At 42.0% G+C, this 56,949-nt stretch carries 54 protein-coding genes, 17 tRNA genes, 3 rRNA genes, 1 pseudogene and 1 CRISPR repeat array (2 of these 76 only partly in view); of the genes and pseudogenes, 15 read left to right on the top strand and 60 right to left on the bottom strand.

The genetic code is table 11. The annotated features are described in order from the left end of the window. Together MHI33_RS05185 and MHI33_RS05180 are read right to left on the bottom strand one after the other, a co-directional pair. Window positions 1-271 carry the start of a hypothetical protein gene (locus tag MHI33_RS05185; RefSeq protein ID WP_044141640.1) on the bottom strand. The gene continues 605 nt to the left of window position 1, outside the view, so the window shows 271 of its 876 coding nt (coding positions 1-271); the start codon lies at window positions 269-271; its stop codon lies off the left edge, out of view. Window positions 272-427: 156 nt separating this feature from the next. After that, window positions 428-937: a YhcN/YlaJ family sporulation lipoprotein gene (locus MHI33_RS05180; RefSeq protein WP_003211812.1), complete on the bottom strand. Its 510-nt coding sequence runs from the start codon at window positions 935-937 to the stop codon at window positions 428-430. A gap of 151 nt (window positions 938-1,088) precedes the next feature. On the opposite strand from MHI33_RS05180, the gene MHI33_RS05175 reads away from it, so the two are divergent. Further along, window positions 1,089-1,487 (top strand): spore coat protein, encoded by a 399-nt coding sequence (locus MHI33_RS05175; RefSeq protein WP_065098962.1) that lies wholly within the window; start codon window positions 1,089-1,091, stop codon window positions 1,485-1,487. Window positions 1,488-1,749: 262 nt separating this feature from the next. Here the strand turns inward: MHI33_RS05175 and MHI33_RS05170 are convergent, their stop codons facing one another. After that, window positions 1,750-1,902, bottom strand: coding sequence for a hypothetical protein (locus MHI33_RS05170; protein WP_340909647.1), 153 nt, complete (start codon window positions 1,900-1,902; stop codon window positions 1,750-1,752). Window positions 1,903-2,000: 98 nt separating this feature from the next. On the opposite strand from MHI33_RS05170, the gene MHI33_RS05165 reads away from it, so the two are divergent. Both MHI33_RS05165 and cspB read left to right on the top strand, forming a co-directional pair. Beyond that, window positions 2,001-3,086, top strand: a complete 1,086-nt coding sequence (locus MHI33_RS05165; RefSeq protein WP_044141620.1) for a GGDEF domain-containing protein — start codon at window positions 2,001-2,003, stop codon at window positions 3,084-3,086. 217 nt (window positions 3,087-3,303) lie between these two features. Further along, window positions 3,304-3,504, top strand: a complete 201-nt coding sequence (gene cspB / locus MHI33_RS05160; RefSeq protein WP_003212277.1) for a cold shock-like protein CspB — start codon at window positions 3,304-3,306, stop codon at window positions 3,502-3,504. Between the two features lie 111 nt (window positions 3,505-3,615). Here cspB and MHI33_RS05155 read toward each other — a convergent pair whose 3' ends face one another. The 9 genes from MHI33_RS05155 to queG all read right to left on the bottom strand — a co-directional run bounded on the left by MHI33_RS05155 (window position 3,616) and on the right by queG (window position 13,530). Beyond that, the gene (locus MHI33_RS05155; RefSeq protein ID WP_065098963.1) at window positions 3,616-3,975 is read right to left on the bottom strand and encodes a hypothetical protein; all 360 of its coding nucleotides are present in this window, start codon (window positions 3,973-3,975) and stop codon (window positions 3,616-3,618) included. A gap of 13 nt (window positions 3,976-3,988) precedes the next feature. Further along, the gene (locus MHI33_RS05150) at window positions 3,989-4,513 is read right to left on the bottom strand and encodes a flavodoxin family protein (RefSeq protein ID WP_044141622.1); all 525 of its coding nucleotides are present in this window, start codon (window positions 4,511-4,513) and stop codon (window positions 3,989-3,991) included. A gap of 17 nt (window positions 4,514-4,530) precedes the next feature. After that, on the bottom strand, window positions 4,531-6,150 hold the full coding sequence (locus MHI33_RS05145) for a DHA2 family efflux MFS transporter permease subunit (RefSeq protein WP_065098964.1): 1,620 nt from the start codon (window positions 6,148-6,150) through the stop codon (window positions 4,531-4,533). Between the two features lie 39 nt (window positions 6,151-6,189). Beyond that, the gene (locus MHI33_RS05140; protein ID WP_340909639.1) at window positions 6,190-6,822 is read right to left on the bottom strand and encodes an HlyD family efflux transporter periplasmic adaptor subunit; all 633 of its coding nucleotides are present in this window, start codon (window positions 6,820-6,822) and stop codon (window positions 6,190-6,192) included. A 363-nt stretch (window positions 6,823-7,185) separates the two neighbouring features. Further along, window positions 7,186-8,349, bottom strand: a complete 1,164-nt coding sequence (gene yhbH, locus MHI33_RS05135; protein ID WP_044141624.1) for a sporulation protein YhbH — start codon at window positions 8,347-8,349, stop codon at window positions 7,186-7,188. A gap of 139 nt (window positions 8,350-8,488) precedes the next feature. Then, window positions 8,489-10,384 carry a PrkA family serine protein kinase gene (locus MHI33_RS05130; protein ID WP_003211752.1) on the bottom strand — a complete coding sequence of 632 codons (1,896 nt, stop codon included), beginning with the start codon at window positions 10,382-10,384 and terminating at the stop codon, window positions 8,489-8,491. Window positions 10,385-10,901: 517 nt separating this feature from the next. Next, window positions 10,902-11,375 (bottom strand): tRNA (uridine(34)/cytosine(34)/5-carboxymethylaminomethyluridine(34)-2'-O)-methyltransferase TrmL, encoded by a 474-nt coding sequence (gene trmL / locus MHI33_RS05125; RefSeq protein WP_003211950.1) that lies wholly within the window; start codon window positions 11,373-11,375, stop codon window positions 10,902-10,904. A gap of 43 nt (window positions 11,376-11,418) precedes the next feature. Next, the gene (locus MHI33_RS05120) at window positions 11,419-12,321 is read right to left on the bottom strand and encodes an amidase domain-containing protein (RefSeq protein WP_126741985.1); all 903 of its coding nucleotides are present in this window, start codon (window positions 12,319-12,321) and stop codon (window positions 11,419-11,421) included. Between the two features lie 60 nt (window positions 12,322-12,381). After that, window positions 12,382-13,530 carry a tRNA epoxyqueuosine(34) reductase QueG gene (queG, locus tag MHI33_RS05115; RefSeq protein WP_340913781.1) on the bottom strand — a complete coding sequence of 383 codons (1,149 nt, stop codon included), beginning with the start codon at window positions 13,528-13,530 and terminating at the stop codon, window positions 12,382-12,384. 83 nt (window positions 13,531-13,613) lie between these two features. Between queG and MHI33_RS05110 the strand changes: the two genes are divergently transcribed. Continuing rightward, window positions 13,614-14,210, top strand: coding sequence for a hypothetical protein (locus tag MHI33_RS05110; protein WP_340909629.1), 597 nt, complete (start codon window positions 13,614-13,616; stop codon window positions 14,208-14,210). 98 nt (window positions 14,211-14,308) lie between these two features. Here MHI33_RS05110 and MHI33_RS05105 read toward each other — a convergent pair. The 7 genes from MHI33_RS05105 to MHI33_RS05075 form a co-directional block, all read right to left on the bottom strand. Further along, window positions 14,309-14,382, bottom strand: a tRNA-Gly gene (locus tag MHI33_RS05105). A gap of 120 nt (window positions 14,383-14,502) precedes the next feature. Continuing rightward, window positions 14,503-15,159, bottom strand: a complete 657-nt coding sequence (locus MHI33_RS05100) for a hypothetical protein (protein WP_340909626.1) — start codon at window positions 15,157-15,159, stop codon at window positions 14,503-14,505. A gap of 80 nt (window positions 15,160-15,239) precedes the next feature. Then, window positions 15,240-15,521 carry a hypothetical protein gene (locus tag MHI33_RS05095; RefSeq protein WP_144525838.1) on the bottom strand — a complete coding sequence of 94 codons (282 nt, stop codon included), beginning with the start codon at window positions 15,519-15,521 and terminating at the stop codon, window positions 15,240-15,242. Further along, window positions 15,518-16,423: a PqqD family protein gene (locus MHI33_RS05090; RefSeq protein WP_044141629.1), complete on the bottom strand. Its 906-nt coding sequence runs from the start codon at window positions 16,421-16,423 to the stop codon at window positions 15,518-15,520. The genes MHI33_RS05095 and MHI33_RS05090 overlap by 4 nt, the downstream gene beginning before the upstream one ends. Continuing rightward, on the bottom strand, window positions 16,407-17,873 hold the full coding sequence (locus MHI33_RS05085) for a hypothetical protein (protein ID WP_340909621.1): 1,467 nt from the start codon (window positions 17,871-17,873) through the stop codon (window positions 16,407-16,409). Before MHI33_RS05085 ends, MHI33_RS05090 begins: the two co-directional genes overlap by 17 nt. Then, window positions 17,851-18,597, bottom strand: coding sequence for an ABC transporter ATP-binding protein (locus MHI33_RS05080; RefSeq protein ID WP_340909618.1), 747 nt, complete (start codon window positions 18,595-18,597; stop codon window positions 17,851-17,853). The genes MHI33_RS05085 and MHI33_RS05080 overlap by 23 nt, the downstream gene beginning before the upstream one ends. A gap of 115 nt (window positions 18,598-18,712) precedes the next feature. Then, window positions 18,713-18,925, bottom strand: a complete 213-nt coding sequence (locus MHI33_RS05075; RefSeq protein ID WP_003211695.1) for a hypothetical protein — start codon at window positions 18,923-18,925, stop codon at window positions 18,713-18,715. A 779-nt stretch (window positions 18,926-19,704) separates the two neighbouring features. Between MHI33_RS05075 and MHI33_RS05070 the strand changes: the two genes are divergently transcribed. Beyond that, a complete protein-coding gene (locus tag MHI33_RS05070) occupies window positions 19,705-21,000 on the top strand; it encodes a homocysteine synthase (protein ID WP_340909615.1) in 1,296 nt (431 codons plus the stop codon). 37 nt (window positions 21,001-21,037) lie between these two features. Here MHI33_RS05070 and lepB read toward each other — a convergent pair whose 3' ends face one another. Both lepB and MHI33_RS05060 read right to left on the bottom strand, forming a co-directional pair. Beyond that, window positions 21,038-21,607 carry a signal peptidase I gene (lepB, locus tag MHI33_RS05065; RefSeq protein WP_044141633.1) on the bottom strand — a complete coding sequence of 190 codons (570 nt, stop codon included), beginning with the start codon at window positions 21,605-21,607 and terminating at the stop codon, window positions 21,038-21,040. Window positions 21,608-21,762: 155 nt separating this feature from the next. Then, window positions 21,763-23,703 (bottom strand): LTA synthase family protein, encoded by a 1,941-nt coding sequence (locus tag MHI33_RS05060; RefSeq protein ID WP_106064876.1) that lies wholly within the window; start codon window positions 23,701-23,703, stop codon window positions 21,763-21,765. Between the two features lie 535 nt (window positions 23,704-24,238). Between MHI33_RS05060 and MHI33_RS05055 the strand changes: the two genes are divergently transcribed. The 5 genes from MHI33_RS05055 (at window position 24,239) to MHI33_RS05035 (ending at window position 27,006) form a co-directional block, all read left to right on the top strand. Next, window positions 24,239-25,042, top strand: coding sequence for a DUF2262 domain-containing protein (locus tag MHI33_RS05055; protein ID WP_340909607.1), 804 nt, complete (start codon window positions 24,239-24,241; stop codon window positions 25,040-25,042). Window positions 25,043-25,060: 18 nt separating this feature from the next. Further along, window positions 25,061-25,750, top strand: coding sequence for a DUF1963 domain-containing protein (locus MHI33_RS05050; protein ID WP_044141635.1), 690 nt, complete (start codon window positions 25,061-25,063; stop codon window positions 25,748-25,750). A 65-nt stretch (window positions 25,751-25,815) separates the two neighbouring features. Further along, a complete protein-coding gene (locus MHI33_RS05045) occupies window positions 25,816-26,085 on the top strand; it encodes a hypothetical protein (RefSeq protein WP_044141636.1) in 270 nt (89 codons plus the stop codon). Window positions 26,086-26,212: 127 nt separating this feature from the next. Further along, window positions 26,213-26,404: a hypothetical protein gene (locus MHI33_RS05040; RefSeq protein ID WP_065097748.1), complete on the top strand. Its 192-nt coding sequence runs from the start codon at window positions 26,213-26,215 to the stop codon at window positions 26,402-26,404. A 56-nt stretch (window positions 26,405-26,460) separates the two neighbouring features. Beyond that, window positions 26,461-27,006 (top strand): histidine phosphatase family protein, encoded by a 546-nt coding sequence (locus MHI33_RS05035; protein ID WP_340909601.1) that lies wholly within the window; start codon window positions 26,461-26,463, stop codon window positions 27,004-27,006. 30 nt (window positions 27,007-27,036) lie between these two features. On the opposite strand, the gene MHI33_RS05030 is transcribed toward MHI33_RS05035, so the two are convergent. From MHI33_RS05030 to MHI33_RS04925, 22 genes are all read right to left on the bottom strand, one after another. Beyond that, window positions 27,037-27,741, bottom strand: coding sequence for a hypothetical protein (locus MHI33_RS05030; RefSeq protein ID WP_044141639.1), 705 nt, complete (start codon window positions 27,739-27,741; stop codon window positions 27,037-27,039). Window positions 27,742-27,790: 49 nt separating this feature from the next. Next, window positions 27,791-28,585, bottom strand: coding sequence for a phosphotransferase (locus tag MHI33_RS05025; RefSeq protein ID WP_340909594.1), 795 nt, complete (start codon window positions 28,583-28,585; stop codon window positions 27,791-27,793). Window positions 28,586-28,912: 327 nt separating this feature from the next. Beyond that, window positions 28,913-28,994, bottom strand: a tRNA-Leu gene (locus tag MHI33_RS05020). Window positions 28,995-29,030: 36 nt separating this feature from the next. Then, a tRNA-Leu gene (locus MHI33_RS05015) sits at window positions 29,031-29,119 on the bottom strand. 13 nt (window positions 29,120-29,132) lie between these two features. After that, window positions 29,133-29,203: transfer RNA gene (locus MHI33_RS05010), tRNA-Cys, on the bottom strand. 5 nt (window positions 29,204-29,208) lie between these two features. After that, window positions 29,209-29,283: transfer RNA gene (locus MHI33_RS05005), tRNA-Gly, on the bottom strand. 7 nt (window positions 29,284-29,290) lie between these two features. Beyond that, a tRNA-Gln gene (locus MHI33_RS05000) sits at window positions 29,291-29,362 on the bottom strand. A gap of 9 nt (window positions 29,363-29,371) precedes the next feature. After that, window positions 29,372-29,447 (bottom strand) — tRNA-His (locus MHI33_RS04995). A 30-nt stretch (window positions 29,448-29,477) separates the two neighbouring features. Then, a tRNA-Trp gene (locus MHI33_RS04990) sits at window positions 29,478-29,551 on the bottom strand. 13 nt (window positions 29,552-29,564) lie between these two features. Continuing rightward, window positions 29,565-29,649, bottom strand: a tRNA-Tyr gene (locus tag MHI33_RS04985). Window positions 29,650-29,664: 15 nt separating this feature from the next. Continuing rightward, a tRNA-Thr gene (locus tag MHI33_RS04980) sits at window positions 29,665-29,737 on the bottom strand. 9 nt (window positions 29,738-29,746) lie between these two features. Then, a tRNA-Phe gene (locus tag MHI33_RS04975) sits at window positions 29,747-29,819 on the bottom strand. 18 nt (window positions 29,820-29,837) lie between these two features. Then, window positions 29,838-29,914, bottom strand: a tRNA-Asp gene (locus MHI33_RS04970). 48 nt (window positions 29,915-29,962) lie between these two features. Beyond that, window positions 29,963-30,039: transfer RNA gene (locus MHI33_RS04965), tRNA-Met, on the bottom strand. A gap of 15 nt (window positions 30,040-30,054) precedes the next feature. Next, a tRNA-Val gene (locus MHI33_RS04960) sits at window positions 30,055-30,130 on the bottom strand. 32 nt (window positions 30,131-30,162) lie between these two features. Continuing rightward, window positions 30,163-30,237 (bottom strand) — tRNA-Glu (locus tag MHI33_RS04955). A 17-nt stretch (window positions 30,238-30,254) separates the two neighbouring features. Continuing rightward, window positions 30,255-30,345: transfer RNA gene (locus MHI33_RS04950), tRNA-Ser, on the bottom strand. A 4-nt stretch (window positions 30,346-30,349) separates the two neighbouring features. Further along, window positions 30,350-30,424: transfer RNA gene (locus MHI33_RS04945), tRNA-Asn, on the bottom strand. 9 nt (window positions 30,425-30,433) lie between these two features. Further along, window positions 30,434-30,549: ribosomal RNA gene (gene rrf / locus MHI33_RS04940) — 5S ribosomal RNA — on the bottom strand. A 109-nt stretch (window positions 30,550-30,658) separates the two neighbouring features. Further along, window positions 30,659-33,589, bottom strand: a 23S ribosomal RNA gene (locus MHI33_RS04935). A 182-nt stretch (window positions 33,590-33,771) separates the two neighbouring features. Beyond that, window positions 33,772-35,320, bottom strand: a 16S ribosomal RNA gene (locus MHI33_RS04930). Together the 16S, 23S and 5S rRNA genes with 16 tRNA genes alongside form the textbook arrangement of a ribosomal RNA operon. 317 nt (window positions 35,321-35,637) lie before the next feature. Further along, window positions 35,638-36,516, bottom strand: coding sequence for a nucleotidyltransferase-like protein (locus MHI33_RS04925; RefSeq protein ID WP_065097424.1), 879 nt, complete (start codon window positions 36,514-36,516; stop codon window positions 35,638-35,640). A gap of 189 nt (window positions 36,517-36,705) precedes the next feature. Here MHI33_RS04925 and MHI33_RS04920 point away from each other — a divergent pair, with 189 nt between their 5' ends. Beyond that, window positions 36,706-37,053 (top strand): YgzB family protein, encoded by a 348-nt coding sequence (locus MHI33_RS04920; protein ID WP_003217804.1) that lies wholly within the window; start codon window positions 36,706-36,708, stop codon window positions 37,051-37,053. Window positions 37,054-37,087: 34 nt separating this feature from the next. Here the strand turns inward: MHI33_RS04920 and perR are convergent, their stop codons facing one another. Continuing rightward, the gene (gene perR / locus MHI33_RS04915; RefSeq protein WP_012009347.1) at window positions 37,088-37,525 is read right to left on the bottom strand and encodes a peroxide-responsive transcriptional repressor PerR; all 438 of its coding nucleotides are present in this window, start codon (window positions 37,523-37,525) and stop codon (window positions 37,088-37,090) included. 158 nt (window positions 37,526-37,683) lie between these two features. Continuing rightward, window positions 37,684-38,151 (bottom strand): thioredoxin-dependent thiol peroxidase, encoded by a 468-nt coding sequence (gene bcp / locus MHI33_RS04910; RefSeq protein ID WP_012009346.1) that lies wholly within the window; start codon window positions 38,149-38,151, stop codon window positions 37,684-37,686. A gap of 128 nt (window positions 38,152-38,279) precedes the next feature. Between bcp and MHI33_RS04905 the strand changes: the two genes are divergently transcribed. Continuing rightward, on the top strand, window positions 38,280-39,575 hold the full coding sequence (locus MHI33_RS04905) for a glutamate-1-semialdehyde 2,1-aminomutase (protein WP_340909588.1): 1,296 nt from the start codon (window positions 38,280-38,282) through the stop codon (window positions 39,573-39,575). A gap of 246 nt (window positions 39,576-39,821) precedes the next feature. After that, window positions 39,822-40,895, top strand: a complete 1,074-nt coding sequence (locus MHI33_RS04900) for an FUSC family protein (RefSeq protein WP_340909586.1) — start codon at window positions 39,822-39,824, stop codon at window positions 40,893-40,895. Between the two features lie 31 nt (window positions 40,896-40,926). Here MHI33_RS04900 and MHI33_RS04895 read toward each other — a convergent pair whose 3' ends face one another. The 10 genes and pseudogenes from MHI33_RS04895 to fabL all read right to left on the bottom strand — a co-directional run bounded on the left by MHI33_RS04895 (window position 40,927) and on the right by fabL (window position 50,686). Then, window positions 40,927-41,823, bottom strand: a complete 897-nt coding sequence (locus MHI33_RS04895) for an ABC transporter permease (protein WP_217012987.1) — start codon at window positions 41,821-41,823, stop codon at window positions 40,927-40,929. A 17-nt stretch (window positions 41,824-41,840) separates the two neighbouring features. Further along, the gene (locus tag MHI33_RS04890; RefSeq protein WP_340909581.1) at window positions 41,841-42,842 is read right to left on the bottom strand and encodes an ABC transporter permease; all 1,002 of its coding nucleotides are present in this window, start codon (window positions 42,840-42,842) and stop codon (window positions 41,841-41,843) included. Between the two features lie 60 nt (window positions 42,843-42,902). Next, window positions 42,903-44,489, bottom strand: coding sequence for an ABC transporter substrate-binding protein (locus MHI33_RS04885; protein ID WP_340909578.1), 1,587 nt, complete (start codon window positions 44,487-44,489; stop codon window positions 42,903-42,905). Further along, a complete protein-coding gene (locus MHI33_RS04880; RefSeq protein ID WP_106066790.1) occupies window positions 44,464-45,441 on the bottom strand; it encodes an ABC transporter ATP-binding protein in 978 nt (325 codons plus the stop codon). Before MHI33_RS04880 ends, MHI33_RS04885 begins: the two co-directional genes overlap by 26 nt. Then, window positions 45,410-46,432 carry an ABC transporter ATP-binding protein gene (locus tag MHI33_RS04875; protein WP_326480609.1) on the bottom strand — a complete coding sequence of 341 codons (1,023 nt, stop codon included), beginning with the start codon at window positions 46,430-46,432 and terminating at the stop codon, window positions 45,410-45,412. The genes MHI33_RS04880 and MHI33_RS04875 overlap by 32 nt, the downstream gene beginning before the upstream one ends. A gap of 112 nt (window positions 46,433-46,544) precedes the next feature. After that, window positions 46,545-48,287: an ABC transporter ATP-binding protein gene (locus MHI33_RS04870; RefSeq protein ID WP_326287162.1), complete on the bottom strand. Its 1,743-nt coding sequence runs from the start codon at window positions 48,285-48,287 to the stop codon at window positions 46,545-46,547. Between the two features lie 104 nt (window positions 48,288-48,391). Further along, on the bottom strand, window positions 48,392-48,922 hold the full coding sequence (gene ntdP / locus MHI33_RS04865) for a nucleoside tri-diphosphate phosphatase (protein ID WP_003217818.1): 531 nt from the start codon (window positions 48,920-48,922) through the stop codon (window positions 48,392-48,394). Between the two features lie 147 nt (window positions 48,923-49,069). Continuing rightward, a complete protein-coding gene (locus tag MHI33_RS04860) occupies window positions 49,070-49,330 on the bottom strand; it encodes a YgaB family protein (protein ID WP_003217867.1) in 261 nt (86 codons plus the stop codon). A 382-nt stretch (window positions 49,331-49,712) separates the two neighbouring features. Next, window positions 49,713-49,859, bottom strand: a pseudogene (locus MHI33_RS04855) (gamma-type small acid-soluble spore protein); the annotation flags it as partial. Between the two features lie 74 nt (window positions 49,860-49,933). Continuing rightward, the gene (gene fabL / locus MHI33_RS04850) at window positions 49,934-50,686 is read right to left on the bottom strand and encodes an enoyl-[acyl-carrier-protein] reductase FabL (protein ID WP_024425211.1); all 753 of its coding nucleotides are present in this window, start codon (window positions 50,684-50,686) and stop codon (window positions 49,934-49,936) included. 81 nt (window positions 50,687-50,767) lie between these two features. Between fabL and MHI33_RS04845 the strand changes: the two genes are divergently transcribed. Next, window positions 50,768-50,992, top strand: a complete 225-nt coding sequence (locus MHI33_RS04845; RefSeq protein WP_003217808.1) for a hypothetical protein — start codon at window positions 50,768-50,770, stop codon at window positions 50,990-50,992. Here MHI33_RS04845 and mutY read toward each other — a convergent pair. Further along, window positions 50,979-52,079 carry an A/G-specific adenine glycosylase gene (mutY, locus tag MHI33_RS04840; RefSeq protein ID WP_340909570.1) on the bottom strand — a complete coding sequence of 367 codons (1,101 nt, stop codon included), beginning with the start codon at window positions 52,077-52,079 and terminating at the stop codon, window positions 50,979-50,981. The two genes, MHI33_RS04845 and mutY, sit on opposite strands and share 14 nt — an antisense overlap. A gap of 191 nt (window positions 52,080-52,270) precedes the next feature. Between mutY and MHI33_RS04835 the strand changes: the two genes are divergently transcribed. Next, the gene (locus tag MHI33_RS04835; RefSeq protein WP_044139674.1) at window positions 52,271-53,251 is read left to right on the top strand and encodes a metal-dependent hydrolase; all 981 of its coding nucleotides are present in this window, start codon (window positions 52,271-52,273) and stop codon (window positions 53,249-53,251) included. A 180-nt stretch (window positions 53,252-53,431) separates the two neighbouring features. Next, a CRISPR array of direct repeats spans window positions 53,432-53,794; the repeat unit is 32 nt; unit sequence ATTTCAATCCACACACTCATGTAGAGTGCGAC. 763 nt (window positions 53,795-54,557) lie between these two features. On the opposite strand, the gene cmr6 is transcribed toward MHI33_RS04835, so the two are convergent. The 4 genes in view from cmr6 to cmr3 are tightly spaced (at most 13 nt apart) and all read right to left on the bottom strand, a layout consistent with a single transcriptional unit that may run on beyond the window. Beyond that, on the bottom strand, window positions 54,558-55,337 hold the full coding sequence (cmr6, locus tag MHI33_RS04830; RefSeq protein WP_231129496.1) for a type III-B CRISPR module RAMP protein Cmr6: 780 nt from the start codon (window positions 55,335-55,337) through the stop codon (window positions 54,558-54,560). Then, window positions 55,334-55,702 (bottom strand): type III-B CRISPR module-associated protein Cmr5, encoded by a 369-nt coding sequence (cmr5, locus tag MHI33_RS04825; RefSeq protein WP_041106375.1) that lies wholly within the window; start codon window positions 55,700-55,702, stop codon window positions 55,334-55,336. Before cmr5 ends, cmr6 begins: the two co-directional genes overlap by 4 nt. Next, window positions 55,699-56,568, bottom strand: a complete 870-nt coding sequence (gene cmr4 / locus MHI33_RS04820) for a type III-B CRISPR module RAMP protein Cmr4 (RefSeq protein ID WP_340909566.1) — start codon at window positions 56,566-56,568, stop codon at window positions 55,699-55,701. Before cmr4 ends, cmr5 begins: the two co-directional genes overlap by 4 nt. A 13-nt stretch (window positions 56,569-56,581) precedes the next feature. Beyond that, window positions 56,582-56,949: the 3' portion of a type III-B CRISPR module-associated protein Cmr3 gene (cmr3, locus tag MHI33_RS04815; RefSeq protein ID WP_340909563.1), read on the bottom strand. It continues 865 nt past the right edge of the window; the window shows 368 of its 1,233 coding nt (coding positions 866-1,233); the start codon falls outside the window, past its right edge; it ends in the stop codon at window positions 56,582-56,584.

Below are 56,949 nucleotides of genomic sequence, written 5' to 3'. Positions count from 1 at the left end.
CTGTCCTCTTCTTTGCCTGATCCATAGCCTCAATTGTCAAATCAACAAAAGCGTCCTCTTCCTCTGCATAGTATATTCTAATATGTTCATAGACTTGCTTATTGAGTCCCTCCGTTAAAATCGTTTTAGGAGAAGACTGCTGCTCTAAATATTGTCCTGTCAGCTGAAACGCAACATAAATCAAGTACGCGGTGAAAGCATAAAAAATGAGACCTGCTGCTATCATTCCGCCTACAAGCTTTTTATGAATCAATGACGGCTTGGCTTTCATTTGCTCCCCACCTGAATTCATCCTGCAGCCTCTTTCTCTTTCTATGAAGAAACAAAGATCAACAAGAGGTGATATATTTTTTACTTTATGCAGTCAGGTGCGCAAGGTGCGGTTCCAAACAAAAAAGCCGCATATGACATACGGCTTTTGTCGTAGCTATTTTGATTCAGGGAAGACACGTCTGACCGTTTCAGTAAATTCATCGAAAAATCCTGAGATGGGCTCTCCGCTTCTAATACGTTTTCCATACCCTTCCATACGATCGACAAAGTCTGGATTCGCAGATACATACACATTATCGATTTGTTGATCCGTTGATTTGACTTTATCAGAAATTTTCTTTTTCAAATCTTCTGTCACATTACCGCTTTTATCGCCTTCAAGCATAACAGCAACAAATGCATTCTTTCCTGTAACAAGTACGTTCGCTGTTTTTACTTCAGACATGTTGGCTACTAGCTCTGACGCTTTATCTGCCACTTTGACCTTCTGAGGTGTTTGAACATCTGGCTGATCCTGCCGCATGTTGTCATTCTTATATGTGACATTTTCATACTGTCGTTTCATTGTTCCTCTTCGCTCATCGCCCTGGTTGTTCATACCACATCCAGTGGTGATCAATGCTGGAACGAGTAGTAAAGATAGCATCCATTTCTTATTCATCATTTATTCCCTCCTTTTGCTCTTAGGTTTTTCATCCAGCCGGCTTTTTATGCATACATCCTCTCTTTCAGCGAAATGAATTCATAATTCAGCTTTGTTTGGTCATCCTAAACATGATGAAGAAGAATCATCACGATCAAATGGAGGGATTCGTTTGTTTAAAAAAAGAAAAGGCATGAGCACTGGCGCAATGATCGCAGCATCAACAGCCATCATTGCATTATTTTCCCCGGTTTTACGAAGAAGACTGAAAAGCATGACGCAAATGAATATGTCTTCAATGATGAAGGGAAAAGATCAACAGCACCATGAATCGTCTCGAAACGAGTCACACGCACAGAAAGAAGCAAAGGGAACTGCGGAAATCGGACAAATGATGAAGCAGGCATTTACTGCTGTACAGCCAAACCATACGAATCAGCACCAATCGACATCAAGAAACCATCAGCCAAGAGAGTCTTATGCACAGTCTCTCCATATTGATGAAAGTGTCATGAATGTGATGGATGATGAATCAATCCAACAAGTGATCAATGACATCGAGCACAAATAAGAAAACAGGAGCCTTTATGAATAGAGGCTCCTGTTTATTCTCCTGAAAAATGCTCTTTCACCATTACAGAGAAGAAAGGTAAAAAGGTAATTTCAACTGTTGTGATAAAATCGCCATAAGCTTCTACTATGAGTAAGAGCTCTTTTTCGTTTGGCCGGTCCTTTTTTATCTCTACATGCTGCACGGTTTTAAAATCATAGATGCCTAAAAACGATCCATCTTTTTTTCGAACAGCTTTTAACGTAAATTCTTGACTTCCAAGTTACATCGTGACAACGAAACGCTCGTCTTGATTCTCAAATCGAAATGTCAGGCTTTGATATTCAATAGGCATCCCTTTCTCGAACCTTTCATCAGGCTCCGTTTCAAAAAAAGAGAGCCAGTCCGTTTCATCTGGGAAGCGTTTTCCTCGCATGTTTTTCGCTCCCTTCATAAGTGAAATTTTTATTAATTATCCTTTTTCCCCTTTTCTTTTGCAACAAATTTTAGTAATTTTAAAAAGGTGATTTAATTTTGCTAAGAGACCTCTTTATTAATTTAACAATTCTTGTCACTTTTCATTATTTATTTCTGCTTGTGTTTAAAGAGAATTTTCTTAAGAAAGAAGATACCCTGCTCAGACAACTATGCAAAGGCATTCTTTCTGGGTTACTCGGTGTCCTCTTAATGTTCTTCTCTATCAAAGCAGGACCAGCTATCGTCGATTTAAGACATATCCCCCTTATTTTAACTGCCTTTTATGGAGGCATCGCCCAAACCATCATTGCAGCCTGTGTTGTAATCATTGGTCGATTATTAATCGAAGCCAACGTCGCTTCTTTCATCAACATTTTTTCCATGATGATCATCGCAACAGCTTCTTTTTTAATTGCTGAGCGCCATATGAATCAAGTTATGAAAATGCTTTTGTCCATTACGTTAGGTAATGTGATTGCCACAAGCCTGTTTATCATGATCGTGCATGAGACATCATTTGAACTACATTTTGCTTATTGGATGTTCTCATATATTGCTGGTTTGTTTAACTTTTACGTCATTGAGCATCAAACAAAAGCATATCAGCTATTGAATTTGTATAAATTCCAAGCTCATTATGACTTTTTAACAGGTGTTTTAAATAAACGGAAGTTCGATGAGGTCTTAAATGATGCTTTTTCGATGAAATTTAAGCAGCCTATCCAACAAATGTCCCTTATTTACTTAGACATCGATTACTTCAAATCCATTAATGACCAATATGGACATCATGAGGGAGATTTGGTTTTAAAAGAAATCGGAAAAAGGCTGATCAAAAACACAAGAAGCTCAGATTATATTGGCCGGATCGGCGGTGAGGAATTTGCCGTCCTTCTACCCAATTGTACAGTTGAAAAAACATGGCAGATTGCAGAACGCTTACGGAGAAAAATAGCAGATCAGCCGATTTATTTACAAAATGGCATGTCCATTCATATTACAGTATCACTTGGGTGTGCGTATTACTCCGCGAGAAGTCGAGACATCAAACAATTACCGATTATAGCTGATCAGGAGCTCTATAAAGCGAAGCAGTCTGGCCGAAATCAAGTGAGCTTCTCAGGAAGAAAAAGAGGCCAATGAATATAGGCTATTTCCTCAATTTGTTAGCGCTAATTATTTTTAAAAAAGTTTTTGGATAACAGTTGTTTTTTCCCGCAAACACTGGTAAAGTAAAGGTAATTATTTTTGTTCGTATCATCTTTAAGAAGAAAGTTTTGAAAGAGTTTTCGTCTTTGAAGTTTGTGTAAGAGCAAGAATAGTGAATTTAAGCGTTAAGATCGCTTTAGGAGGAAATTTCATGTTAGAAGGTAAAGTAAAATGGTTCAACTCTGAAAAAGGTTTCGGATTCATCGAAGTAGAAGGTCAAGACGATGTATTCGTTCACTTCTCTGCTATCCAAGGCGAAGGCTTCAAAACTTTAGAAGAAGGTCAAGCAGTTTCTTTCGAAATCGTTGAAGGTAACCGTGGACCACAAGCTGCTAACGTTAACAAAGCGTAATTTAAGAGCATCTGCTCTTTAGCACTTTATAGAGTGAAGGAAAACCGCTCGGCTTCTGCCGGCGGTTTTTTTGTGCCAAATAAAAAGAGAACCTGACAAGAGGTTCTCTTTTTATTTGTCCTTCTGCTTTAGCTTCTGTAAAGCAGAACGATACATATCATCATTCATTTTAGTTTCTGGCTCTTCTTCTTTGACAGGTGGTTCTGGCTGCTTAAACTTTTGAAGCGCCTGTCTATAGAAATCATCACCAGACACTCGTTCATCCGTTTGAGAAGGCGTTGACGCTTCTTCTTCTACTTCAGGCTCTACAGGGCTCGCCGCAACTTCTGACTCGCTGCGGGGCACGTCAGGCTGATTGGGCACATCTTCATTGATCGCTTTCTTCTCGATCGAAGCGTGTCTGACATTGAATGCTACTAATCCGATAATGACTAGAACAGCAGCTACTAACGCTACAATAATCGTCGCCAAAAGAACCCTCTCCTTATCGCTTAAATGACGCAGTGACTGATGCTACACGTCTTCCTAATGCTTTCCCAAGTTCAATGCCTTCTGTCGAAATCACTTCATCAGAATCAATCGGACATGTCACACCTGCTCCATAGTAAGAGCCGTATAAAGCATTTTCTGGCACATTTCCAGGAAGGCCAACAACAAGCATCCCTTGGTGGAACATTGGTGTAATTAAATTATGCATCGTCATTTCTAAACCGCCGTGCGTTGTAGCAGTTGTACAGAAAACGGCACCGACTTTATCGATCAGTTTTCCTTCTGCCCATAAGTAGCCAAGACGGTCAATCCATGTCTTTAACCCAGAACTAATGGTCCCAAAGTGACCAGGGCAGCCCCAAATGATCGCATCCATTTGATCCAGCTTGCGAATATCCGCATCTTTCACATGATCGACGAATACTTCAGCGTGCTCTGTTTCACCTGCACCCGCTGCAATTGCTTCTGCCAGTGCTTTTGTATGGTCACCTTCACTATCGTATACGACATAAATTTTCATGTACGGTCCCTCCACACTTATCTTGCATCTTGGTTTGCTTCCTTAGGTGCTGGAAGCAGTGTCATTTCTTGTTTTTTATGCTGCTGGTCTTTTCTCTTTTTATCCTTACGTACATCACGCAGGAACAAGCTGAGAATGACACCAGCGGCACAGAATAACGTTACCCACATGTAAGCATCATTGATACCCATTACGTTTGAATCAACCTGTGCTTTCGTAAAAAGCTGGGTGGATACATATTTTTGAGCAGCTTCAGCTGTCATGCCCATATGGTGCATCACATTCGACACAGCCGCCTGGAATGAATTCATAAAGAACGGGTCCGCTGTATTTGTTTGATCCGCCATATTGGAATAATGGAATGTTGTCCGATTCGTATAAATCGTTGTGATCAAACTCGTACCGATCGAACCGCTTATTTGTCTTAATGTATTAGACATCGCTGTACCATGGCTGTTTAAGTGCTGTGGTAATTGGTTCATCCCAGCTGTCATCACAGGCATCATAAGGAGTGACATACCGAATGCACGAACTGCATACATGAGCACAATGTGACTATATGATGTATCAATCGTCAGCCTTGTAAACTCGAATGTGGTGACAACGGTAATGAGCATCCCCACAATCGCAAGCGGACGAGGTCCAAATTTATCAAACAAAATCCCTGAAATCGGGGACATAATCAGCATCGCAAGTGCCCCTGGAAGCATTAATAGCCCGGATTGCAATGCCGTAAACCCAACGAGGTTCTGCAGATAAATCGGAAGTAAGAACATCCCAGTGTATAAGGCAACTGTAATAATAATATTAATGACACTTGATAATGAGAAAATGCTGTATTTAAACACTCGGAAATCAAGCATCGGATTATCAGCTTTCAGCTGTTGGAAAATAAAGAGAATGATCGCAATCGCACCAACAATAATCGTCGATAAGACGATCGGATCTGTCCAGCCATCACTTCCAGCTTCACTCACTCCGTATAGGAGCGAAGCAAAACCAACGATGGAAAGAACCGCACCAAGGCTGTCCAGCTTGATCTTTTTAGGCTCTACAATATTTCTAAACATAAAGAAAGCCGCGATAATGACAATTGCTCCGATTGGAACAAGTCCATAAAACATAATACGCCAAGAATAATGTTCAATAATGTAACCAGATAATGTTGGTCCTACCGCTGGAGCAAACATCATCGCAAGACCGAAAATCCCCATTCCTTTTCCTCTGTTTTCAGGAGGGAAAATAAAAAGGATTGTTGTCATCACGAGCGGCTGCAGGATACCGCCGCCGATTGCCTGAATCAAACGACCAATGAGCATGGTCGAAAAGTTCGGCGCAATCCCGCAAATAAAGGTCCCTAGTGTAAACGAGATCATGGCAACTAGGAATAAGCTGCGCTGTCCAAAGCGTGTGATTAAAAACGCAGATAACGGAATCAGCACACCGTTGACAAGCATATAACCTGTTGTAAGCCACTGAATCGTCGTTGCACTCACATTAAATTCAGTCATTAAATGGGGCATGGCTACGTTCAGAAGTGTTTGGTTCAAAATCGCAACGAACAAGCCGGCCATTAAAATGATCAGTAAAGACAAGGAGCCTGCTCCCTGTTTTGTTGCTGCAGGTTGATTTGCCATCTCAGACAACCTCCTTTCATTTTTTGATATCAATCATCATTAAGATGAAATTTTGACAGAAGCATTCATACCAGGAAGTACTTTGTCTGATGGATTTTTAATTGAAATTTTCACTGCTACTTTTTGTGTCACTTTTGTATAGTTACCACTTGAGTTTGTTGCTGGCAGCATGTTGAATGTTGAGTTTGTCGCATAACCAATTTGTTCAACTGTTCCTTCAAATGTTGTATCAGGATCACCATCTACCACGATGTCGACTTTGTCGCCTTTTTCAATGCTTTTAATATCTGTTTCTTTGATATTTGCTGTGATGTAAAGCTTGCTTAAATCAATCGTTTCACCAAGAACTGCACCAGGCTGCACTTGTTGATTGTTTTGTACTTCTTTTTTGACTAATGTGCCATCAGCCACTGATTTAATGTTTGTTTTCGTTTCTCCTTCAACTTTTGCGACTGTGCTGTCTTTTTGCACTTCGTCACCTTCATTGATATCCCAGCCTTTGATTTGTCCAGCTGCTGGTGCTGTGATTTGGTACATGTCACCTGTCACTTTCGCCTCGTCAGTTTTGACAAAATTTGTGCTTTCGTAGTAGTAATAAGCACCTCCGGCAATAATGGCAAGAATTACAATAAGGCCAATAATATTCGTTAGCAATAAACGCCCTCTGTTCATGTTTTGTTTCTCCTTTCATGTATAAAAATATAGTGTCATCTGCTTTAGCAAACTTAGAATGCCCATCATCTGACAGAATATGAAGCAAGCTCATAAAACTGTTATATCTCCTTCATCTTCCCCGCATGAATAATGGTGTGCAGCCCATTTATACTTATTGTTCACTCATGAGCAAAGAGAAGAAAAAGAAGAAAAGACGATCGGCATCTTTTTTGAAAAACTTATATTTAACAAGATTAAATATTAATAAATGAAAATTGAAATGTCAAAGAGAAAGTTTTACTTTTTTTCTGGTGATCCCTTCCTTCTCCATACAAAAAACCCTTCAGCCCTTATGCTGAAAGGTTTTTTCAAATGTGCTATTTACGAAAGAACTTCTTCCTGCTGAAAAAATTTTTTTAGGGCAAGAAAAACGTCTGATTTTTGCTTCAAAATATAATGCTTAAATTTCTCATCCTGTATATGCTTATATGCTGACATTAATGTAGAATGCCGGTTGTATTGATTCACTTCACCATAGCAGAATAAGTTGGCTTTTTTCATAATTTCAGAAACAAGCTTCACGCATCGTGCATTGTCTGAGGTCAAATTGTCTCCATCAGAAAAATGAAAAGGATAAATATTATATCGCGACGGCGGATAACGTTCGTCTATGAGCTCTAGCGCTTTTCGATAGACAGAGGAGCAAATGGTTCCTCCGCTCTCCCCCCGCGAAAAGAAATGCTCTTCATCGACAACCTTCGCCTCCGTATGATGAGCAATAAATTCAATTTCAACCGTTTCATACTTTGTCCGTAAGAAACGTGTCATCCAAAAGAAAAAACTTCTCGCCATATATTTTTCCCAAAGTCCCATACTTCCGCTCGTATCCATCATCGCCAAAACGACGGCTTTCGACTCTGGTTTGGTCACTTCATTCCACGTCTTATATTTGATATCCTCTGGGTAGATTGGATAAAAGGAAGGACTGCCTGTCATTGCATTTCGTTTAAATGCTGACAGCATCGTTCGTTTTTTATGAATATTCCCTGTTAACCCGGTTTTGCGAATATCGTTAAACTCAATTTGCTCGACAATGATGTCGTCAAGCTCCTTTTGTTTAAGGTTTGGCAGCTCTAATTCCCGAAACAGCGCTTCCTCAAGATCCATTAATGAGACCTCAGCTTCGTAATAATCCTCTCCAGCCTGATCTCCTGCGCTCTGTCCCTTTCCTTGCCCTTGCTTACTGTCTGATCCATCACGTGCGACAATATCGCCTACCTCGCTGTCTCCATCGCCTTGACCCACATGCTTATTTTTATCGTAGTTGTACCGAATTTTATATTCATCTAACGAACGAATCGGAATTTTGACAACATCTTTTCCGTTAGACATGATAATGCTTTCTTCTGTGACAAGATCCGGCAAATTGTTTTTAATCGCTTCTTTGACCTTTTTCTGATGACGCTGCTGGTCGTCATAGCCTTTTCGATGGAGGGACCAGTCTTCCTGTGATACAATAAACTGACTTTTTTCTTGCCGGGACATCCATCCCCCTCCTCACCTGTTTGCACAATTCTTCTAACCACCGATTCCTTTATCTTATGCTGCTCGTCACCCAAGTTGACGATCATTTCTAAAAAAGACATTACCGGTGCAGGTGCGCCAATAATGCCTCCTTCATTTATTAACGATTAAGAAGACTGCCTACATATTTTAAAAGTTCATTTGCACTTGTTGAATTATAGCCATGTTCATCAATTAATCTAGCCACTACTTCATTCACTTTCTTCAGCTGCTGTTCATCCGGTGTCTTCGTTGACGTCGTGATTTTCACCACATCTTTTAAATCAGCAAACAGCTTCTTCTGAATTGCCTCACGCAATCTCTCATGAGAATTATAATCAAAGCGTTTGCCCTTTCTCGCATAAGCCGAAATACGAATCAGAATTTCTTCTCTAAATGCCTTTTTCGCATTTTCAGAAATTCCGATCTGCTCTTCAATTGAACGCATAAGCTTTTCATCAGGGTTCATTTCTTCACCGGTTAATGGATCACGCAGCTTGTTTTTGTTGCAATATGCCTCGACATTATCTAAGTAATTATCCATGAGCGTTTTCGCAGACTCCTCATAGGAATACACAAATGCCTTTTGTACTTCCTTCTTCGCAATATCGTCGTACTCTTTTCGCGCAACAGAAATAAAATTCAAATAGCGCTCCCGGTCCTCGCTTGAGATAGACGGATGCTGATCGAGTCCTTCTTTTAACGAACGAAGGACATCCAGCGCATTGATCGACTCCATATTCTTCCGGATAATAGTGGAGGAAATGCGGTTAATCACATATCGCGGATCAATTCCGCTCATCCCTTCATCATGAAATTCCTTTTTCATCTCATCAATATCAGCAGATTGGAATCCCTCGACACTTTCTCCGTCATAAAGGCGCATTTTTTTCACCAAATCAATATCAGAACGCTTCGGCTCTTTGAGTCTTGTCAAAATGGAGAACATCGCTGCCACCTTCAGCGTATGCGGGGCAATATGCACATCAGAAACATCACTTTCTGAAATCATTTTATGATAAATGCGTTCCTCCTCTGTCACCTTCAAGTTATAAGGAATCGGCATCACAATAATTCTTGAATGCAAGGCCTCGTTCTTTTTATTTGAAATAAACGACCGGTACTCGGTTTCATTCGTATGAGCGACGATCAATTCATCTGCACTAATCAAGGCAAAACGGCCTGCTTTAAAATTTCCTTCCTGCGTTAATGACAGAAGATGCCATAGAAATTTCTCATCACACTTTAACATCTCCTGAAACTCCATCATCCCTCGGTTTGCTTTATTGAGTTCTCCATCAAAGCGGTAGGCCCTTGGATCTGACTCTGATCCAAATTCAGCAATAGTGGAAAAATCGATGCTTCCTGTTAAATCAGCAATGTCCTGAGATTTCGGATCAGACGGACTAAAGGTACCAATACCGGTCCGTTTATCCTCTGAGAAAAAGATCCGTTCAACCCTTACATCCTCAATTCGTCCACCATATTCCTCTTCCAGCCTCATCATATTCAGAGGGGACAAATTCCCCTGCACACGAATGCCATACTCTCTATAGAAATCCTCACGTAGATTTTGCGGAATAAGATGAAGCGGATCTTCATGCATCGGGCAGCCTTTGATCGCATAGACTGCGCCATGATCTGTCAGTGAATATTCTTCTAGTCCTCTTTTCAGCCTAGTAACAAGCGTAGATTTCCCCCCGCTCACTGGTCCCATCAATAACAAAATACGCTTCCTCACATCGAGCCGCTTGGCAGCAGGGTGAAAATATTCCTCCACTAATCTTTCCAATGATTCCTCTAATCCAAAAAGCTCCTGATCAAAAAATTTGTACGTTCTGACCCCATTCTCCTCTTCAATCCCGCTGTCTTTAATCATATGATAAACGCGAGAATGAGCAGATTGAGCGACAAGTGGATTTTCCTTTATTATGTCTAAATATTCGCCGAATGTGCCTTCCCATTTGAGACGCTGCTCTTCTTCTCTGTGCTGTTCGATTTTCTTTAAAATATCCATATGAACCTCCTCTTTCAAGATTGAAGCAAGTAATCAGATACTGTTTTACAATCTATGCGGAGGCGTCCTATTACATGCTTTCGTTCTTCAAAATGACGAATTGGCAAACTGAATTGACAACCATCCGCAAGACCCTTCATAATAAAGGAAAAACAGGAGAAAAATGATCTTCTTCTCCTGCTTTTTAAGGCGAACTTCACATCATATGAAATAGGCAGCGATAGAAACAAAGGGATAAGGGGGAGCTTATATGAGAACGGTCATTATGATGGGCGTCATCATTACGTTTTTAGTATCCATTTTCACAGCTGGCTACGAAGGCAAGCCTGGTAAATGAAGAAAAGGATGTTCCATAAGCGGAACATCCTTTTTCATTTAATTCGTTGTTTTTAGCACCTACATATTTACTGTCCTTTGATTTTTTTCAATATGTCAAAAAATAGACTAAACAAGTCATATTTTGTTCCTTATCTCATATAAAAAAGCCGAGATAGGCATCCCGGCTTTCATCATGACCTTATATCAGATCTCGATATTGCTGCTGGCGAAGTGCCTCATACACAAGAATTGCTGCCGTATTCGATAGATTCAGAGAACGAACATGTTCTGTCATCGGTAAACGAAGGCAGCGGTCCATATTCCGCTCGATCAAATCTTTCGGCAATCCACTTGTCTCTCTGCCAAAAACGAAGAAGTAATCTTCATCTAACTGAGAGTAATCAAATGTCGTATGCGGCTTTTGACCAAATTTTGTGATATAGAAGAATTGTCCCTTCGGATGTGCCTCAAACAATTCATCAAGTGAATCATGATAGACGACATTGGCATATTTCCAATAATCGAGTCCTGCACGCTTCAGCATTTTATCATCTGTCGAAAAACCAAGCGGACGAATCAGATGAAGGGTTGTATTTGTTGCTGCACATGTACGCGCAATATTTCCAGTATTAGCTGGAATCTCTGGTTGATATAAAACGACATGAAGTCCCAAAAAAGTTCACCTCTAATTTTCTTTTCCGCTCAACATTATACCATTAACTATCCTTCGCGGCATCGTCCAAAATGTGAAAAAACGTATAACGAATAGCAGGAGTATAGGCAGTCGAATCCTCATACGACCAATAACGCATACGGCTGTCATATGTCTGAGCATTCACAAGAGGCATTCCGCCTTTATCATGATCGACGACAATGGTTGTATGATTATACCTGCCATCTCCCTCAAAATCGTAGCAAATGACATCACCAATTTGAAGCTCCTGTGCTTCTTTGAGTTTCTTTGCTCTTAAACCCGCTTTCGAATTCGCTAAATAATTTTTCATCGAATGAGCCACCGTCCAGCTATAGCTCCACGTGTGCGGCCGCACCCACCAGCCAGATCCGCGGTTCGGATACCCTCTCGTTGGCGCATTCCCTGCCTTCAAGCATTGTGAAATAAAATTCGTGCAGTTATCTTCGAAGTTTTTATAGGCGGGATTTCGTTTATTCCAATACGTCTCCGCATATTGTACGGCTGCCCGCCGGTCATAGTGGAAGGCTCTCCCAAACTGTTCTTCGGTCTGAAAGCGCTCATCCACCTGCTCTTCCATTTGACGTTCTTCAATCATCATTCGATCTTTGACAAGCATGTCGTTGTAAAGGAACGCTTCTCTTTTTTCTACCTGCTCCTCTAAATAAAAAGAATCGTCTACATCCTTGCATACATAAGTGAGATGAGCGAGATACTGCACATGCTGAGTCCCGTCATCCTGAATCGTTGAATCAAGAAGTGTTGCTTTCGCCTTCGCCTTGACAATCTCCACCTGTCTTCTAGCAAAAAGCTCTTTTTTCCGTTCGACTGCTTCCACATCAGACATGAGCTGCGGCTGTTTGATTGCACTCCCATTTAATAAATAACCAAGCCTGTCTTCTAATGTTTGCTCTAATAATTGTTTCACACAGACACCACCAAACTTTTTTAAAATCTCTGTTTGGTTCATTCTATGTTCACAGGGACGTTATTTAGTATTTAAAGGTGTCTGTAAAAACTCAATCCCTTTGACAATTTCCTGTTTCGCTTCCTCATCGCTTTCCCGCTCAAGGGCTTTTTCCAGCTCTGGGAGCAGCTCCTCATCGCCAATTTTCCCTATTGCCCAAGCAGCCGTGCCCCGAATAACAGGTCTTGGATCCTTGTGCATCAATTCAATCAACACGGGTAAGGCAGATGTATCTTTAAAGTGAGCAAGTGCCAAAATCGCGTTTCGCTGAATCGGCTTTTTCCCCCGCCATGAACCTGAAACATGACCGTATTTTTCCTTAAACTCACGATTACTGATCGTAAGAAGCGGCTTTAATAGTGGCTTCGCAATTTCAGGGTCCGGCTCCATTTCAGGATGAAGGTGAAAGTCCTTCCCTTTATTGATCGGGCAGACAATTTGGCACGTATCACACCCGTACAATCGATTTCCTATTTTCGAACGAAATTCGTCAGGCAAAAATCCTTTCGTTTGCGTTAAAAAGGAAATGCACCGTTGAGAATTCAGTTGTCCTGGATTCACAAGTGCACCAGTTGGACACGAATCTACACATTTATTACACGTTCCGCACTGGTCTTCAATTTTTTCATCCGGTTCAAATGGGACATTTGTGATCATTTCAGCCAAATACACGTAAGACCCAAACTCTGGCGTGATAATCATACAGTTCTTCGCACTAAAACCTATGCCAGCGCGTTCCGCTACTGCACGATCAGATAGTTCCCCTGTGTCCACCATTGATTTTGTCCGTATATCGACATGTTTACTCCGCAAGAATTCTTCGAGCATATCAAGCTTTTTTTTCAGCACAACATGATAATCTGTTCCCCAAGAAGCACGGCAAAAGATCCCTCTTCTTGCATCATTTGTACTTCGAGGAGCATCTTTCATTTTGGAAGGATACGCGAGCGCTATCGCAACAATTGATTTGGCCTTCGGAAGCAGCAAAGAAGGGTTTGTTCGCTTCTCTATATCAGGCTCTTCAAAGCCTGACAAATACCCTAACGATTCATGTAAGATGAGGCGGTCTTTTAATGAATCAAATGTATCAGCACTTGCAAATCGGATTTTATCGACACCAATTTCTTTCGCATATTGAATCAATTCTTCTTTTAATTCTCCAACATGAATCACCTTGCAAACCTCCTTTCTTTGTTTCTCCTGTTGTTTTCAGTATAATACGAGTGTATCATGACCGATTGGAGTGAGTCACTGTGAAGATACATATGGAAATTTCTCATCCTGACAACCCGTCTATCCATGTTGGACAGATTGAATATTCGCATATTGAAGTTGGCACATCCCCTCAAATGTTAAAAGGCCGGCTCCGCCTGTTTCAAGAATCTTTATTTTTTGAATACGAAGATAAAGTATTAGAAGAAGTACCAGCAATCAAAGAATGGACGGACCTTTTAAAAGACGTTCCTTTCCTGCCAATTCTTGCTGATATCCAAAAAGAACGATTTATTGACTCGACCAATTCCGTACAGGATTTGTCGATCTTTTTCTCTTTAAAATATTTCTTGCCTATCCTAACATTCGATGCTGATCGTCTAGAAGAGCCGCTTTCACTAGCAAAACATGAGAGTGGTCACATTGAATGGCAGGACAACGCAGGACTTAAAGGATTATTTTCTCAACCAAGTAAAGCCCACATTTCTCAAGACACAAAAAACATTTTGCAAATCATCCTGTTTCCGCCATCTATTTCCCGGGAAAAGAGTGAAGCTCTCATCCAATCCTTGACGAAGATGTTTGTACAAATACATGGTGGAGAAAGTAAATATGAACTTATTGAAAAAGCACTGTAGCTTGACAGTGCTTTTTCACATTATACTGACATAATAAAAAACGCAACACTTCGTTTATCTAAGAAACGAAATACTGCGTTATAAACAAAATTATGTATTGGAGCGGGTGATGAGAATCGAACTCACGACATCAGCTTGGAAGGCTGAGGTTTTACCACTAAACTACACCCGCATCAATAAGAAACGTCATCGCGTTGACTTTTATTATGTTACAACTTTCTTAACAATTCGTCAAGAGAATATGAAGATTTTTCGTCAAAAAACTTCATATTCTCCGTATATATTACGATAGTTATTTATCGAGCTGGATATAAAATAAGTAGGCATGTGACTTATTCTTCAGCGCTTGCTTTGGATTTTTCTCAATCTCTTCAAGCATCGGTGAATTTCCGTCTTTCCCCATTGCCGCTGTATACGCAATCAGTGCCTTTCCTCCAGAAGAGACTTTGACAGTTTCAGATTGTGCAGAAAAAACATAGTCACTTACTTTGAACGGAAAGCTTGCTGTCGCTTTTGTCATTCCCTCGTTCTTGTTGTCAGACCACATACTAAATTGTGATTCATATGTATCTTTCTCATGCTTTAATTGTAAGAGCACATTCATCGTTTGGTCGGTTCCATCTTGATGTAAAGTAAAGGTGGCAGATGATGCTTCCTTGTTAGCTAATCGGCCATGTTTGTAATGACTCCCGATAAACGTAATACTCTTATCCTTCTTCGTTAATCCTTTTAATGTCAAAGCCACCATTTCATTAGTGGTTGATGCTTCTAGTAAGCTCTTTTCTTTTTTTGTCAGTTTCATTTGTTCGATGGTTACTTGCTTCTTAGTAGCAAGCTCCGTATTTATTGTTGATACCGTCTTCTCGGTTTGCGTGGTTTCTTCAGCCTTCTCACCGCATCCTGCTAATAGAAAAACAGTGAATATAAGAACACTCCATTTTTTTAACATTGAGATCCCCTTTGATGTTTTTTATTTTCTATTATACTAAAATTTGGTTGGACATACAAAAAAAGATTAGGAGAATTCTCCTAATCTTTCGTTTTTTTCTGCTTCATGGCTGATAAGATAGCCACAATGAGAAAACTCGCGGCAAAAATCACAATCATATAAATAAAAAAGTTTGGCTTGATTTGAAAAGTAAATGCGGATGAACCTTCCATCTCAAAAGCGAGACTGTTAAATAATAAAGCATCGTTCGTTTTTGATTGAAATAAATGATAGAACAATACACCGATTGTCAGCATCGGAAAGCCTAAAAACCCCAGAAAACCACCAACAATAGCACCTTGTTTCATCGCCTGTACGTTCATGATCGTTGTCCTCCCATTCCCCCAAGCAATAGCTGCTTCATAATGGATTTACCATCCCCCATAAACGGAAGAAGATAGAGTAATTGAATAAAATATGTGATTGAAAAAATAAAGAAGCCGGTCGAGATTGGATTTTCTTTTAGACATAATACGGTCACAATGATCCCTGCTGCTCCGATCACACCTGGGACAAGCGGCCCAAGCAGCGTAATCCATACCTGCTTCTTCTGAAACGGATCTAATACTGGTCTTACAAATTTCACAGACATCATATCACTCGCAAAAAAGCCTTGTGGACCATCCCTTCCCGCAAATTTTCGATGCGCATAGCCGTGTGCTGCCTCATGTAATGCGGTCCCGGTAATTAATCCAAAATATATAATTGTAAAATAAATCGCAATGGCTGCAATCGACCGGTCAGGAATGAATAAAAAAGCGATCCCTGCCATGACCATAAAAAGCATCCAGAAAAAGATGATTTTACGCGTCACCATGAGTAATGCTGTCCCAAAAATATGAAAGAACGAGTGACCAGTGCAATCAAATCGTTCCTTCATTTTCACTTGATACTGTTTGAAAAATTGACAGCAGGCTGTCACAATTCGATATGGTGATTGATAATGAATAGACAGTAAGTGGTGCTGATTCAACCCCATCATCAGTTGATAAAAGTCACGAGAAATCACAGACTCATCGACCTGAAACAAATCGGCGAGCTCTGCGGTAATACTCGCTTCTGTCCTTTTGCCATCTACTTTCGTTAACATATGATAGGCACTTTCATTAATCGGGAGTGTGCTTCCATACTGCGTATCCGTGAGATGTCTCTTTTGTAAGGTCACATACGGCGCGAGTGCCGGTACCCGCTCAATCTTTAGCTTATTGTTAAGAAGTTGAATCATGTGAATACCTCCATGAAAAACCTTTGTATATGGCAAAGATGAGCAGACCTTCAAATGCAGCTACAAGCAGCCACTGAAGCGTTTGACTCGACTCCCCTATGACATAGTTTCCAATAAAAACAATCGGAATCATGAGTAAAATAAGTGCTCCAAATGAAAAAATGCCTGTGTAGGGATTGTTCCGATCAAGCGGAAGTAAAATACCTACCACATAAAAGAGCGCAGTGGCATTGCATAAGACAGCGGCCCCAATCAATACGTTCCAAACCTGATCAGGAAGCGTCAACGTTGTCAGCATGAAGATTGCTATTTGCAGTACACCAACAAGCAAAAGCCCGATAAACTTATACAGAGCCACTTCCCACGATCTTAGGCCAAATGTTTTGTACATCCCCAGCATTCGTTTATCATTGCCAAATGAATTGAAGGCGGTTAATCCAGCAAGAGCGCAGAGAACAAAAAACGCTTCTTCTTCAAAGCGGAACCCAAACTGATAACGGACGAATAAGATCACAATGAGGAGTATGAGAAAGTTTAAAATGTTTTCTTCATTTCGCACCTGTGATTTCATTTCCTTTACAATAAGTGACCATTTTTTTGAAGAAGAGAACGGCAGTTTATTTAAAAAAGTTAACGCTTTTTTCTCTGCCATAATCGGCATCATCGCAAGAGAAAGAAATGCGCCGCCCGCCGATAAAAGGATGACCAGGATCAAAATTGCATAGTTTATCCCTTCAGGAGACATTCCTTGAGCCGCTAAGAAAAATGGTGCTGTAAAATACATCAAATGATAATCAAACTGTATATATGATTGCTGAATTTGATTGATATCAAAATGCGTCATTCCATACGCTACAACCAGTGCTAATAAAACAAAGATCGCTGCAAATTTTTGCAACGGTAATTTTAATTTCAGAACGACCAAATAGGTCATATTATAAATGAGTTGCAAAAACATTAAGACAAAAAGCGATTGCAAAATCACCATCAAAAAGAACGTAAAGATAAAGAAAATACCTATTCCCTGGGCAATAAAATTAGGTAACAGCAGAATACCGATAAAAAATAAAACAAGCCCTGCCACCACTGTCACCATCGGAATAAAGTATCCGAGGCTTTTCTGAAAGGTAGACAGCGGGAACCAACTGAGCTGCATAGAAAAACGGTCTTGCTCAGGCGTCCTGACTTTGATCAAAATGAATAACAGGCTTGTAAAGATGGATGCATTGATCGCCATTGACACAACGAGTAATCCAAGTGAACGTTCATCGCCATTTAAGAATGCCTTCATAAAGACACCCGTAAAACTGTATCCGATGATGGCGCCCATTGTCACTGCAAACAAAAAGAATAAGATCACAATGATCCGCTTCGTCTGAGTATCAAAGAGCTTATTCATCTCCTGCTGCCACATTTTAAGCATCATTCTAGAAATGATTAATGATTTCATCAAAATGTGCACCCCTATCACTTAACATTGAAGCTTTCAGAAACACCTGTTCCAATGTGCTTGATTGATACTTCTCCTTTAAGGCTGAGACCGTTCCTTCACCCATTTTAATTCCCTTAGAAATAATGGCGATTTTATGGCACAGCTCTTCCGCTGAAAGCATATCATGCGTTGAAAGCAAGATCGCACCATGGTGCTCGGTATAACGTTTCATCAGTTTCTTTGTGTTTATAACCGCTTCAATATCAAGTCCTCTAAAGGGCTCATCCATGATCACCAATTGACTATCAAGCATAAAGGCCGCAATCAGCTGTGTCTTTTTTTTCATACCATGTGAATAGGTTTCAATCGGTCTTGATAAAGCCGAGTCCATATCAAACAGTTCAATTAGTTGATTTCTTCTATGAATTGTTTTACATTCATACATAGAAGAAACAAAATCTAAATATTCAGCACCAGTCAATGCTTCAGGGAGTAGCAGATCATCTGGAACATAGGCTACTTGTTTTTTAAAGGATGGTTCGTCATTTGTGACGTCATGCAAGAGAATCGTTCCTTCTGTATGCTTAATGATGCCGAGTATACAGTTAATCATCGTTGTTTTACCGGAACCATTCGGTCCAGCAACAGCAACGATTTGATGAGGGTCGATTTTTAAATGAAAATCTTTGACAGCAGTCACGTTATTTTTATACGTCTTGGTTAATTTCTCGATCGTAAACATATAACCTCCAAGTGTCTGCATATTCTTTAAAAACAGATCAGGCTAAACCGCCCGCCACAGACGGTTTAGCCCTGGTGTCATTTCATAGAAGTAAAAAGATGAATCCTAAGTATAGCTACTTACATTCAATTTGGACTTTTAAGCCACTTTCCCACTGAACGGCTCCTGTAAAGCTACCCTTGCCGTTTGCTAAACACCAAACTGCTGCTCCTAGAACAACTGTTGCTCCCAATCCAAGAAGGACAGCAACAAATACTAAGAACCAAGCTTGGTCCATAATAGCAGGCTCCATAGTGGAATAGTCAACTTGCGGCGCTGCATAAGTCATACTTTTCACCTCCCAGCTTATGATGATCGTATCATAGGCTTCACTCTCCAAACATCAACAGAAGATCCCATTTTTGACCGAACATACTTTCGGACAAAATGTGACTTTTTATTCAATTCTTCACTTTTAAGTGTAGGACCCCTATCTAATTAGCTAGTTTTTTGCAATCCATAAGAACCACAAAACCCATATAATGTCAATTAAACCAGCTTTTTTCTTCTTTTTTTGAAATAGTCCTTATTTATCAATCCCTTTATATATTCTTTCTTTTTTGTGAAATAGAAAGAATTCCCCCGATATATCAGATAAAAAAGTCCTAATTATATGTCGTTATCACACCATTTATGAAATATTTACTGATAATTCCGACAAAAGAGTGAGCGTATTTTCCTTCTTCTCTTGTCACTTAAAATATGTATATACAAGAAAGCCCCTTGGGAAAAAAGCCCTTTCCTTTCTTGAGTCACATCCAACATATGACTCGCTTCTTTCTATGGAAGAGCAACTTACTGCATAGGCATTCCTATGATTTCACTAGCTGGCAATGATTTATTACTTTCAAAAAAACTGATCCGCACTCTCTAATGAAACAATCCCTCTTTACATCAACATGTCCACACCTTTCCTCATTGAAATAAAAAAAGTCCATCAACTTTATTTATTATTTTTTTCAGATTTATCTAAAAAATGATTGACCAGGCACGAAACAACATTTATAGTCTTATTAAATATTTCTTATCAAACTAGTTGGTTTTATTTAGTAAAAGGAGGATACACACATGTCAGAAGAACGTTCATTCCGTTTAGAAACAAAAGCCATTCACGCAGGTCAGGAGCTTGATTCAGCTACCTATTCAAGAGCCGTTCCTATTTACCAAACAAGCTCTTTCGGTTTTAGAGATAGCGAGCATGCGGCGAATTTATTCGGACTGCAGGAACCCGGAAATATTTATTCTCGCATTATGAACCCTACAAATGATGTCTTTGAAAAACGGATCGCTGAGCTTGAGGGCGGCATTGGTGCACTTGCTGTCTCTTCTGGACAAGCAGCGACCACTTATTCTATTTTAAACATTGCAGGAGCTGGTGACGAAATTGTCTCCTCCAGCAGCCTTTATGGAGGCACATACAATTTATTTGCCCATACACTCAAAAAGCTCGGCATTACAGTGAAATTTGTTGATTCGTCCAATTTAGAAGAACTCGAAGCCGCGATTACAGACAAAACGAAGGCAGTATATGCAGAGAGCATTGGGAATCCTAAAGGCGACATTCTACATATTGAAGCCATCTCAGCCATTGCACACAAGCACCATATTCCGCTTATTGTGGACAATACGCTCGCAAGTCCCTATTTATTGAGACCGATCGAATTTGGTGCAGACATTGTCGTCCATTCCGCTACGAAATTCATTGGCGGTCATGGTACATCAATTGGCGGTGTCATTGTCGATAGCGGCAAGTTTCCTTGGGCCGACAGTGATAAGTTCAAAGGGCTGACTGAACCAGATCCAAGTTATCACGGTCTGACGTATACTGAAGCAATTGGAGAAGCGGCTTATATCACAAAAGCACGTGTACAGCTCTTACGGGATTTAGGAGCAGCCTTGTCACCTTTCAACTCATTTTTACTTCTGCAAGGCCTAGAAACTTTGCATCTGCGTCTCGAGCGGCATAGTGAAAATGCATTAAAAACAGCGCAGTTCTTACAAGATCACCCTCTTGTAGATTGGGTAAGCTACCCAGGTCTTGAAAGCCATGAATCTCATGAGCTTGCTCAAACCTATTTGCCAAAAGGACAAGGCGCCATTCTCACATTTGGTATTAAAGGTGGACGAGAAGCTGGTAAAAAGCTCATTGATTCTGTTAAGCTGTTCTCACACCTTGCAAATGTAGGCGATTCTAAATCACTGATTATTCACCCTGCCAGCACAACGCATCAGCAATTAAGTGAAGCAGAACAAAAAGCGACAGGCGTCACACCAGAGCTCATTCGTTTATCTGTTGGAACAGAAGCGATTGAAGACATTATTGCAGATCTTGAACAGGCGATCACAAAAAGCCAGGCTGAATGAAAATAAAAAAAGCACACCTCTGTGTGCTTTTTCTATTTTATTCATTATTAAGTAGTCGAACGTCTTGGAAAGGATAAAACACAAATGATGTCGTTCCTTGAATATCACTCTTTGTAAAAAGACCTAAGCCATTGCGGCTGTCCATTGAGTTTTGACGATTGTCACCCATGACAAAATACTTGCCTTTTGGAACGGTAAGAGGGCCAAAATCAGGTGTCAGCAAGGTCCCATCTGCGGCTGCTTTCTTTTTGTTTGACGCTAAGTAAGGCTCCGCCACTTTTTGACCATTGACATATAGCTGGTCATTTTTCATTTCAATTTTATCACCAGGTAAACCAATTAATCTTTTGACATAATGAGTGCTGCGGTCTTCCCCATCAAGAACAATAATCTGTCCCCGTTTGTAATCGCCGAAATAATCAACCGTCTTATTCACAAAAACCCGCTCTGTATCTTGTAATGTTGGTTGCATAGAAGTCCCTTTTACAATGTACGGTGCGAATAAAAAGTTACGAATGATAAAAACAGCAATGAATGCAATTAAAATTGCTTTGAGCCAGCCCCATACTTCTGATTTCTTTTTTTGTGTTTTTGTATTTGTTGTCATAAGCTCCTCCTGAAATCCCCTAGGACGAAATGAGTTCCGCTAGCTGCACGCCAGCATCACGCTTGTATCACCCTAAATATAAACATATTTTGCCAACAAATCAAGCGATGAGAGAGAAAAAGGCAAGCACCCTTCTGTGCTTGCCCAAAACTCAGTTACTTAGTAGAAGAATCCTCTTCTTTTTCTTTTGATTTACCATAGAAATAATCAGATGGATTCACTGGTTTAAAATCAGACAGCTTATGGAATCGAAGAAGATCCCTATAAAGCACTTTATCTGAAAGGCTTAACTGATTATCGACACGGGCTTTAATCGCCTCTGTCTTTTTATTTTGTTTCACAACTTTACCTGTTTTTGTATCGTAGACAGTGTTATCTACAAGTGTATATTTTGGTGTCACATAGTTTCCGTTACGGAATGCAACAGTTTGATCATGCTTCTTAGAGAATAGATCTGTTCCAAAATTCACATACTCATTTGAATCAATACCTTGTAAGTGAAGAAGCGTAGGCATCACGTCTACTTCACCACCATACGTATGGTTCACGCCGCCCTGTTTGCCAGGAATACGAATCATGAGTGGTACACGCTGGTTTTGTGCATTTTGATAAGGTGTAATTTCTTTCCCTTGAATTTCACTCATTGCACGGTTATGGTTTTCAGAAATACCGTTATGATCACCATATAATAAAATGACAGAGTCTTTATACATACCTGATTTTTTCAAGTCTTTAAAGAATTGCTCTAATGACTCATCTAGATATCTTGCTGTTTGGAAGTAGTTATCTACTGTTTTGTCACCAGTTGTTGCCTTAGCAATCGTCGCATCTTTTTCATCTAAATTAAATGGATAGTGATTAGTCAATGTCATTAAATGTGCATAAAATGGTTTTTTCATTGATTTTAGCATCGGGATTGATTCTTTGAAGAATGGTTTATCCTTTAGACCCATATTCACAAGATTTTCTTCATCCATGTTGTAATATGAAGCATCGAAGAATTGATCATATCCCATATGCTTATAAATCGTGTCACGGTTCCAGAAAGATTTGTAATCCCCGTGAAGCACTGCGCTCGTATAGCCTGCTTTTTGATCTAGGATGGCAGGGAGTGATTGGTAAGTATTTTCACCTTTTGTCACAAACGCTGCTCCCTCTGGCAAGCCGAACATACTATTATCCATCATTAGCTCAGCATCAGCTGTCTTTCCTTGACCTGTCTGATGGAAGAAGTTATCGAAATACGTAAAGTCCTCTTTACCATGAGCCAGTTTGTTTAAAAACGGTGTCACTTCTTCTCCATTTAGTTTGTAGTCAATTAAGAAAGACTGGAAGCTTTCTAAATGGATTTTAATAATGTTTTTCCCTTTAGCTTTACCGAAATACTCTGCGTTTGGCTTTGCATAGTGAGAAGCTGTATAGTTTACAACATCCGTTAAATCTTCACTGCTCGCATTTGCTACCTGTGTTGCATTTTGTGCTGATTGTACTCCATCATAAATCGTATAATTATAAACACCTAAATATTTGACAACATACTTGTGATCAAATGTTCTTGTTAATAATTCTGGACGGTCCTTTTCAGCTAAATGAAGGTTTACAAAGAACAGTCCTACACCTGTAGCCACAATCAACAGTGCAAATGTCTTTTTCATTTGGAATTTCTTCACTTCTGGTCTCCAAATCACAATCGCAATCAAGATAATAATATCAAGGAAATACAAAAGGTCATGCGGCTTAATACTAGATAACACACCGCCAGTCATGCCTCCTCCAAGATTGCCTGCTTGCTTCATTGTGGAGAAAGTCAAAAAGTCATCAAAGAAACGGTAGTACGCTACATTCGCATATAAAAGTGCGGTCATAATAAAGTCAATGACAATTAAAACAATGGCAGATTTACGACCCTTCAAAAAGAGAGCCAGTCCCAAAAACACAATGGCTGAACTAAATGGATTTAATAAGAGAAGACCCTCTTGAAAAGAACCTTTCACTCCTAAATTAAAGTCCATTTTGTAGGCTGCGTACGATTTCGCCCAAAATAAAAGGACAGCCAATACAAAAAAGCTATATTTGTTCGCAAATATTTTTTTCATAAAACCTCTTCTTTCTTAATTATCGTTCTGATATAAATGAAATCATAAAAAATTTACATTGATTTTGCAAATGTAAATCTTCTTCACCAAGCATTCCGATGCTCTGTTTCCGCCGGATATATGTGCTCCTTTAATATAACGAATGAGAAGCATCATAGGTTTCAAAAAAAAATACGAGTAAATAAAAGGAAAAATATCCATTTACATTTCATTTACACACACTTTGCAATTCAATAGATGAAGAAGGGTTTGTAAATCACTCATTACTACTTTACTTTTTTCATCTATTCATGTCAAAGTAATTATAAAGAAAAGGAAGAATCACCTAGGCTTTTCGACTCATTTACCCAAATATATACAAAATTCGATACATAACATATTCGTATTTATTGTGACTCAACCTCCAGCCATCCATGTATTTTCTCTCCTTCTGACAATCTAAAAAAGTTTTAAGCAAAAAAAGCTTGATTTCTCCTCCTGATGTACGGTGTGATAAACATATAGATTTTCAACAAATCAGGCTGGAGGACATCACATGAAACATAACAAACAAATGAACGCATTTGAAGAACGATTTTCAGAAGAAATAGACCACATCATTGCTGTCACAGGACCTTCAGGAGTAGGTGCAGGAAAAGCCGGACAGGAATCTCTTTGGACCGCTTCTATTCCACTGATTGCATGGAAGGAAAAAGACCTCATCAAAACCGAAAACATAAGGCTCTGCTGGTTAACAGATGAAGAGGGATTAAGGGAAAAGCAGGCACAATTACATAAAGAATCAATCATGACACTTCAGGTCCGAAAAGGTGAAGGTGAGTTCATGCTTGTATCACTCATCGATACAGATACACAGGATGAAGAGCTGCAAGAGATACTAGAAGAAGCCAAAAAACCTGTCTTTTATCATAATGACCTGCTGGGCACCTTTGAATTAGTGAAAGGACTAGACTTATTTGAAACAACGATCCAGTGGAGTAATCAAGAATGCCTGCTCTACTTTAACCTCGAAGAAGATGAAAAAGTAAACGACTCTCTTCGAACCGCTAGACAACTCATGAAAGAGCAGACTACATGGGATGCTTCTATTAAATCATTTGCAGCAAATCAGCTGCTTGAATTAGCTAAAGACTGGCAGGAGCAAGATGACTCCTCTGAAACACAAGAAGAGCTCACACTGGATCAATTTATGAGCCGCATCTCACTTAAAAGTCTGCATGCTTACCCAGATGGAGAGTTTGAAGTCTACTGTCATGACGGTGATTTATTTTGGGGACATGTCATCATTGTCTCAGGCAATATCAATGGCACGTTTCAAGATGCCCACATTGCAGGCTAAAGATTGGAGGGATAAGTAATGGAGATCAAGGCTTTTCATGAATTAAAAGAACTAGGAAAAACACCCGTCGTGGCTAAGATTGGCGGCTTTCTTCCTGATCCAACAGCACACAGCTGGTTTGCCGGTCATTTCTTCATCCACCCCGATCAAGGCTGGCCCGCAGATCAAGATGGCGTCATGATTCCGATCTTACAAATTTATTTACCTGAAGTGCCAGGAGGAATGAACGGATTCAATGAATGTAAAATGATTCAAATCTTTCTCAACCAGAAAGCACTTCCGATGGATATCACAAAAAACGGAGAAGGCTGGAAGCTCATTGAATATGTAGATATGGAAGGATTAGAAGTAGTTGAAACTCCTGAAGAAGTGAGAGGACTCAAACCCTTTCAAATCCAATGGAACCAAAATGAGCAAGAAGACTACCCTTGCTGGGAAGAAGCGTGGTCATACGTCGATTTATCAGAAGTAAATGAAAGTGATGAAGCGACAGAACATTTCTTTGATCAATACACAAATTATTCATTCACAAAAATCGGTGGGTATGGTGCATATATTCAATCCCCACCCCATCATCAACTAGGCAAATTCATGCTGCAAATCGCCTCAGAAGAAAAACCTCGGTTCATGATTGGTGATAACGGCACGATGTATTTCTATTACGACAAAGACACAAAAGAATGGTCTATGCATTGGGATTGTTTTTAAAGTTTTATTGAATGAAGCCTTTCCTCCTTCTAAGCGTAGGAAATAATATGGAAGGAGGAACCAACATGGGATTCATTTTCGATATCTTTTCACTTGCTGTATTTATCCCTTTTCTACAGGTAGATGAAGAGGATATCTCTAGAAACGCAGCCCATCTCAAAAAACATAGCTGGTTTCATGAGTTATTAAATGATCCAGCTTACAGACATCTCATCATTTATCATCCAGATGTCCGCCAAGTCATTGGCAGATGTAACACAGATAAACTTCATCAGAAGCGATACAACTTAAAATGCAAACGTAACGTGCTGAAAGCATTACGTCGTGCCAAGTAAATGGACAAAAGGGCCGCGCTTTCCTGTGGCTCTTTTCATCGTTCTCTAAGAAAACATTTGACGCCTGGACAACTCTCCCCGTATATTATGTATAAATCCATCTTTTTCATAGAAAAGGGGGCTTTACATGCGCTTGTTTAAGTACTGGAGAAAAAAGCAGCCTAAACAACAGATCACCTCAGAAATGAAAGAAGAAAGCATCCCAATCAACTTCTCCACACTTCCCTTTGGTACAGACACCTTAGATGATTTTTTGTTCAATTTAGACCTCACCTCGAAGCTCACAGATCCCTATAAAGAAACAGATCCGAACAAATGAACCTATCCTCATCCAATCCTGGATGATTTTTTTATACTTGATGAAAGGTGTGGCCCATGAAAACATATTATATCGTTAGACACTGCCAAACCAATGGACAATCCGAGGATGCGTCTTTAACGCCACAAGGCATCGCACAATCTCACGCACTAGCACAGTTTTTTAATGGCATTCACCTCAATCAGATCATCTCAAGTCCCTATAAGCGAGCGATCCAAACCACTGAGCCCCTTGCTCATACAAGACAACTCAGAGTGAAAATTGATCAGCGTCTTTCTGAACGTGTGCTAAGCCTCAAACCAATGGACGATTGGTATGAGAAACTAAAGCTCAGTTTTACGGACTTACACCTGACTTGTGAAGGCGGTGAATCAAGCCTTGAAGCCATGAACCGCATTGTAGAAGTACTATACGAACAAATAAGTTCAGGAAAAGATCGTACCCTATTCGTCACACATGGCAATATTATGAGCCTGCTTCTTAAACATGCCGATCCCACGATTGGATTCAAAGAGTGGGAGAAACTAAGCAATCCAGATGTCTATGTCCTGAAATATTTCAAGCCAGATCATATAGAAATAGAACGAATATGGCATAAATAAACGGCAGAATGAATTCTGCCGTTTCCTCATCTATTGTTGATAATAAAAAGCCTCTACCCACTCATACGGCTTCTTACGCTCCGCACACCATTTCATGAAGCCTCTTGTCTCCGTTTGCTGAAATTTCTTCCAGTCCGATAAAAGCTGATCATAATAGGCTACTTGTTTTTCAACATTGGTACGAATCCTCTTATCTTCGATCAGCATCATGACATCTTCAATGCCTTGAATTCGCTCTTGATCTTTCTCATAGGTGCTTAAATAAAGATCTTCATGTATATGATGAAACGAATACCATAGAACCGATAAATAGGTTTCGCAAATTTGAACAATGACACGCTGCTCCTTGCTGCCTCCAAGCTCTAGTGCCTTCAATAAATAGGGCAGCCCTTCTCCCTGATGCACAAACAAGCCCTGCCAGCGATACGGTCTCACATCCATAGGATCAACCTTCTCCCACTCTTGCAGAACAGGCTGAATCACCCCAATGATCAATGGATACACAAGCAAATGATGACCATCCTCAAACCGTTCAATCTTCTCAAACAGCCAATCAACAAATGAACGCCGTGCTGCAAAATCGTTCTCCTTCATCTCTTCAACAAAAAACTGAAGAACCTTTAACGCATCTTTACGCAGACCCTGTTCTTTCTTCACACAGTACTGTCTAAAAAGCGGATAAGCATGTGATCCCTCGTCTTCAATGATGGTCTGTAATATCGTCTTCATTTGCAAGTTAACAACTCCGCCTTTTTACATTCATTTTTAGAAGCCCTTGGCACCCTCAAATCCATTCTTTTCGGTGTTCATGAATGAATTGAATGTCTTTTTGATAATGTTCAAGGTGCCCCTCATGAATCATTTTTTGAAAAGCTATATCACCTTCACTCGCTTTTCGTTTCATGTACTGACATAACCCTTTTAAACGCAGCAGCACCATATCCAAATAATCTTCTGCTATTTTCTCCCCATAAGATTCAAAAAACAGTTTCACTCTATGCTTTATATGGTCTGCATGTTCTGATGAATGGTAGTTCACGATCTCTCCTGTTTCGGTGCGAAAAAACCTACTGAGAGGTACACAAGTATACAGAGTATATGCGATATCCCACAGCCTTGGACCAGGAGCAGCTACATCAAAATCAATGATTCCTACTGGTTTTTCATTATTGAAAATGATATTGTACATAGCAAAATCATTATGGCACACAACCTCTATGTTGTTAGGCGTATTGTCCATTCGTTCCCAATCGTCTGAAATGGGAAAATCAAAAACAGCATCATGATACAGTCTAAGCACTCTCGCTATTTCTTTTAAGGCATGGTGAGAGCACATGTATTCTTTTAAGGGATCATGACCGGCTACGCCTTCAATGAAGGACAATATCTCTCTACCTTTTTCATCAACCCCTAAAAACTTTGGAGCATAGGAGAAATTCTTTTTTTCTAAATGCTTTAGCAGCTTTTGGATATTGATATTATCTGACTTTACTTCTCGACGAACCGTATCTCCAAAACGATATACGTTCGAGACATTTCCACCTGTCAATAACTCTTCATGATCATTCTGTTTTTTCATAAATTCTCCCCTCAAATTGGGTCACAATGATGATATCAGCTAAAGATGTGTATTTACCCAAATATTCATTTAGTTACACAAAAAGGTAGTACACACTGTTTTATGGGAATGCGCTACCCCATTTTGTTTCCTTACATGATTAAATGTATCTTATCAAATGTTGCAAATCATCTAAAGATTATTCTGCTAAAAGAAGTACATGCTCATTATTTTTTAATAGGTTTCTATTTTTATCTAAATAACTCATTCAAACCACAAAAAAACGTTTCACCACGAGGGTGAAACGTTAGGTTGACGGTAAAAACCGATCATGAAACTTTTAATAGATACCGGTGGCCGGGGTCGAACCGGCACTCCGTGAGGAACACGATTTTGAGTCGTGCGCGTCTGCCAATTCCGCCACACCGGCATGATCATTAAAGAGCGCAACTTATGATAAAAAACATGGTGCCGAGGGCCGGACTTGAACCGGCACGGTAGTCACCTACCGCAGGATTTTAAGTCCTGTGTGTCTGCCAATTCCACCACCCCGGCAGTCTTTTCAAAAAGGCGACACCCGGATTTGAACCGGGGATAAAGGTTTTGCAGACCTCTGCCTTACCACTTGGCTATGCCGCCATTATTGGAGCGGAAGACGGGATTCGAACCCGCGACCCCCACCTTGGCAAGGTGGTGTTCTACCACTGAACTACTTCCGCAAATCAACTGGGCTAGCTGGATTCGAACCAACGCATGACGGAGTCAAAGTCCGTTGCCTTACCGCTTGGCTATAGCCCAATAATAAAATGGGGCGATTGATGGGAATCGAACCCACGAGTGCCAGAGCCACAATCTGGTGCGTTAACCACTTCGCCACAACCGCCATAGATGTTATGAATCATATTAAGAAAATTGGCAGGGGCAGTAGGAATCGAACCCACACCGGAGGTTTTGGAGACCTCTGTTCTACCTTTAAACTATGCCCCTATGAAAATAAAAATGGTGGAGGGGGGCGGATTCGAACCGCCGAACCCGGAGGGAGCGGATTTACAGTCCGCCGCGTTTAGCCACTTCGCTACCCCTCCACATTTGAAAAACAGTGCCGGCAAGAGGACTTGAACCCCCAACCTACTGATTACAAGTCAGTTGCTCTACCAATTGAGCTACACCGGCAAATAGTGATGGCTCGGGACGGAATCGAACCGCCGACACACGGATTTTCAGTCCGTTGCTCTACCAACTGAGCTACCGAGCCAAGTATTCATTTTAAAAATGGCGGTCCGGACGGGACTCGAACCCGCGACCTCCTGCGTGACAGGCAGGCATTCTAACCAACTGAACTACCGGACCATTTTGGTTGTACTCAATGAGCACTCCCCATTGGTACATAAAATAATTTGGTTGCGGGGGCAGGATTTGAACCTGCGACCTTCGGGTTATGAGCCCGACGAGCTACCGAACTGCTCCACCCCGCGATGATATAAAAGATATGGTGGAGGATGACGGGCTCGAACCGCCGACCCTCTGCTTGTAAGGCAGATGCTCTCCCAGCTGAGCTAATCCTCCGAATAAAAAATACTGGTGTATATTCTATAAAATGGTGACCCGTACGGGATTCGAACCCGTGTTACCGCCGTGAAAGGGCGGTGTCTTAACCGCTTGACCAACGGGCCCTTTATTATGTAAATTGTGGCGGAGAGCAAGGGATTCGAACCCTTGAGACGGGGTTACCGCCTACACGATTTCCAATCGTGCTCCTTCGGCCACTCGGACAGCTCTCCAAATTGGCTCCGCAGGTAGGATTCGAACCTACGACCGATCGGTTAACAGCCGATAGCTCTACCACTGAGCTACTGCGGAATGAAGAAAGCCTGGCGATGTCCTACTCTCACAGGGGGAGACCCCCAACTACCATCGGCGCTGAAGAGCTTAACTTCCGTGTTCGGTATGGGAACGGGTGTGACCTCTTCGCCATCATCACCAGACAATTTAGTGACAAAAGATATTATACTATGTATTGAAAATAAATCAAGAGATATTTAAAAAATGTTCTCTCAAAACTAGATAACAATGTTCAAGCTTCACATTAGAATATAGGTTAAGTCCTCGATCTATTAGTATCTGTCAGCTCCACGTGTCACCACGCTTCCACCTCAGACCTATCAACCTGATCATCTTTCAGGGATCTTACTTCCTTGCGGAATGGGAAATCTCATCTTGAGGGGGGCTTCATGCTTAGATGCTTTCAGCACTTATCCCGTCCGCACATAGCTACCCAGCGATGCCCTTGGCAGAACAACTGGTACACCAGCGGTGCGTCCATCCCGGTCCTCTCGTACTAAGGACAGCTCCTCTCAAATTTCCTGCGCCCGCGACGGATAGGGACCGAACTGTCTCACGACGTTCTGAACCCAGCTCGCGTACCGCTTTAATGGGCGAACAGCCCAACCCTTGGGACCGACTACAGCCCCAGGATGCGATGAGCCGACATCGAGGTGCCAAACCTCCCCGTCGATGTGGACTCTTGGGGGAGATAAGCCTGTTATCCCCGGGGTAGCTTTTATCCGTTGAGCGATGGCCCTTCCATGCGGAACCACCGGATCACTAAGCCCGACTTTCGTCCCTGCTCGACTTGTAGGTCTCGCAGTCAAGCTCCCTTGTGCCTTTACACTCTGCGAATGATTTCCAACCATTCTGAGGGAACCTTTGGGCGCCTCCGTTACATTTTAGGAGGCGACCGCCCCAGTCAAACTGCCCACCTGACACTGTCTCCCTGCCCGATAAGGGCAGCGGGTTAGAAGGTCAATACAGCCAGGGTAGTATCCCACCGATGCCTCCACCGAAGCTAGCGCTCCGGTTTCCAAGGCTCCTACCTATCCTGTACAAGCTGTACCAACATTCAATATCAGGCTGCAGTAAAGCTCCACGGGGTCTTTCCGTCCTGTCGCGGGTAACCTGCATCTTCACAGGTACTATAATTTCACCGAGTCTCTCGTTGAGACAGTGCCCAGATCGTTGCGCCTTTCGTGCGGGTCGGAACTTACCCGACAAGGAATTTCGCTACCTTAGGACCGTTATAGTTACGGCCGCCGTTTACTGGGGCTTCAATTCGCACCTTCGCTTACGCTAAGCGCTCCTCTTAACCTTCCAGCACCGGGCAGGCGTCAGCCCCTATACTTCGCCTTACGGCTTCGCAGAGACCTGTGTTTTTGCTAAACAGTCGCCTGGGCCTATTCACTGCGGCTTCTCGGGGCTTTAACACCCTAAGAAGCACCCCTTCTCCCGAAGTTACGGGGTCATTTTGCCGAGTTCCTTAACGAGAGTTCTCTCGATCACCTTAGGATTCTCTCCTCGCCTACCTGTGTCGGTTTGCGGTACGGGCACCTCTCACCTCGCTAGAGGCTTTTCTTGGCAGTGTGGAATCAGGAACTTCGCTACTAAATTTCGCTCGCCATCACAGCTCAGCCTTCACGGGAAACGGATTTGCCTATTTCCCAGCCTAACTGCTTGGACGCGGATATCCAATACCGCGCTTACCCTATCCTCCTGCGTCCCCCCATTGCTCAAATGGTGAGGAGGTGGTACAGGAATATCAACCTGTTGTCCATCGCCTACGCCTTTCGGCCTCGGCTTAGGTCCCGACTAACCCTGAGCGGACGAGCCTTCCTCAGGAAACCTTAGGCATTCGGTGGACGGGATTCTCACCCGTCTTTCGCTACTCATACCGGCATTCTCACTTCTAAGCGCTCCACCAGTCCTTCCGGTCTGACTTCACAGCACTTAGAACGCTCTCCTACCACTGTTCGTAAGAACAGTCCGCAGCTTCGGTGATACGTTTAGCCCCGGTACATTTTCGGCGCAGAGTCACTCGACCAGTGAGCTATTACGCACTCTTTAAATGGTGGCTGCTTCTAAGCCAACATCCTGGTTGTCTAAGCAACTCCACATCCTTTTCCACTTAACGTATACTTTGGGACCTTAGCTGGCGGTCTGGGCTGTTTCCCTTTCGACTACGGATCTTATCACTCGCAGTCTGACTCCCAAGGATAAGTCATCGGCATTCGGAGTTTGACTGAATTCGGTAACCCGGTAGGGGCCCCTAGTCCAATCAGTGCTCTACCTCCGAGACTCTTACCTTGAGGCTAGCCCTAAAGCTATTTCGGAGAGAACCAGCTATCTCCAGGTTCGATTGGCATTTCACCCCTACCCACACCTCATCCCCGCACTTTTCAACGTGCGTGGGTTCGGGCCTCCATTCAGTGTTACCTGAACTTCACCCTGGACATGGGTAGATCACCTGGTTTCGGGTCTACGACCACGTACTCATGCGCCCTATTCAGACTCGCTTTCGCTGCGGCTCCGCATCTTCTGCTTAACCTTGCACGGGATCGTAACTCGCCGGTTCATTCTACAAAAGGCACGCCATCACCCTTTAACGGGCTCTGACTACTTGTAGGCACACGGTTTCAGGATCTATTTCACTCCCCTTCCGGGGTGCTTTTCACCTTTCCCTCACGGTACTGGTTCACTATCGGTCACTAGGGAGTATTTAGCCTTGGGAGATGGTCCTCCCGGATTCCGACGGAATTTCACGTGTTCCGCCGTACTCAGGATCCACTCTGGAGAGAACAACATTTCAGTTACAGGGCTGTTACCTTCTTTGGCGGGCCTTTCCAGACCTCTTCGCTTATATCGTTCCTTTGTAACTCCGTATAGAGTGTCCTACAACCCCAAGAGGCAAGCCTCTTGGTTTGGGCTGTTCCCGTTTCGCTCGCCGCTACTCAGGGAATCGCATTTGCTTTCTCTTCCTCCGGGTACTTAGATGTTTCAGTTCCCCGGGTATGCCTTCTCATACTCTATGTATTCAAGTATGGATACTACTCCATTACGAGCAGTGGGTTTCCCCATTCGGAAATCTCCGGATCAAAGCTTGCTTACAGCTCCCCGAAGCATATCGGTGTTCGTCCCGTCCTTCATCGGCTCCTAGTGCCAAGGCATCCACCGTGCGCCCTTTCTAACTTAACCATTTCTTACTTTAGAAAGAATCACTATGTGTGATGAACTTTGCATTGCATTCAATGTGAATGTATTACTTATTGTTATCTAGTTTTCAAAGAACAATCCTGTCTCGCTAGAGACATGTCTTGAAGGAATGATCCTTCAAAACTAAACAAGACGAAAACGCACACTGCTCCATATATCCTTAGAAAGGAGGTGATCCAGCCGCACCTTCCGATACGGCTACCTTGTTACGACTTCACCCCAATCATCTGTCCCACCTTCGGCGGCTGGCTCCATAAAGGTTACCTCACCGACTTCGGGTGTTACAAACTCTCGTGGTGTGACGGGCGGTGTGTACAAGGCCCGGGAACGTATTCACCGCGGCATGCTGATCCGCGATTACTAGCGATTCCAGCTTCACGCAGTCGAGTTGCAGACTGCGATCCGAACTGAGAACAGATTTATGGGATTGGCTAAACCTTGCGGTCTCGCAGCCCTTTGTTCTGTCCATTGTAGCACGTGTGTAGCCCAGGTCATAAGGGGCATGATGATTTGACGTCATCCCCACCTTCCTCCGGTTTGTCACCGGCAGTCACCTTAGAGTGCCCAACTAAATGCTGGCAACTAAGATCAAGGGTTGCGCTCGTTGCGGGACTTAACCCAACATCTCACGACACGAGCTGACGACAACCATGCACCACCTGTCACTCTGTCCCCGAAGGGAAAGCCCTATCTCTAGGGTTGTCAGAGGATGTCAAGACCTGGTAAGGTTCTTCGCGTTGCTTCGAATTAAACCACATGCTCCACCGCTTGTGCGGGCCCCCGTCAATTCCTTTGAGTTTCAGTCTTGCGACCGTACTCCCCAGGCGGAGTGCTTAATGCGTTAGCTGCAGCACTAAGGGGCGGAAACCCCCTAACACTTAGCACTCATCGTTTACGGCGTGGACTACCAGGGTATCTAATCCTGTTCGCTCCCCACGCTTTCGCTCCTCAGCGTCAGTTACAGACCAGAGAGTCGCCTTCGCCACTGGTGTTCCTCCACATCTCTACGCATTTCACCGCTACACGTGGAATTCCACTCTCCTCTTCTGCACTCAAGTTTCCCAGTTTCCAATGACCCTCCCCGGTTGAGCCGGGGGCTTTCACATCAGACTTAAGAAACCGCCTGCGAGCCCTTTACGCCCAATAATTCCGGACAACGCTTGCCACCTACGTATTACCGCGGCTGCTGGCACGTAGTTAGCCGTGGCTTTCTGGTTAGGTACCGTCAAGGTGCGAGCAGTTACTCTCGCACTTGTTCTTCCCTAACAACAGAGCTTTACGATCCGAAAACCTTCATCACTCACGCGGCGTTGCTCCGTCAGACTTTCGTCCATTGCGGAAGATTCCCTACTGCTGCCTCCCGTAGGAGTCTGGGCCGTGTCTCAGTCCCAGTGTGGCCGATCACCCTCTCAGGTCGGCTACGCATCGTCGCCTTGGTGAGCCATTACCCCACCAACTAGCTAATGCGCCGCGGGTCCATCTGTAAGTGACAGCCGAAACCGTCTTTCATCCTTGAACCATGCGGTTCAAGGAACTATCCGGTATTAGCTCCGGTTTCCCGGAGTTATCCCAGTCTTACAGGCAGGTTACCCACGTGTTACTCACCCGTCCGCCGCTAACATCCGGGAGCAAGCTCCCTTCTGTTCGCTCGACTTGCATGTATTAGGCACGCCGCCAGCGTTCGTCCTGAGCCAGGATCAAACTCTCCGAGGTATGCAGGATGCATATCACACATGCGTTGCTACACGATGTAGCGAACTTAGCATGTGATCATTTCCTGCCTCGTCAGCGTTTGACTGACTACCTATGATGTTTCATAGGATTTTTTATAAAAACTCGAATTAACAGGTACGTTTTGTCTTGTTTAGTTTTCAAAGATCATCTTCGTCGTCTCTCAGAGGCGACTTTCTCAATATAACATTTCGACGCTGAGTGCGTCAAGTGTTTTTTAGAATTTCTTTTTGTCAGCTTTTCTTTCAAAGCAACTTGGTTGCTCGTTAGCGACGTATAATAATATACCATCATAATATTCAGGCGTCAATATCTTTTTTCACAAAATATCCTCGATGATAGATTTTTTGTCCCTTTGTCTCAATCGGCTCCACTTGAACAATTCCTTTTTCTACAAAGAAATCAATCATGACGCTAAGGTCAGGCGTGAAATACTTGAGGTCAGGATGCGCGAGAAGCTCGCCAAAAAGCCATATATCTTGCTGTTCCATGACATGACGCAAATGAGCGGCGCCAATTTCTGCTTTTGAATGGATCAAAAAGTCATTTGCTAAAAATAAAAGTTCCAAACGCTTATGAAGGCTTTCGTGGCTTTCAATGAGTTCTGAATAAAGTTTATATACTTCCGGTTCCATATGACGCACCTGATTCCAAACTGTCACTTCTGGGTGGAAACCTTTATCGATCACTTCAATACGTGCCAAATGATGCAGAGCATGCACAATTGAATTATATGCATCAAGGAATTGATTTGACTCAAAAAATGCTTTTCCTTCTATATATCTGCGAATTAGCTTGCCGTATTCTAAGCCAATTTTAAGTTTGCGGTTTGAAAATGGGAATGTACTCAGGTCATCAATTAAATTGAAAATATATTCATTTCGATCAAATAGGACTTTCCCATTCAAAATCCAATCAATGATTCGGCGGTTTGTGCCAAGGGTAATCCATTCCTTCAACTGCTCATCTGTGACAATATTTAAAGAAGCTGTTTGGTGATCGGATTCATAGTGCTTGATAAATAACGGCTCTTCCGCTTCTTTTACAATGACTAAAAGAGCTGCATCAAAGTTATCCGTCTCAGAAGATACTTTGTGTCTTCTTTCTACTATAATCACAGCCAATGTGTCTGGGTGGCTTGCTCTCTCTTGATAAATAGGACGGAGAAGATTTTCCATAGTGATTCCTCCAATACTCGGGTGTAAAGTTCTTCTCTAATGCTATGTATTTCTCCTCATAGAATCAAAATTCCTTCAATTCAAGAAAAAAGATCATTGAATCATTATAAGCAATTTATTCACAAAACTCTATAACTAATTCAAACGGAAAGGTAAAATGTGCTATATTGGAGACAAGGGGGGCTAGGGATGGCGAAATACTCCAGTAAGATTAATAAAATCAGAACATTTGCACTTAGTTTGGTTTTTGTTGGCTTTCTGATCATGTATATCGGTGTGTTCTTCAAGGAATCGATTTGGCTGTCGACTTTCTTTATGCTGCTCGGCGTCTTATCGATCGGATTGAGTACAGTGGTTTACTTTTGGATCGGTATGCTTTCTACGAAGGCAGTCCGTGTCGTATGTCCAGGCTGTGAGAAGGAAACAAAAGTGCTTGGGCGGGTGGACATGTGCATGCATTGCAGAGAGCCGCTTACACTCGATCCAGCATTGGAAGGCAAAGAGTTTGATGAATCTTACAATCGAAAAAAGTCATAAAAAAAGCTGACCATTTAACCGGTCAGCTTTTTCATTAATGATTTTCTTTTTTCGCACATTCTTGACAAGTCCCATAGATCTCCAAGCGATGATGACTGACTTTAAAGCCCGTCACATGGGATGCAAGCTGTTCAACTTCATCAAGGCCAGGATAATGAAAGTCCACTATTTTTCCGCAGTTTTCACAAATCGCATGATAATGATCAGATGTCGCAAAATCAAATCGGCTTGAGGAATCACCGTACGTTAATTCCTTTACTAATCCAGATTCCCGGAAGACTCGTAAATTGTTGTAAACCGTTGCGACACTCATATTTGGAAATTTCCCTTCAAGTGCTTTATATATATCGTCCGCGGTTGGGTGAGTCATAGAATTTACGAGAAACTCCAAGATGGCATGGCGCTGCGGAGTAATTCGAACACCGGTTTCTTTTAAAGCATCTAAAGCGTCTTTTAGTTCGTGAGCAGCCATTTCATCATGCACCTCTCTTCAAAAATATTCTTATATTATAATCTTTATAAATAGTGTACCCCCAGAGCCGAATCTTTGTCAATTACAATCCTCTTTTTTACCTATTCTTCTTCACAAAAAAAGACCAGTATGTCTGCCGGTCCTATCCTGTGATGATATTAAGCGTGAGCTTTCAGTTCCTCAAGCGCTTCTTCTACGTGGTCTTTTACCTTAACTTTTCTCCACTCTTTCACAAGCGTTCCTTCTTTATTAATAAGAAACGTTGAACGTTCGATGCCCATGTATTCTTTGCCAAAGTTCTTTTTCAGCTTCCATACTCCAAAGGCTTCAGACAATTTCTGTTCGTCGTCTACAAGAAGTAAGAACGGTAAATCATGTTTTTCTTTAAACTTCTGATGCTTGTCCTGACTGTCTGGGCTTACGCCAATAATGACAGCATCTAATTCTGCAAAGCTTTGATGGCGATCTCGGAAATCACATGCTTCTGTTGTACAGCCGGGTGTCATATCTTTTGGATAGAAATAAAGGACAATATGTTTTCCTTTAAAGTCAGAAAGCTTTACTTTCTCCCCGTTGTCACCGGTTAATTCAATTTCAGGTACTTGCTGGCCTACTTCGATTGTCATAACACAATCCCTCCAACCTATTTTTAAATAGCCTATCCAATTTTGAGAGGATATTCAACTAAGGACGCTTGCATTGGCATGTTAAAATAATGATAGACGACGTGATACGTTGAGATAGGAGGCTATTTATGAAATTCACAGAATCAGAAAAATTACATCAAGAGGCGCTGGAGCATATTGTTGGAGGTGTCAACAGCCCCTCTCGTTCATATAAGGCAGTAGGCGGCGGTTCACCCGTGGCTATGGAAAAAGGAGAAGGCGCTTATTTTTGGGATGTTGACGGGAATCGCTATATCGATTACTTAGCAGCATACGGCCCCATTATTACAGGACATGCCCACCCTCATATTACAAAAGCGATTACAAAAGCGGCTGAAACAGGTGTCCTTTTCGGAACGCCAACGAAGCATGAAGTCACTTTTGCTAAAATGCTGAAGGAAGCCATGCCTGCTTTGGACAAAGTTCGCTTTGTCAATTCAGGTACTGAAGCGGTGATGACAACGATTCGTGTCGCACGTGCATATACAGGCAGAACAAAGATCATTAAGTTTGCCGGATGCTATCACGGTCACTCTGATCTTGTACTTGTGGCAGCTGGCTCTGGTCCTTCCACTTTAGGAACCCCTGATTCAGCGGGCGTTCCAAAGAGCATCGCCAATGAAGTGATTACCGTTCCATTTAATGATATTGACAGCTACAAAGAAGCATTGAATCGATGGGGCGATGAAGTCGCAGCTGTCCTTGTCGAGCCAATTGTCGGGAACTTCGGCATCGTGGAGCCTCAGGACGGTTTCCTGCAGCAGGTCAATGACCTCACTCATGAAAAGGGCGCACTTGTGATCTACGATGAAGTGATTACAGCTTTCCGCTTTATGTACGGAGGCGCACAGGACTTGCTTCAAGTAAAACCTGACCTCACTGCATTAGGAAAAATCATTGGCGGCGGACTTCCGATCGGTGCTTATGGCGGTAAAAAAGAAATTATGGAGCAAGTCGCTCCTCTTGGACCAGCCTATCAAGCTGGCACGATGGCAGGAAATCCCGCATCCATTCTTTCTGGTATTGCCTGCTTGGAAGTGTTAAAACAAGATGGTGTTTACGAGCGTCTTGATCAGCTTGGCGCTATGCTAGAAGAAGGCATTTTAGCCCATGCAAAAAAACATCAAGTAGATATTACAGTGAACCGCTTAAAAGGGGCTCTCACGATCTATTTCACAAAAGAAACCATTGTGAACTATGAGCAGGCTGAAAATACGGATGGCGAAATGTTCGCCCGCTTCTTTAAATTAATGCTTTCGCAAGGGATTAACCTCGCTCCTTCTAAATATGAAGCTTGGTTCTTAACGATCGCACATACTGAAAAAGATATTTCTGAGACGCTGCAAGCAGTAGATCATGCGTTTGAACAGTTGAAACAATCATAATAGGGTCAAAAACAGGCGTAAAAAAATGCGCCTGTTTTTTTATTTATCAGCTCTTGTTTGTCAAAAGCGTGTGAATCTGTTACATTTCTTCTCAATACCTTCTTTTGATGTTTTCATGAACTTTCAAAAATCACTTGAATATTTCGGAAGACCGCTGTATATTACTTAGTTGTTCATCAAAATATTTATAATAAATGACGAGTGATCATCTATTATCTAAAAGAAAGGAATGCAGGGACAAAACCAATGAAACTTGGAGCCCGTATTTTAAAAACTGGTATTGCCATTGTACTCGCGCTTTACCTGGCAACATGGCTTGGGTTGCCAACGCCCGTCTTCGCGGGAATTGCAGCTGTATTTGCTATCCAGCCATCTATTTATCGATCTTTTTTAACGATTGTTGATCAAGTGCAAGCCAATATTATTGGAGCAGCACTTGCCATTACGTTCGGCCTGCTTTTTGGTACTGGACCAGTCATTATCGGTTTAACCGCCGTCATGGTCATTGCCATTAATTTAAAACTGAAGATTGAACACACGATTCCAATTGCACTTGTAACCGTCATTGCGATTTTAGAAAGTGCAGGGGATCATTTCCTTTCCTTTGCCTTAATTCGAACAGCTACTGTGGTGTTAGGAGTTCTTTCTTCATTTTTAGTGAATTTAATCTTCCTGCCGCCAAAGTATGAAACAAAGCTTGTTCATCACATTATGGAAAATACGGAGGAGATTTTAAAATGGATCCGTCTGAGCTCCAGACAGTCTACTGATCATTCCATTTTAAAAGATGACATCGATCAAATAAAAGAACGCATGATCAAATTAGATCACATTTACTTGTTATACAAAGAGGAACGAAGCTATTTAAAGAAAACAACCTATGTAAAATCAAGAAAGCTCGTTTTGTTCAGACAGGCCATTATGACATCGAATCGTGCCCTGTACTTGCTGAAAAAGCTTCATAAATTAGAAAATGAAATTCATTTGATGCCAGAGCATTTCAAGGAAAGCTTAACAGATGAAATTGATTACTTACTGTATTGGCATGAGCGCACCTTGATGAAATTCGTCGGTAAAATGAAACCACAGGACGATGAATTTCAAAATGAATGCTCTCTTCGCCTTGAAACGTTAACGAAATCATTTATCCAGCATCAGCAAAACCAAGAAAACGACTTACTCGATTACAATATGCTAAATGTCATGTCCAGCATCATCGAATACCGTGATGAACTAGAGCATTTAGATACATTGATTACAAGCTTCCAGACGTATCACCCAAAAGACAGTGAAATTGAGACAGAAGAAAAAGAAGCATAAACTGAGAAAAGACCAATTCCTAGAATTGGTCTTATTTGATTTTCTTCATTTTAGGATCCAGTGTGTCTCTTAATCCATCTCCCATCAGGTTAAAACCTAAAACTGTCAGCATGATCGCTACACCTGGGAAAATTAATGTCCAAGGGGCTTGAACGAGATAAGGTCTCGCATCGGCGAGCATTTTCCCCCACTCTGGGCTTGGTGCCTGTGCACCCAATCCTAAAAAACCTAAAGCCGCAGCCTCGATAATCGCTGTTCCGATCGCAAGCGTCGCCTGTACGATGACCGGCACCATACTGTTTGGCAGAATGTGACGCAGCACGATGCGGCGGTGTGACATCCCAATCGCCTTTGCTGCTAGCACGTATTCTTCTTGTTTAATACTCAGCACTTTTGAACGAACGAGTCGTCCAAAGGTTGGGACATTAATAATCGCAATGGCAATAAGGGCATTTTGTAAAGAGGGTCCTAAGATGGAGACGATCGCAATCGCTAGTAGAATACTAGGAAAAGCGAGTAAAATATCAAATACTCTCGAGATCACAGCATCTAGCACTCTTCCGCCATAGCCTGCAATTAATCCAAGCAGTGTGCCTAAAATGACAGACCCGAGAACCGAGAAAAAACCAACCCATAAGGAAATCCGCGCGCCATGCACAACTCTTGAAAATATATCTCTGCCGAAATCATCTGTACCAAACCAGTGCGCAGCTGATGGCGCACTAAATCGCTCACCGAGAGATTGTTCATTGATTCCAAAAGGAGCAATGAGCGGTGCAAATATCGCTAAGATGAGAAATAAAAAGACAATCACACTGCCAATGACCGCCAGCTTGTGCTGAAAGAACAGCTTCATCGATTCAAGAATCAATGATTGAGAGCGTTCTTCTTTTGGCTGAGGTGGTTCAAGCTCTTTTTGCGCTTCCATGTTATCACTCTCCCTCCCTAATATTTAATCCTTGGATCAATGACCGCATACAAGATGTCCACAATGAAATTGATCAGGACAAATATGAGCGCAACGACGAGAATGCCTGTTTGAATGACTGGGTAATCACGATAGCTGATGGCGTCATATATATACCGCCCAATGCCCGGCCATGCAAAAATGGTCTCTGTTAAAATGGCTCCGCCAAGCAAGAGACCTGTCTGAAGACCAATAATCGTCAAGATCGGAATAAGCGCATTTTTCAACCCATGCTGATAAATGATGAAAAATGAACGTACCCCTTTTGCTTTTGCTGTTCGAATAAAATCTGAATGAAGCACTTCCAGCATACTTGCCCTTGTTATCCTCGCAATAATCGCAGCAGGGATTGTAGCAAGTGCTGTACTTGGTAAGATCAAATGCTTGATGCTGTCAGTGAATTGATCAAACCGGCCTTGCAAAAGCGTGTCCAGCGTATGAATATAGGTGATTGATTCCACTGGAATTCTTACATTTTCACGTCCCGTTGTCGGTAAAATACCTAATTCAATCGAGAACAGCCACTGCCCCATTAAGCCTAACCAGAAAATCGGCATGGACACTCCAATGAGTGCAATAAACATCGCGACATAATCAAAGAAAGAATGTTTAAACCAAGCACTGATGATTCCAGCATTAACCCCCACAACGATCGCCAGCACCATGGCAAAAAAGGTCAATTCTAACGTCGTAAATAAGTACGGCTTCATTTCCTGGGCAATAGCCGCTCCTGTTCGTATCGAAGTCCCTAAATCTCCTTTTAAAAGGCCCAGCATGTAATGTAAGTATTGAACATACCAAGGCTGGTTTAAACCGAGCTGGATGGTTAACTGTTCTACCGCTTCTTTCGTTGCCCGCTGTCCTAAGATGACCTGTGCTGGGTTCCCTGGAATAAACCGTATAATTGAAAACACGACCAATGTCATTCCGATCAATACCGGGATGAGCATTCCTGCCCGCTTCATACAATAAGCAAACAAACAGCTTTCACCGCCTTTTCTTTGTTTGAATAAGGGAGATACAAGATCTCCCTTATTTGCTTATTCGAAATACACGTCAGTCAAAGCTTCTGAACCAGTTGGATGCGGCTGGTAGCCTTTTAAATCACTAGATGCTGCAAGCATTGGGATGGAATGCACCAATGGAATCCAAGGTGCTTCATCATGAATGATTTCTTGTGCTTTTTTATATAGCTCATTTCGTTTCTTTTGATCTGTGTCTGTTTGTGCTTCAATGAGGATGTCGTGCATTTTATCGTTTTCGAAGAATGTATAGTTGTTGCCGCCAATGCTGTCTTTGTCCAAAAGTGTGTAGATGAAATTATCAGGATCGCCATTGTCCCCTGTCCAGCCTAATAAGAACACATCAGCTTCCCCTTTACTTGCCTTATCTAAATAGGTCGCCCAGTCGTAAGTCACAATTTCTGCTTTGACTCCGACCTTTTCAAAGTTTGATTGAATGACTTCTGCTACCTTCATCCCATCTGGCATATATGGACGCGGTACAGGCATCGCCCAAAGCTTGATACGAAAGCCGTCAGGAAAGCCCGCTTCTTTTAAAAGTTCCTTCGCTTTTTCAGGATCATACGGATACGGATCAATGTCGTCATTGTAGCCTTCTAAAGCTGGCGGAAGAGGATTTTTTGCTGGCTCGGCAAGCCCGCCATAAAATGACTTAATAATGGATTCTTTATCGACCGCGTAATTGAGCGCTTGACGAACGAGCTTGTTATCAAGCGGCTTTCTTGTAACGGTCAGTCCGATATAGCCTACGTTCATTGATGGTCTTTCAATGAGCTGGAGGGCTTTATCCGTTTTAATGCCATCTAAATCTGACGGATTCACGCCATCCATCAAATCGATCTCGCCTGTTTTCAAAGCATTTAAACGAGCCGAGTTTTCTGGAATCGAGCGGAAGATGATTTGATTCAGTTTTGGTTTATCCTTCTGCCAGTAATCTTCGTTCTTTTCTAACACGATACGGTCGTTTTGTTTCCACTCTTTAAATTTGAATGGTCCTGTTCCTACTGGATTCTCGCGAAAGGAATCGCCGCTTTTTTCAACAGCCGCAGGACTCGCAATGCCAAACGGTGACATGGCAATGTTTTTAAGGAATGTCGCCTGCGGGCGCTTTAGCTGAAATTCAACTTCATGCTCACCTTTGACGATGATGTCTTTAATCACATGTCCTTTATCTTTTTTATAGCCACCAAACATGCCGTAGTAAGGGAATTTTTCTGCATCGCCATTCATCCAACGATCAAAGTTGAATTTCACTGCTTCTGCGTTAAAGTCTGTGCCATCGTGAAATTTCACACCTTCTCTTAAGTAGAATGTGTATGATTTTCCGTCCTTTGCAACATCCCAGTCTGTTGCGAGACCTGGATGGATGGTCGTGTCTTTCTCACCATAATTCAGCAGCTTTTCAAACATATTCTCTGTGACCTTGAAGGTTTCGCCTTCTGTTGTTGTGATTGGATCAAGTGAAGTGGAGTCTCCTCCTCTGCCAAATACGAGGGTATCTTTTGTTGCTTTTTCTTCTGATGACGGTGCGGACGAGCATCCCCCCAAAAACAGTGCAAGCGCCAGCACAAAAATGAAACTACTGAACAACCATGTCTTCTTCATTGTGTTCCTCCTTTTGATATAAATAACACGCCGCTGCGTGCCCCGGTTCCTCCTCATACAAAGCAGGTACTGCTTTTAAGCATTTCTCCCACCTTTTTGGACACCTTTTGTAGAAAGGACATCCGCCGCTTGGTGTCATGGCAGACTCTTCTGCCGACACATCTTGCGTCTCTAGCACGTGATCCATATGTGGAATGGATTTCAGAAGCAGCGATGTATAAGGATGAAGCGGGCTGTGAAATACGTCTTCGGCAGGCCCCACTTCGACAATCCGGCCAGCATACATGACTGCGATTCGGTCGCTCATATATCTGACAACACCAAGATCGTGAGAAATAAATAGATACGTTAGAGAAAGCGTCTTTTGCAATTCAAGCATCAAATTCAAAATTTGCGCTTGAACGGATACATCTAAAGCCGAAACGGGTTCATCGGCAATGACAAGACTTGGATGGGTAATGAGTGCTCTAGCAATCCCAATACGCTGCCTTTGTCCACCGCTAAATTGGTGCGCATAACGTTCTCCGTAGGAAGGGTCAAAACCGACAATATGCAACATCTCTTTTACCCGCTTCCGTCTTTCTGCTTTCTTTCCATGTCGATGGACAATGAGCGGTTCCTCTAAAATATCTTTGATTTTCATTCGTGGATTTAATGAAGCGTATGGATCTTGGAAAATCATTTGAATGTCTTTTCTTAAAGAACGCATCTCTCTTTCTTTCAAAAGAGTGACCTCTTGTCCTTTCAGTTGAATAGAGCCTGACGTCGGTTCAGTCAATCTCATTAAGCTTTTGCCAAGTGTTGATTTCCCGCAGCCCGATTCACCAACAATGCCAAGCGTTTCCCCCTCCTTCACATGAAAGGACACTTGATTTAAAGCCAAAGTCGAATGGTTTTTTTTAGAAAAAAAAGCGGCTGTGTCATACCGTTTTGTCAGCTGATTCACTTGCAAGAGTGGGTGACTCAGTGTCTTCTCCTCCTTCCATTAGAAAGCATGCCACGCGGTGATCCTGTTCAATGGATTGTAAAACTGGATCTTCTTCAAGGCATTGCGCCATTTGATAAGGGCAGCGCGCGGCAAATTGACAGCCGGATCGAATGGTCCCCGGCTTTGGCACATGACCTGCAATAGAGATGAGCTTTTCTTTTTTCTCTTTAAACGATGGAACTGAGGCGAAAAGACCTTTTGTGTAGGGATGCAGAGGTTTTTGAAAAATACGGTCAACGGTTCCTTCTTCTACGATTCGACCGGCATACATAATCATGACTCGCTGGCATATTTGCCGCACGACGCCTAGATCATGGGTAATAAATAAGATCGCGGTGTCCATCTCTTCATTCAGCTTTTTGAGCAGGCGAAGGATTTGCGCTTGGATGGTCACATCAAGTGCAGTTGTTGGTTCATCTGCGATCATGAGCTTTGGGTGACAAAGCATCGCCATCGCAATCATCACACGCTGACGCATGCCACCTGATAATTCATGTGGGTATTTTTTAAGCAACGATTCGGCTTGCTTCAATCCGACTGTCTGAAGCAGATCAACCGCCTTCGCTTTTGCTTTTTTTTGACCGATTGCTTGATGTGTGAAAAGGGCTTCCGTCATTTGTTTGCCGATGGTCATTAATGGGTTCAGAGAGGTCATTGGTTCTTGGAAGATCATCGAAATATCATTTCCTCTTATTTCTCGCCACTGTTTTTCTGAAAGCGACAGCAGGTTTTGCCCTTCGAATTGGATCTCTCCCGTTGTATGTGTTTGCTGGTTCAGTCCCATTAATGACATAGATGTGATACTTTTCCCGCAGCCAGATTCGCCAACAATTCCTAAGGTTTCTCCTTTTTGAATCGAGAACGATATGTGATGGACGATGGGTACTTTTTGCTTTTTTTGCTGAAACGCAATGGACAGCTGTTTGACATCTAGCAGCACGTCTTGTTCTTTCACATATTCACCACCCCGTCATACTTTTTAAAATTGTATTGAGACAAGCTGGGAAATATGTCATGTTTTTGACAGGCATAAAAAAGCCTATCCGCTAGAATCGGATAGGCTTCTACTAATTTAATGTTTGAATGGTAAATAGATGGCGATAGTGGCTGTCTCGGTTCATTAATTCTTCGTGTGTTCCTTTTTCCACAATCTCGCCTTGTTCCATGACGACAATGAGGTCAGCATGTGTAATTGTTGATAAGCGGTGCGCGACAATAAAGGTTGTGCGGTCCTTTGCTAGCTTTTGCATCGCTTCTTGAATGTAATGTTCACTTTCTAAATCTAGTGCAGACGTTGCTTCATCTAAAATCAACAGCGGTGGATTTTTAAGAAAGACCCTTGCAATGGAAATCCGCTGTTTTTGACCGCCTGACAGCTTCACGCCCCGTTCTCCTACCTTCGTGTCATATCCTTCAGGAAGAGACATAATAAAATCATGGGCATTTGCCGCTTTTGCAGCCGAAACGATTTTTTCAAAAGAGGCTTCTGGATCTCCAACCGCAATATTTTCTTTAATCGTGTCACTGAATAAGAATGTATCCTGCAGCACCATTCCGACTTGATTTCGAAGGCTTCTTGCTCTGTACTCTTTTATATCGATGCCGTCAATTTCAAGTGATCCGTTTGTCACATCATAAAACCTTGGAATTAAGCTGACGAGAGTTGACTTCCCTCCACCGCTCATTCCTACAAGCGCAACCGTTTGTCCTTTTTCAACTTTCAAGGAGATATTGCGGAGAATCTCTTCCTGCGTGTGTTCATAACGAAATGACACATTTTTAAATTCGACCTCTCCTTTTAATTGATCGGCTTCTTTTGCATTCGGCCGATCTGTGACCTCATATGGCTCATCAATAAATTCAAAGATACGATCCATTGACGCTACCGACTGAGTTAAAGTCGTAGATGAGTTAATGAGGCGGCGAATCGGGTTGTACATCCGGTCAATATAACCAACAAAGGCGATCATGGTCCCGATCGAAAGTGATCCATTAATGACGGTGTAGCCAGCAAATGCAATGATCAATAGCGGTGCAATATCAGTGATGGTATTGACGACGGCAAATGTTTTAGCGTTCCAATTCGTATGGTTGATCGCTTTGTTTAAGAAATTTTTGTTTTCATCATGAAAATTTTCTTGTTCATATTCTTCAATGGCAAAGCTCCGAATGACTGGCATTCCTTGTACTCGCTCGTGTAGATGCCCTTGCACTTCAGCCAGCGCCTGTGACCGCTCTTTTGTCAGCTTGCGGAGCCTGCCGTAAAAATACTTCACTGCAAACGCATATAACGGAAAAATAATGACAGACACGATGGTGAGCTTGATGTCCAGTGTACACATAATGGCGATCACGATCAGCACGGTCATCAAATCTAGCCAAATGTTCATAAGACCTGTGATAACAAACTCTTTTGTCTGCTCCACATCATTGATGACTCTAGAAATGATTTCTCCTGTTCTCGTGTTGGCATAATAACGAAGGCTGAGCTTTTGAATATGCGAAAACAGCTTTTCTCGAATATCAAATAATACTTTACTGCCTGTCCACTGCGCATAGTATTGTCTATAGTATTCAACAGGCGGCCTCATCACTAAAAATAATGCGAGCATGATTCCCATAATGATCAGTAGAGATGATGTCTTTTCTTCAGCCGACCCCGTGCCTTGAATGACATCATCAATGACATACTTTAAAAGCAGAGGCAATGTTAAGGGAATCGAGAACTTGATCATCCCGATGACCATTGTCAATGCAATCTGTTTTTTATACGGTGTAACAAAAGCCATGTAGCGTTTAATGACCCCCATGTAAATCTCCTTCCCAATCTATCAGTGCCTCCAGTGCCTCTTATCCGTACGCAATCAAAAACCTGTTAGCCTAAAAAGCCAAACAGGTTTTTTGATGCTCTTGCTTATTTTGTATAATGTAAAAAACGTTCATACCACATATCCACAAATTCAGGAGCAAACGGACCTTTCCGCTGGTGAATCCAATGCAATAATGTATTCAGATGCTCTCTTAAGATACTATCAATTTCCTTTGGATAATTCATCTGCCTCTTATGATCTGCATATTCATCCTCATCCAAAATATTATACGTCATGTCTGGAAAGACTTTGACATCTAAGTCGTAATCAATATACTTAATTGCTTCTTCATCTGTTGCAAAAGGAGAGCTGATGTTGCAGTAATAATATACCCCATCATCTCTAAGCATCCCAATCACATTAAACCATTGTTTTGCATGGAAATAGCAAATAGCCGGTTCTCTCGTCATCCAAGTACGGCCGTCGGATTCAGTCACCATTGTCCGGTCGTTTGCACCAATGATACACAATTCCGTTGCTTTCAGAATGGTGGTTTCATTCCAAATCCTGTGGATCAAGCCATTGTGTTTATAGCTTTGAATTTGGATGCTTTCTCCTTCCTTGGGATAGCCCATATTTTCTCCCCTACTTTCTATAACAAACAAACATAACAGTCCAAAGACCTAATTTCCCAACTAAACATGTCTCTATCATATTATACCGTTACATCATTAAAAAATGAAATGAAAAAGCCATTCAACCCAATTGAACGGCACACTGTTTTACATCACGGTTGAACTCTTTTCCATCTGCTTATATGAATTGATGACCTCTTCTGTCTGTTTTGTAAACAAGGTTTGGATTTTTTGCAGTTCCTTACGTTTTTGTTTGATTTGATCATGAATCCTGGTCCACTCTTCTTTTTTTTCATCTTGCAGCAATTGTTTTTCTGTTTCTAAGCATAGATCGAGTTCTCCCTGTACATTGAGTAGTTGATCCATGAGCTGCATTTGTTCTTTTACAAGCTGATCGAAATCAGACATCTAACTCCTCCCTTTTATTCCCATCCACTTTTTGTCTGTATACCATTTCTTGAAAGATTGCTGAAATCCTTTGACTGTTTATGTAGAGGCTTTACAGGTTTTGTCGGATGGTGGGAGAGGCAAAAAGAAAAGCACTTCATTCGTAGATGAAGTGCTTCAGCGTGCAGACAAACCCTCGCATTCGGTGTCAGGTCTGCGCTTCGGTGCTCACGAATGTCAAATTCGCTCCGCTCCGGTGCTCGTCCTTCCTAGACTTCAAAGGTTTTCATGTCACGCTGAAAAGAAGACAAAGGACTAAAATAAAGATCATTTTAGCCCTTTGTCAACAATCTGAAAGAAAAGCACTCCATTCGTAGATGAAGTGCTTTCTCTGTTTCAGTGATTAGCTGTTTTGTTGTTTGTTTTGCTCAGCTTTTTGGTTGTATTTTTTTACTTGCTGTGCGTCAGTCTCGCTAGCAAATTCAGTACCATATTGACCTTGAGCAGAAGCTTGGTTTTGTTTTTTCACTTGTTGTGCGTTTGTTTTGTTTTGTTGTTTATCCATCATTATCACCTCCACGCACATTAATTTGTGCAGAAGGTGTACTTCCTATTCATGATTTTTTAAACAAGCAAAGAACGTCCGCCATCCACAATAATCGTCTGTCCTCTAATCATGTCTGCCTTGCCTGATACAAGGAATTCGACGCTGTCGACCATGTCTTTAATTTCCACCATTCGGCCAGCTGGTGTATTTTTCTTGGCGTCTTCTAAAAGCTCTTCTCGGTTCGGGAAGTGCTTAAGTGCATCTGTATCGATCGCGCCGCCAGATACGGCATTCACGACGATATTTTTTTGTGACAGCTCAACAGATAGATAACGCGTCAACGCTTCTAATGCTGCTTTTGATACGCCGACTACTGTGTAATTTTCAAGGTAGCGGATGGAGCCTAGTGAGCTAATGCTGACGATATGTCCGCCGCCGTTTTTCTCCATTAATTTCGCCGCTTCTTGTCCGCAGAATAACAAAGCTTTCGCATTGATATTCATCGTCCAGTCCCAATGATTTTCTTCAAGGTCCATGATTGGACGCTGAACACCAGATGCCGCATTATTCACAAATACATCTAAACGGCCAAAGGTTTCGTCGATTTGCTGAAACATATCTTTGATTTTCTCTGGCTGACCTACGTTGGCTTTGACAACCAATGTTTTCACACCCATCGCTTCAATTTCTTCCGCTGTTTCAAGTGCGGCTTTTTTGCTTCTCGCATAGTTAATGACAATGTCATATCCTTTTTCAGCTAGACGAAGGGCTACTTCTTTCCCTACACCTCTACTGCTGCCTGTAATTAATGCACATTTACGTTGACTCATTATGGTTCATCTCCTGATTTGAATAGTTTTCGTCCATTCGCTTCACACTAATAGGAAAGTTCCTATTAGGAGGTTACATTCATGTATGTCGGACGCGATTTAAGCCAGCTTGGCATGATGTCCAAGGATCAATGGAAAGATACTGAGCTTGCTTACTTTCATCATGCTTTCCAACAAATTTTACCTTATTTGAATGAAGAAGGGCAATCTAAGTATCGAGAAATCATTTCAGAAATCGAAGACCGCGGGGGTCTGCACCGAAATGAAGCTGATTATACCCACGGTACAACGGTTAAATACGACTAGGCTCTTCAAGTGCCATCTTCCAAATTTTTTGGTGTGAGACTGGCAAAGCATATGCCTCAAATTCTTCTGTTGTCACTTTTTTCAGCATCGTGTCATCAGATACAGATGTCACACGTCCAAAGAAAACAGAAATATTCCAGATGAGGTGGGTAAATACATGCTGAATGGTGCCTTCTAAGTCACCAAGCTCTGCTTGTACACCTGCCTCCTCATTTAAGAAATCCATTAGCTGCTCTTTTTCCGTTTTTCTTCCCTTTATGGTTTCCAAGTTAGGGAATTCCCATAAATTCGCAAGAAGGCCTGTACTTGGCCGCTTATGAATATAAAGGTTGCCTGCATCATCAAATAACACCACTGCTGCCATTGATTTTGCAGTCGGTTTTTTCTTTTTGCTTTTCACTGGGAGCTCATGCTGAACGCCTTCCTCGAGTGCCGAGCAATGCATGTTCACAGGGCAAATAAGGCAGGCAGGAGATGTTGGGGTACAAATGAGCGCACCAAGCTCCATCAGCCCTTGATTAAATTCTGATGGCTTTTCCCGGGAAATGAGCTGATCGACCGCAAACTCGAAAATATTTCTCGTTTTTGGTTTTGCAATATCATCCCATATGGACAAAATACGGGAAATGACCCTCATAACGTTGCCGTCTACCGCAGGGTACGGCTTGTTATAAGCGATACTCAGTACTGCGCCGCTCGTATACGGGCCTACACCTTTGAGCTTTGAAAATTGCTCTTTCGTATCAGGGACAACGCCCTCGTAGGATTCATAGACTTCTTTCACAGCTGCCTGTAAATTACGCACTCTTGAGTAGTAGCCAAGACCTTCCCATGCTTTCATGACTTTTTCTTCATCAGCTAAAGCAAGATCTTTCACTGTCGGGAATTGCTCCATAAACCGGTTGAAGTACGGAATGACCGTATCCACCCTCGTTTGCTGAAGCATCACTTCTGATACCCATACGCGGTATGGATCTTGATTTTCACGCCATGGCAATGTTCGTTGTTCTTTTTCATACCAATCAATTAAATCATGCTGAAAGCCCGCAATATCTTTGCGGTCCAGCTTTTCTTGAATGTCTTTCATATCTATACTCCTTCTAATTGGACCGAGGGCTAACGTTCTGAAAAGAACCTTATTTGTTGTATACTGTTTGTAGATACGTTAACATGTTACATTAAATCAAGACAAAGCAAAAGTGCTTTTGCACATAGTCTTGAAAGAAGGCGTATACTTTGTATGATTGTTCCTAAGCATGACAACTAGGAGGTAATCAATTGGACACTGGTACTCATGTAGTAATGGGCATTTCTCTTGGGGGACTTGCACTTTTAGATCCAGCCGTCAGCGCAGATCCACACATGGCACACGCCGTGATGATCGCGACCATCGCCGGCTCCCAAGCACCAGACATTGATACTGTGCTAAAACTAAAAAATAATGCGGTTTATATAAGAAATCACCGGGGATTTACACATTCCATTCCGGCTGTACTGTTTTGGTCATTGCTAATTCCGGCTGTGATTTTCCCATTTGTGCCGGGGGCGAATTTACTTCATCTTTGGTTATGGACACTATTAGCTGTTGTGCTTCATGTGTTTGTCGATATTTTCAATGCATACGGTACGCAGGCCATTCGTCCATTTTCAAAGAAGTGGGTAGCGCTTGGGATTATTAACACGTTTGATCCGTTTATCTTTTTTACCCATCTTGTCGCCATTGTCGTTTGGGCGATTGGCGGGCATCCCGGTTATACGTTCATTACGCTGTATGCTGTGATTTTCTGTTATTATATCGTCAGGGTGATCATGCAGCTTCAGATTAAACATCAGCTGCGTGCACAATTCGATGAAATTGAAGACATTATTATTTCGCCTACAATGAAGTTCAGACAATGGCGCATTGCCGTGAAATGTAAATCCTCTTTCCATGTTGGGCGCAGTATGAATGGAGAGGTTGTCATTTTAGACACCTTTAACCGGGTGCCGGTCCCTGATACTGAAATTATGAAGATTGCCAAACAAGATGAAAACATTTCAGCCTTTCTCTCCTTCTCTCCTGTCTATCGGTGGGAAGTGGATAAATACAAGGATCATTACGAGGTGCGGTTCATTGATTTGCGCTACCGCAGCAAAGGTCATTATCCTTTTGTTGCGATCTGCCATATCGACATGGACCACCAAATCAAAAACTCCTATACCGGCTGGATTTTCAGTGAAGAAAAACTGCAAAAAAAATTAAGACTCGGCTCTGTGTGAGCGAGTCTTTTTTTGTTGTGTAGGGCTTGGATTTAGGGGGAAGTACATTATTTTGATTTTTCATTTGTGTAGATTTTGAACTGGATAGATATTTGAATTTATGTAATTCGCAGAAACAGTGATCTATGCACTTATGTTGAGTGCGACACCAGGCTTTCCTGTCTTTTCCCACCATTCACCATTTCAATCCACGCACTCACGTAGAGTGCGACCACTAAAATCACTCATTACTGAGTTTTCGGATGGATTTCAATCCACGCACCCATGTAGAGTGCGACTTGTACACTTCGATAGTTTGCTGAACTACGTATTATTTCAATCCACGCACTCATGTAGAGTGCGACCGCGATGAACGAAAAAAAGAGCATAACTGATATGATTTCAATCCACACACTCATGTAGAGTGCGACGTAGCACAATCAGGAAAACAAGGCTTATCAAGCGTATTTCAATCCACACACTCATGTAGAGTGCGACGGAGCTATGTATGACGGCCTGTCGCATCATGGAGATTTCAATCCACACACTCATGTAGAGTGCGACTGTGATTTCCGCCCTAATTATAACATTTTTTAGGGAATCATAGTCAAAACCTTCAAGTTTCTATATAGAATTTTGTTTTCACCCTTAAAAAATATACATTTTTTCTTATTTTTGTCGAATGAATAGGTGCGAATGTTCCAGGGATTTTATGTTCACCTCACATTCGCACCGACTTTTTCTTAGTATGAAATCTATTGAAAGTTGTTAATCATACTTATTTATATTTCAGCAACAATTGAATTCAATTAGATACTTGACTACTGAGTCAGGAGGCAGAGTTATGTTTTCTCAATTATTAACCCACCCATTCATGAAGAGTGCGACGAAATTGGTGGAGCTAGAAAATTATGCTGAAGAATTTCAATCTACGCATTCATATAGAATGCGACAAAAAGGTTGGTCAAGGTGTCGCGAAACCTGTTATTTCAATCCACGTACTCATATAGAGTGCGACGAGAATGGATGATATGAAAAGTCATCCGAATTATAATTTCAATCCACGCACTCATATAGAGTGCAACGACATCCAGGGTAACGGTGTGCGAGTAGAGGAAGGATTTCAATCCACGCACTCATGTAGAGTGCGACTGCGATTTCCGCCCTAATTATAACATTTTTTAGGGAATGATCGTCAAAACCCTTAAGTTTCTATATAGAATTTTGTTTTAACCCTTAAAAAATATACATTTTTTCTCATTTTCGTCGAATAAAACGGTGCGAATGTTCCAGGGATTTTATGTTCACCTCACATTCGCACTTAGTCTTACGAAATGACGTGGTCCATTTTAAGCCTTCCATAACCCGCATTTGTTTTAGCGCCGATTCCTTCGTGTTCTAAAGCGCCTAGTAAGATGGTTTTGGCGAGTTCGAGCCATTCTGCTTCTTCTGGTAGATTCTTTTTTGTTTTCAATAGAAGTTGAAAGCGGCCGTTGACCACCGTTAAGAAATGAATCGGTGTTGGTGAGTCATCGTCTCGAGGGGCTGGAACACTTCCCCCTTTGTTTATCTTATCTAGCTTGACGCTGTTATAGTCTGAATGATGTGGGGTCATGACATCTACTTTGAATGCTTCTCCTACCGTCTCAGGCATTATGAGCGCATCATGAAATTCGATCATGCCAGCACGTTCGTTTGTTCCAAACAATGTGTTGTAATCACTTCCACCTTGTTTTAGTTCTTGGAAGTTTCCACCTAATACAGAGTGGGCATAATGAGAGGCTACCCCTTTTAAAGCGGTTCCTGATAAATAAGGAACGCCGTATATCGGGTGTAATAACAATCCCGTTTCAAGTACACCCTCTCCTCCATGTCCAATGACTAACGGTGATATGGATTTGACTAGGCATGTGGGGTTCGTGTCAGTATAATATCGCTCCACAAATTTTTCATACAACAAGTGATTGTATTTTTCCCACTGTTCTTGATGTAAACTAATCACATTTTCATAAAATGACTGCTTCTTCGAACTGTCGTTTATGATGTTCGACAATGTAGAACCTTCAATCTCCCATTTGCTTTTGTTTAAGGTTAATGACAGATTCATTGGATGTCCTCCACATTCTCCGCCCCTTGTTCCACCTTTAAAATAGATTCCGCATATCTTTTTAACCAAACAGATGCACTTAAAGCTTGTCTTGATTTGATTAAGTAATTTCGATTAGAAGCTGACCAATCTCCTTGTATATCTAGTGTTTCTTTTATATCCTGAACGAATTGTTGATAAGCATTTCCTTTTTTTGATTTTGCTTCAAAAAATGTAATGGTGAGCCTTAATCCATTTGTTAAGATCATTGAGGCGAATCTGTGACAGAGTTGTCCATATTGATTTGAGAAATTCTCCTCATTCGTTTTGGCATTCATCACATGTTGATACGCTTTCTCAGCATAATGATGTTGAATGAGTTTCATGATCCCTCCCCTCCTGTCATACGCCAGGATACTCTTCCTTTACCTACGTTTGTGTTTCCGCCTAATTGAAGATGCATCTGTTTTTCTAGTTGATTTAAAAGTTGATGTCTAACAGATAAATCATTGCTTCCATCGACACGATCACACCACATGAGCCCATAAAATATGGCTTCTGCCGGTACATACTCTTCATACCAGAGAGCTCCTTTACTAACTGTTCGGGTTTCATGATCAATTCTAATACGAGGTGTCACTTCAGAATTCATGGTGACAATGTATTGAAAAACGTCATCACTTACAATCACAAATCGCTCTATCCAAAGAGTTTGTGATGGTTTATCGTCGAATAAAAGTTTGGCCATCTGTTCAGCAAAATCGGTTAGTTTTTGAGATTTTTTCGCAGCCCCTTGAAATTCACCTAGATATAATTCGTCATTCTCTACTAATTTAGAATTCATGGTGACTAGCGTGCTTGATTCTTCGATGAGATCAGGGATATCCAGCGATACGCCTAATGCTTTTGCATCGCGGGCTAATCTTTTCAATATGAGTGGACTTGCCACATATCCAAATGTACCGTATCTACTCGCCACCGGGAATGAAAATAACCGGCCATCTGTCATGACGACTGCTCCTGCGCTTCCATCTTGATCTCCTTGTGTACCAAATACTTTTTGTACGAATGTGTCTTGTCCTTTCGCGCGATAATGTTCACGCTGCACGCCTTTGATACTGCTTCCAGGTATAATCGGCCATTCTGTGACTTTTTCTCGTTGAATGGGCATATCAATCACGCCAACTCCTTCACCCGCTCCAATATGGAGGGGGGATAAACAATGTATCCAAAACCAACGGCTTGCTTCCATCATCTCACTCCTCTTATTCATTCGGCTTCCATGTTCCCCAAAGTGCTAACCCGCAGCCATCTTCACGATCAAACGCTTCTTTGCGCCGGTTACGATCAGATACTGATTGAAGCCACATTTTTTCGGCCAGTTCTGCTGGATCTCCTTCTTCTACTGTAAAGAAGTAAACACTACCTGCGGGGACTAAGCGGCGTATTGCTTTTTCACGCCCATTGCCTTTATTTGCTAAGCTCCATCCAGAGATAGGCTGCCAATGTGGAACAGATGCCCAAACCAATTTGAGTCGTACATTTGTATCAAATAGTGGTTTTGACATGAGCTGTTCATCCAGCCATCCGGGCTGCCATCCTTTACTGAAATAAGCAGGTGTCGCCAATATCA

The organism is Bacillus sp. FSL K6-2971 (genome assembly GCF_038006405.1).
Lineage (GTDB): Bacteria > Bacillota > Bacilli > Bacillales > Bacillaceae > Bacillus > Bacillus pumilus.
Note: the sequence above shows the minus strand (reverse complement) of the source record. Positions and strands in the feature narration are given on the sequence as shown.

Excerpts from the sequence above, each read along its gene's own strand:
- MHI33_RS05180 (WP_003211812.1), bottom strand. The coding sequence starts at position 937 with ATGATGAATAAGAAATGGATGCTATCTTTACTACTCGTTCCAGCATTG.
- MHI33_RS05170 (WP_340909647.1), bottom strand. The coding sequence starts at position 1,902 with ATGCGAGGAAAACGCTTCCCAGATGAAACGGACTGGCTCTCTTTTTTT.
- cspB (WP_003212277.1), top strand. The coding sequence starts at position 3,304 with ATGTTAGAAGGTAAAGTAAAATGGTTCAACTCTGAAAAAGGTTTCGGA.
- MHI33_RS05150 (WP_044141622.1), bottom strand. The coding sequence starts at position 4,513 with ATGAAAATTTATGTCGTATACGATAGTGAAGGTGACCATACAAAAGCA.
- MHI33_RS05145 (WP_065098964.1), bottom strand. The coding sequence starts at position 6,150 with ATGGCAAATCAACCTGCAGCAACAAAACAGGGAGCAGGCTCCTTGTCT.
- MHI33_RS05140 (WP_340909639.1), bottom strand. The coding sequence starts at position 6,822 with ATGAACAGAGGGCGTTTATTGCTAACGAATATTATTGGCCTTATTGTA.
- yhbH (WP_044141624.1), bottom strand. The coding sequence starts at position 8,349 with ATGTCCCGGCAAGAAAAAAGTCAGTTTATTGTATCACAGGAAGACTGG.
- MHI33_RS05130 (WP_003211752.1), bottom strand. The coding sequence starts at position 10,384 with ATGGATATTTTAAAGAAAATCGAACAGCACAGAGAAGAAGAGCAGCGT.
- MHI33_RS05100 (WP_340909626.1), bottom strand. The coding sequence starts at position 15,159 with ATGTTAAAAAAATGGAGTGTTCTTATATTCACTGTTTTTCTATTAGCA.
- MHI33_RS05095 (WP_144525838.1), bottom strand. The coding sequence starts at position 15,521 with ATGAACGTACAGGCGATGAAACAAGGTGCTATTGTTGGTGGTTTTCTG.
- MHI33_RS05090 (WP_044141629.1), bottom strand. The coding sequence starts at position 16,423 with ATGATTCAACTTCTTAACAATAAGCTAAAGATTGAGCGGGTACCGGCA.
- MHI33_RS05085 (WP_340909621.1), bottom strand. The coding sequence starts at position 17,873 with ATGAAATCATTAATCATTTCTAGAATGATGCTTAAAATGTGGCAGCAG.
- MHI33_RS05080 (WP_340909618.1), bottom strand. The coding sequence starts at position 18,597 with ATGTTTACGATCGAGAAATTAACCAAGACGTATAAAAATAACGTGACT.
- MHI33_RS05075 (WP_003211695.1), bottom strand. The coding sequence starts at position 18,925 with ATGACTTATGCAGCGCCGCAAGTTGACTATTCCACTATGGAGCCTGCT.
- MHI33_RS05070 (WP_340909615.1), top strand. The coding sequence starts at position 19,705 with ATGTCAGAAGAACGTTCATTCCGTTTAGAAACAAAAGCCATTCACGCA.
- lepB (WP_044141633.1), bottom strand. The coding sequence starts at position 21,607 with ATGACAACAAATACAAAAACACAAAAAAAGAAATCAGAAGTATGGGGC.
- MHI33_RS05060 (WP_106064876.1), bottom strand. The coding sequence starts at position 23,703 with ATGAAAAAAATATTTGCGAACAAATATAGCTTTTTTGTATTGGCTGTC.
- MHI33_RS05055 (WP_340909607.1), top strand. The coding sequence starts at position 24,239 with ATGAAACATAACAAACAAATGAACGCATTTGAAGAACGATTTTCAGAA.
- MHI33_RS05050 (WP_044141635.1), top strand. The coding sequence starts at position 25,061 with ATGGAGATCAAGGCTTTTCATGAATTAAAAGAACTAGGAAAAACACCC.
- MHI33_RS05045 (WP_044141636.1), top strand. The coding sequence starts at position 25,816 with ATGGGATTCATTTTCGATATCTTTTCACTTGCTGTATTTATCCCTTTT.
- MHI33_RS05040 (WP_065097748.1), top strand. The coding sequence starts at position 26,213 with ATGCGCTTGTTTAAGTACTGGAGAAAAAAGCAGCCTAAACAACAGATC.
- MHI33_RS05035 (WP_340909601.1), top strand. The coding sequence starts at position 26,461 with ATGAAAACATATTATATCGTTAGACACTGCCAAACCAATGGACAATCC.
- MHI33_RS05025 (WP_340909594.1), bottom strand. The coding sequence starts at position 28,585 with ATGAAAAAACAGAATGATCATGAAGAGTTATTGACAGGTGGAAATGTC.
- MHI33_RS04925 (WP_065097424.1), bottom strand. The coding sequence starts at position 36,516 with ATGGAAAATCTTCTCCGTCCTATTTATCAAGAGAGAGCAAGCCACCCA.
- MHI33_RS04920 (WP_003217804.1), top strand. The coding sequence starts at position 36,706 with ATGGCGAAATACTCCAGTAAGATTAATAAAATCAGAACATTTGCACTT.
- perR (WP_012009347.1), bottom strand. The coding sequence starts at position 37,525 with ATGGCTGCTCACGAACTAAAAGACGCTTTAGATGCTTTAAAAGAAACC.
- bcp (WP_012009346.1), bottom strand. The coding sequence starts at position 38,151 with ATGACAATCGAAGTAGGCCAGCAAGTACCTGAAATTGAATTAACCGGT.
- MHI33_RS04905 (WP_340909588.1), top strand. The coding sequence starts at position 38,280 with ATGAAATTCACAGAATCAGAAAAATTACATCAAGAGGCGCTGGAGCAT.
- MHI33_RS04900 (WP_340909586.1), top strand. The coding sequence starts at position 39,822 with ATGAAACTTGGAGCCCGTATTTTAAAAACTGGTATTGCCATTGTACTC.
- MHI33_RS04895 (WP_217012987.1), bottom strand. The coding sequence starts at position 41,823 with ATGGAAGCGCAAAAAGAGCTTGAACCACCTCAGCCAAAAGAAGAACGC.
- MHI33_RS04885 (WP_340909578.1), bottom strand. The coding sequence starts at position 44,489 with ATGAAGAAGACATGGTTGTTCAGTAGTTTCATTTTTGTGCTGGCGCTT.
- MHI33_RS04870 (WP_326287162.1), bottom strand. The coding sequence starts at position 48,287 with ATGGGGGTCATTAAACGCTACATGGCTTTTGTTACACCGTATAAAAAA.
- ntdP (WP_003217818.1), bottom strand. The coding sequence starts at position 48,922 with ATGGGCTATCCCAAGGAAGGAGAAAGCATCCAAATTCAAAGCTATAAA.
- MHI33_RS04860 (WP_003217867.1), bottom strand. The coding sequence starts at position 49,330 with ATGTCTGATTTCGATCAGCTTGTAAAAGAACAAATGCAGCTCATGGAT.
- fabL (WP_024425211.1), bottom strand. The coding sequence starts at position 50,686 with ATGAGTCAACGTAAATGTGCATTAATTACAGGCAGCAGTAGAGGTGTA.
- MHI33_RS04845 (WP_003217808.1), top strand. The coding sequence starts at position 50,768 with ATGTATGTCGGACGCGATTTAAGCCAGCTTGGCATGATGTCCAAGGAT.
- mutY (WP_340909570.1), bottom strand. The coding sequence starts at position 52,079 with ATGAAAGACATTCAAGAAAAGCTGGACCGCAAAGATATTGCGGGCTTT.
- cmr6 (WP_231129496.1), bottom strand. The coding sequence starts at position 55,337 with ATGAATCTGTCATTAACCTTAAACAAAAGCAAATGGGAGATTGAAGGT.
- cmr5 (WP_041106375.1), bottom strand. The coding sequence starts at position 55,702 with ATGAAACTCATTCAACATCATTATGCTGAGAAAGCGTATCAACATGTG.
- cmr4 (WP_340909566.1), bottom strand. The coding sequence starts at position 56,568 with ATGGAAGCAAGCCGTTGGTTTTGGATACATTGTTTATCCCCCCTCCAT.